49 protein-coding genes and 1 pseudogene (2 of these 50 only partly in view) are annotated in these 57671 nt (G+C 40.1%); 9 read left to right on the top strand and 41 right to left on the bottom strand.

The window, feature by feature from the left end:
* From secA to truA, 10 genes are all read right to left on the bottom strand, one after another.
* On the bottom strand, window positions 1-1965 hold the 5' portion of the coding sequence (gene secA / locus PCY09_RS06025) for a preprotein translocase subunit SecA (protein WP_008808430.1). The gene continues 552 nt to the left of window position 1, outside the view; only the first 1965 of its 2517 coding nucleotides appear in the window; the start codon lies at window positions 1963-1965; its stop codon lies off the left edge, out of view.
* A 351-nt stretch (window positions 1966-2316) separates the two neighbouring features.
* Complete coding sequence (locus PCY09_RS06020) at window positions 2317-3000, bottom strand: B3/4 domain-containing protein (protein WP_125396878.1); 684 nt, start codon at window positions 2998-3000, stop codon at window positions 2317-2319.
* Window positions 3001-3165: 165 nt separating this feature from the next.
* Window positions 3166-3753, bottom strand: a complete 588-nt coding sequence (gene rpoE, locus PCY09_RS06015; RefSeq protein WP_045505656.1) for a DNA-directed RNA polymerase subunit delta — start codon at window positions 3751-3753, stop codon at window positions 3166-3168.
* A gap of 92 nt (window positions 3754-3845) precedes the next feature.
* Window positions 3846-4595, bottom strand: coding sequence for a CPBP family glutamic-type intramembrane protease (locus tag PCY09_RS06010; RefSeq protein ID WP_125396877.1), 750 nt, complete (start codon window positions 4593-4595; stop codon window positions 3846-3848).
* Between the two features lie 134 nt (window positions 4596-4729).
* Window positions 4730-6013, bottom strand: a complete 1284-nt coding sequence (tig, locus tag PCY09_RS06005) for a trigger factor (RefSeq protein ID WP_008808427.1) — start codon at window positions 6011-6013, stop codon at window positions 4730-4732.
* Window positions 6014-6101: 88 nt separating this feature from the next.
* A complete protein-coding gene (locus PCY09_RS06000; RefSeq protein WP_045772854.1) occupies window positions 6102-6665 on the bottom strand; it encodes a TIGR01440 family protein in 564 nt (187 codons plus the stop codon).
* Between the two features lie 12 nt (window positions 6666-6677).
* Window positions 6678-7160 carry an ECF transporter S component gene (locus tag PCY09_RS05995; protein WP_061583322.1) on the bottom strand — a complete coding sequence of 161 codons (483 nt, stop codon included), beginning with the start codon at window positions 7158-7160 and terminating at the stop codon, window positions 6678-6680.
* Window positions 7150-7911 carry a bifunctional hydroxymethylpyrimidine kinase/phosphomethylpyrimidine kinase gene (locus tag PCY09_RS05990; RefSeq protein WP_125396876.1) on the bottom strand — a complete coding sequence of 254 codons (762 nt, stop codon included), beginning with the start codon at window positions 7909-7911 and terminating at the stop codon, window positions 7150-7152. Before PCY09_RS05990 ends, PCY09_RS05995 begins: the two co-directional genes overlap by 11 nt.
* 381 nt (window positions 7912-8292) lie before the next feature.
* A complete protein-coding gene (locus PCY09_RS05985) occupies window positions 8293-14235 on the bottom strand; it encodes a ZmpA/ZmpB/ZmpC family metallo-endopeptidase (protein WP_125396875.1) in 5943 nt (1980 codons plus the stop codon).
* A gap of 374 nt (window positions 14236-14609) precedes the next feature.
* Window positions 14610-15359 carry a tRNA pseudouridine(38-40) synthase TruA gene (gene truA / locus PCY09_RS05980; protein WP_125396874.1) on the bottom strand — a complete coding sequence of 250 codons (750 nt, stop codon included), beginning with the start codon at window positions 15357-15359 and terminating at the stop codon, window positions 14610-14612.
* Between the two features lie 99 nt (window positions 15360-15458).
* Between truA and PCY09_RS05975 the strand changes: the two genes are divergently transcribed.
* Window positions 15459-15932, top strand: a complete 474-nt coding sequence (locus PCY09_RS05975) for an NUDIX hydrolase (protein WP_061584587.1) — start codon at window positions 15459-15461, stop codon at window positions 15930-15932.
* Window positions 15933-16091: 159 nt separating this feature from the next.
* Here PCY09_RS05975 and strH read toward each other — a convergent pair whose 3' ends face one another.
* The 17 genes from strH to PCY09_RS05890 form a co-directional block, all read right to left on the bottom strand.
* Window positions 16092-19667, bottom strand: a complete 3576-nt coding sequence (strH, locus tag PCY09_RS05970) for an LPXTG-anchored beta-N-acetylhexosaminidase StrH (protein WP_227250351.1) — start codon at window positions 19665-19667, stop codon at window positions 16092-16094.
* 230 nt (window positions 19668-19897) lie between these two features.
* Window positions 19898-21031: a molecular chaperone DnaJ gene (dnaJ, locus tag PCY09_RS05965; RefSeq protein ID WP_061586109.1), complete on the bottom strand. Its 1134-nt coding sequence runs from the start codon at window positions 21029-21031 to the stop codon at window positions 19898-19900.
* Window positions 21032-21335: 304 nt separating this feature from the next.
* Window positions 21336-21968, bottom strand: coding sequence for a DJ-1/PfpI family protein (locus PCY09_RS05960; protein ID WP_125396873.1), 633 nt, complete (start codon window positions 21966-21968; stop codon window positions 21336-21338).
* A gap of 248 nt (window positions 21969-22216) precedes the next feature.
* On the bottom strand, window positions 22217-24040 hold the full coding sequence (gene dnaK, locus PCY09_RS05955; protein WP_061597241.1) for a molecular chaperone DnaK: 1824 nt from the start codon (window positions 24038-24040) through the stop codon (window positions 22217-22219).
* Window positions 24041-24525: 485 nt separating this feature from the next.
* The gene (gene grpE / locus PCY09_RS05950) at window positions 24526-25059 is read right to left on the bottom strand and encodes a nucleotide exchange factor GrpE (RefSeq protein ID WP_125396872.1); all 534 of its coding nucleotides are present in this window, start codon (window positions 25057-25059) and stop codon (window positions 24526-24528) included.
* Between the two features lie 35 nt (window positions 25060-25094).
* Window positions 25095-26129 carry a heat-inducible transcriptional repressor HrcA gene (gene hrcA, locus PCY09_RS05945; RefSeq protein WP_008808415.1) on the bottom strand — a complete coding sequence of 345 codons (1035 nt, stop codon included), beginning with the start codon at window positions 26127-26129 and terminating at the stop codon, window positions 25095-25097.
* A 162-nt stretch (window positions 26130-26291) separates the two neighbouring features.
* Complete coding sequence (locus tag PCY09_RS05940; RefSeq protein WP_125396871.1) at window positions 26292-27020, bottom strand: ABC transporter permease; 729 nt, start codon at window positions 27018-27020, stop codon at window positions 26292-26294.
* The gene (locus tag PCY09_RS05935; protein WP_185760609.1) at window positions 27013-27873 is read right to left on the bottom strand and encodes an ABC transporter ATP-binding protein; all 861 of its coding nucleotides are present in this window, start codon (window positions 27871-27873) and stop codon (window positions 27013-27015) included. Before PCY09_RS05935 ends, PCY09_RS05940 begins: the two co-directional genes overlap by 8 nt.
* A 23-nt stretch (window positions 27874-27896) precedes the next feature.
* A complete protein-coding gene (locus PCY09_RS05930) occupies window positions 27897-28469 on the bottom strand; it encodes a DUF2812 domain-containing protein (protein ID WP_125396869.1) in 573 nt (190 codons plus the stop codon).
* Window positions 28469-28792 carry a PadR family transcriptional regulator gene (locus tag PCY09_RS05925; RefSeq protein WP_125396868.1) on the bottom strand — a complete coding sequence of 108 codons (324 nt, stop codon included), beginning with the start codon at window positions 28790-28792 and terminating at the stop codon, window positions 28469-28471. The genes PCY09_RS05930 and PCY09_RS05925 overlap by 1 nt, the downstream gene beginning before the upstream one ends.
* A 101-nt stretch (window positions 28793-28893) precedes the next feature.
* Window positions 28894-29106 (bottom strand): helix-turn-helix transcriptional regulator, encoded by a 213-nt coding sequence (locus tag PCY09_RS05920; RefSeq protein ID WP_045634307.1) that lies wholly within the window; start codon window positions 29104-29106, stop codon window positions 28894-28896.
* Entirely contained in the window at window positions 29106-29690 is a 585-nt protein-coding gene (locus tag PCY09_RS05915; RefSeq protein WP_125396867.1) for a DUF3796 domain-containing protein, read from the bottom strand. Before PCY09_RS05915 ends, PCY09_RS05920 begins: the two co-directional genes overlap by 1 nt.
* 118 nt (window positions 29691-29808) lie before the next feature.
* Complete coding sequence (locus PCY09_RS05910) at window positions 29809-30606, bottom strand: D-alanyl-D-alanine carboxypeptidase family protein (protein ID WP_125396866.1); 798 nt, start codon at window positions 30604-30606, stop codon at window positions 29809-29811.
* A 4-nt stretch (window positions 30607-30610) separates the two neighbouring features.
* Window positions 30611-31297: a histidine phosphatase family protein gene (locus tag PCY09_RS05905; protein ID WP_053794140.1), complete on the bottom strand. Its 687-nt coding sequence runs from the start codon at window positions 31295-31297 to the stop codon at window positions 30611-30613.
* Between the two features lie 64 nt (window positions 31298-31361).
* Window positions 31362-32054, bottom strand: a complete 693-nt coding sequence (locus PCY09_RS05900) for a histidine phosphatase family protein (protein ID WP_061601544.1) — start codon at window positions 32052-32054, stop codon at window positions 31362-31364.
* Window positions 32055-32107: 53 nt separating this feature from the next.
* Window positions 32108-33445, bottom strand: a complete 1338-nt coding sequence (locus PCY09_RS05895; RefSeq protein WP_061601545.1) for a PFL family protein — start codon at window positions 33443-33445, stop codon at window positions 32108-32110.
* A 10-nt stretch (window positions 33446-33455) separates the two neighbouring features.
* Entirely contained in the window at window positions 33456-33722 is a 267-nt protein-coding gene (locus tag PCY09_RS05890; protein ID WP_011999901.1) for an ACT domain-containing protein, read from the bottom strand.
* A 312-nt stretch (window positions 33723-34034) separates the two neighbouring features.
* Here PCY09_RS05890 and PCY09_RS05885 point away from each other — a divergent pair, with 312 nt between their 5' ends.
* Complete coding sequence (locus PCY09_RS05885) at window positions 34035-37298, top strand: LPXTG-anchored zinc carboxypeptidase (RefSeq protein ID WP_125396864.1); 3264 nt, start codon at window positions 34035-34037, stop codon at window positions 37296-37298.
* A 58-nt stretch (window positions 37299-37356) separates the two neighbouring features.
* Here PCY09_RS05885 and PCY09_RS05880 read toward each other — a convergent pair whose 3' ends face one another.
* On the bottom strand, window positions 37357-38391 hold the full coding sequence (locus tag PCY09_RS05880) for a dihydrodipicolinate reductase (RefSeq protein ID WP_125396863.1): 1035 nt from the start codon (window positions 38389-38391) through the stop codon (window positions 37357-37359).
* 86 nt (window positions 38392-38477) lie between these two features.
* On the opposite strand from PCY09_RS05880, the gene PCY09_RS05875 reads away from it, so the two are divergent.
* A complete protein-coding gene (locus PCY09_RS05875) occupies window positions 38478-39314 on the top strand; it encodes a helix-turn-helix domain-containing protein (protein WP_125396862.1) in 837 nt (278 codons plus the stop codon).
* A gap of 147 nt (window positions 39315-39461) precedes the next feature.
* Here the strand turns inward: PCY09_RS05875 and PCY09_RS05870 are convergent, their stop codons facing one another.
* From PCY09_RS05870 to PCY09_RS05850, 5 genes are all read right to left on the bottom strand, one after another.
* Window positions 39462-43679: a GH32 C-terminal domain-containing protein gene (locus tag PCY09_RS05870; RefSeq protein ID WP_125396860.1), complete on the bottom strand. Its 4218-nt coding sequence runs from the start codon at window positions 43677-43679 to the stop codon at window positions 39462-39464.
* Window positions 43680-43957: 278 nt separating this feature from the next.
* On the bottom strand, window positions 43958-44896 hold the full coding sequence (locus PCY09_RS05865; protein WP_125396859.1) for a RimK family alpha-L-glutamate ligase: 939 nt from the start codon (window positions 44894-44896) through the stop codon (window positions 43958-43960).
* Between the two features lie 14 nt (window positions 44897-44910).
* Entirely contained in the window at window positions 44911-46161 is a 1251-nt protein-coding gene (locus PCY09_RS05860; protein ID WP_125396858.1) for a dicarboxylate/amino acid:cation symporter, read from the bottom strand.
* Window positions 46162-46361: 200 nt separating this feature from the next.
* Window positions 46362-46874 (bottom strand): GNAT family N-acetyltransferase, encoded by a 513-nt coding sequence (locus PCY09_RS05855; RefSeq protein WP_125396937.1) that lies wholly within the window; start codon window positions 46872-46874, stop codon window positions 46362-46364.
* 128 nt (window positions 46875-47002) lie between these two features.
* The gene (locus tag PCY09_RS05850; protein WP_125396857.1) at window positions 47003-47551 is read right to left on the bottom strand and encodes a DUF6609 family protein; all 549 of its coding nucleotides are present in this window, start codon (window positions 47549-47551) and stop codon (window positions 47003-47005) included.
* 281 nt (window positions 47552-47832) lie between these two features.
* Here PCY09_RS05850 and PCY09_RS05845 point away from each other — a divergent pair, with 281 nt between their 5' ends.
* The 3 genes from PCY09_RS05845 (at window position 47833) to PCY09_RS05835 (ending at window position 49299) form a co-directional block, all read left to right on the top strand.
* Entirely contained in the window at window positions 47833-48285 is a 453-nt protein-coding gene (locus PCY09_RS05845) for a DUF3290 family protein (RefSeq protein WP_060956251.1), read from the top strand.
* Entirely contained in the window at window positions 48282-48914 is a 633-nt protein-coding gene (locus PCY09_RS05840; RefSeq protein ID WP_125396856.1) for a DUF421 domain-containing protein, read from the top strand. The genes PCY09_RS05845 and PCY09_RS05840 overlap by 4 nt, the downstream gene beginning before the upstream one ends.
* Before the next feature lie 181 nt (window positions 48915-49095).
* On the top strand, window positions 49096-49299 hold the full coding sequence (locus PCY09_RS05835) for a CsbD family protein (protein ID WP_008808393.1): 204 nt from the start codon (window positions 49096-49098) through the stop codon (window positions 49297-49299).
* Between the two features lie 351 nt (window positions 49300-49650).
* Here PCY09_RS05835 and PCY09_RS05830 read toward each other — a convergent pair whose 3' ends face one another.
* From PCY09_RS05830 to PCY09_RS05815, 4 genes are all read right to left on the bottom strand, one after another.
* Complete coding sequence (locus tag PCY09_RS05830; RefSeq protein WP_008808392.1) at window positions 49651-50370, bottom strand: hypothetical protein; 720 nt, start codon at window positions 50368-50370, stop codon at window positions 49651-49653.
* A complete protein-coding gene (locus PCY09_RS05825; protein WP_061601552.1) occupies window positions 50363-51043 on the bottom strand; it encodes an ATP-binding cassette domain-containing protein in 681 nt (226 codons plus the stop codon). The genes PCY09_RS05830 and PCY09_RS05825 overlap by 8 nt, the downstream gene beginning before the upstream one ends.
* Before the next feature lie 274 nt (window positions 51044-51317).
* Window positions 51318-52655, bottom strand: a complete 1338-nt coding sequence (locus PCY09_RS05820; protein ID WP_227250347.1) for a GHKL domain-containing protein — start codon at window positions 52653-52655, stop codon at window positions 51318-51320.
* A gap of 12 nt (window positions 52656-52667) precedes the next feature.
* The gene (locus PCY09_RS05815) at window positions 52668-53402 is read right to left on the bottom strand and encodes a LytTR family DNA-binding domain-containing protein (RefSeq protein WP_061594943.1); all 735 of its coding nucleotides are present in this window, start codon (window positions 53400-53402) and stop codon (window positions 52668-52670) included.
* A gap of 667 nt (window positions 53403-54069) precedes the next feature.
* On the opposite strand from PCY09_RS05815, the pseudogene PCY09_RS10470 reads away from it, so the two are divergent.
* A pseudogene (locus PCY09_RS10470) lies at window positions 54070-54201 on the top strand (site-specific integrase); the annotation flags it as partial.
* 378 nt (window positions 54202-54579) lie between these two features.
* On the opposite strand, the gene PCY09_RS05810 reads toward PCY09_RS10470, so the two are convergent.
* The 4 genes from PCY09_RS05810 to pezA all read right to left on the bottom strand — a co-directional run bounded on the left by PCY09_RS05810 (window position 54580) and on the right by pezA (window position 56716).
* Window positions 54580-54951: a type II toxin-antitoxin system death-on-curing family toxin gene (locus PCY09_RS05810; RefSeq protein WP_046165031.1), complete on the bottom strand. Its 372-nt coding sequence runs from the start codon at window positions 54949-54951 to the stop codon at window positions 54580-54582.
* A complete protein-coding gene (locus tag PCY09_RS05805) occupies window positions 54948-55205 on the bottom strand; it encodes a type II toxin-antitoxin system Phd/YefM family antitoxin (RefSeq protein WP_046165030.1) in 258 nt (85 codons plus the stop codon). Before PCY09_RS05805 ends, PCY09_RS05810 begins: the two co-directional genes overlap by 4 nt.
* A gap of 267 nt (window positions 55206-55472) precedes the next feature.
* Window positions 55473-56240: a type II toxin-antitoxin system toxin PezT gene (pezT, locus tag PCY09_RS05800; RefSeq protein WP_046165029.1), complete on the bottom strand. Its 768-nt coding sequence runs from the start codon at window positions 56238-56240 to the stop codon at window positions 55473-55475.
* Window positions 56240-56716: a type II toxin-antitoxin system antitoxin PezA gene (pezA, locus tag PCY09_RS05795; protein ID WP_061601558.1), complete on the bottom strand. Its 477-nt coding sequence runs from the start codon at window positions 56714-56716 to the stop codon at window positions 56240-56242. Before pezA ends, pezT begins: the two co-directional genes overlap by 1 nt.
* Before the next feature lie 219 nt (window positions 56717-56935).
* Here pezA and PCY09_RS10465 point away from each other — a divergent pair, with 219 nt between their 5' ends.
* Both PCY09_RS10465 and PCY09_RS05785 read left to right on the top strand, forming a co-directional pair.
* Window positions 56936-57388: an SPASM domain-containing protein gene (locus PCY09_RS10465; protein WP_312023778.1), complete on the top strand. Its 453-nt coding sequence runs from the start codon at window positions 56936-56938 to the stop codon at window positions 57386-57388.
* Window positions 57372-57671: the 5' portion of an ABC transporter ATP-binding protein gene (locus PCY09_RS05785; protein ID WP_061601559.1), read on the top strand. It continues 1218 nt past the right edge of the window; 300 of the gene's 1518 nt are visible here — the first part of the coding sequence; the start codon lies at window positions 57372-57374; its stop codon lies off the right edge, out of view. Before PCY09_RS10465 ends, PCY09_RS05785 begins: the two co-directional genes overlap by 17 nt.

Raw genomic sequence — 57671 nt, 5'->3', positions numbered from 1 at the left:
ATCCAATTTTTCTTCTTGAGGAGCTCTGCTATTTCCATCAACAAAACGATCAATAGTCCGTTTGATCATAGCGTGAATCTCTGGAGCCAAATCCCGGTTAGCTGTGATAACATCATGACGTTCAGCGTAGATGATTTCACGCTGTTCACGCATCACATCGTCATACTGAAGGACTTGCTTACGAGTATCATAGTTATTTCCTTCAACCCGTTTTTGAGCCGCTTCAACTTGGCGTGTAAACATCTTAGACTTAATGACAGACTCTTCTTCGCTCAGTTTGAAACGATCCAAGACAGCTTTGATTCTCTCAGAACCAAAACGACGCATCAGCTCATCTTCAAGAGATAGATAGAATTGAGATTCACCTGGATCTCCCTGACGACCAGAACGTCCACGTAACTGATTGTCAATACGACGGCTTTCATGGCGCTCTGTACCAATCACACAGAGACCACCCAATTCGCGAACGCCTTCACCCAACTTAATATCGGTACCACGACCAGCCATATTGGTTGCAATTGTAACAGCACCCCGTTGGCCAGCATTCATAATGATTTGCGCTTCACGATAGTGGTTCTTAGCATTCAATACCTCATGAGGAATTCCTGCTGCAACCAGCTTTTTAGAAAGATAGTCACTGGTTTCAACTGCAACTGTACCGACCAGAACAGGCTGTCCTTTAAGATGGCGTTCTTTCACGTCTTCCACAACTGCCTTAAATTTAGATTCTAAACTAGGGTAAAGTAAATCCTCATGGTCAATACGAGCAATTGGACGGTTAGTTGGAATTGGAATAACACGGATATTATAAGTTTCGCGGAATTCTTCTTCCTCAGTCTTAGCTGTACCAGTCATCCCAGACAGTTTTTTATACATACGGAAGAGGTTTTGGTAGGTAATAGAAGCAGATGTCTTAGTTTCATCTTGAACCGGAACACCTTCCTTAGCTTCAATAGCCTGATGAAGTCCGTCAGAATAGCGGCGTCCTTCCATGGTACGACCGGTGAACTGGTCAACGATTAGAATTTCTTGTTCTTCGCTAACCACATAATCGATATCCAAAATCATGATATAGTTAGCACGCAAGGCATTATCAATGAAGTGAGTCAATGCCACATTTTCAATATCATAGAGATTATCTAATTTGAAATAGCTTTCAGCTTTGTCAATTCCAGAGTCAGACAGGCCGATTGTTTTTGATGGCACGTCGATGATATAATCATCCTTGTTAAGACTCTTAACGAAGCTATCCGCCATGTGGTAAAGCTGATTAGTTTCAGATGAAACTGGTCCAGAAACAATCAGAGGGGTTCTAGCTTCATCGATCAGAATGGAATCCACCTCATCAACTAGGGCATAGTTAAGTGGACGCTGAACCATGTTTTCAGCACGAACTACCATGTTATCACGGAGGTAGTCAAAGCCAATTTCTGAGTTCGTTGAGTAGGTGATGTCACAAGCATAGGCTTCTCTCTTCTCAGCTGGAGATTTAGCAGCCAAGTTAATACCAACTGAAAGCCCTAACCAAGAGTACAGTTCACCCATTTCGGTCGCATCACGCTCTGTCAGGTATTCATTGACCGTTACAACGTGAACTCCTTCTCCTGCCAACGCATTCAAGTAAACAGGCATGGTCGCAGTAAGAGTTTTCCCTTCACCTGTACGCATCTCTGGTACGTCACCATGATGGAGAACAATCCCCCCCATAATCTGTACTGGATAAGGATAGAGACCAAGAACACGCTTCGCGCCCTCACGAACAACTGCGAAGGCTTCATAGAGCAAGTCATCTAAACTTTCGCCATTCTGATAACGTTGTTTAAATTCATCTGTTTTAGCCTTTAGCTCCTCATCGGATAAGGCAGCCATCTGGTCACTATAAGCAATGACCTTATTTGCCATTTTCTCTAATTTTCTTAATTCACCTTTATCATTTTCGATAATTGTTCTTAAAATATTTGCCATTTTTATCCTTACTTTATATTCTTTCTGATTTTAGAATGTTCTTTTCATTATAGCATTTTCTCCTATAACTTTCAAGAAACTTAAGCATTTTTATACCGAAATAAAGCCTTCTCTTTGATTCATTCCCACAATTTAACTCTACTTTTATTTCACGTACCAAAGTAAGCATTCAAGATAAATAATGATAAGTTTTTCCGGTCAGTTATAGCATTTTCTCCTCTCACACCCTCTATCAAAACAACTGTCCTTTTTGTTAAAAAAAGCCTCTTTCAACCAAGAGGCTTTTTATACGAAATATAGGAGAGCAATGTTTCAAACTGAAACCGATAATGTCTATCCCCCGCTACTAAATCAATCTTCAGCTTGCTTGATAACCAATGCCTCAAACTTCATATCTGGCATGCATTCTTTTAAGTCAGACTGGATTCGCTTCAAGGCTTCCAAACGCATCTCAACGGAAGTATTAGCATTCCCTTGAATGATAAAAATTGCATCTTTGGTATCATCATCAAACTTATAGAGGTCACTATCTCGAATATCTAACCAAGCTAAAATCCCTTTGTCGTCGCGATAGACATAGTCTGTTTTAGCTACGTGTTTCTCCTTAGACAAAATTGGCAGAAAGGTATCTTCTCTTTGACTGACAGTGAACTCAATCTTTTCTCCAATTTTATTATAATCATGTCCGCCAATAGCTAACAGGGATTGCAAGGCTTCTACATTATAAATATCGATAATCGTATTGATAGAAGGAAGAGACCCGCGATGGCGGATATTTTTAATCAGAGCTGGAACAGTTGGAGGATTTTTTTTGACACTGCGACCTACACGTTGCAAGATATCTTCATAGCCTTGAATAATCGGTGATTGGAGAACCTGATCTAGGTCACAACTTAGAGCCCACTCTTCTCTTTCCTTTTTCTTTTTTAGAAAGGTTAGAGATAATTCTGCATGCGGATTGACATTTTTAGCAATACCAATGACTACACTTTCAATTCCTAAGTCGCTTAGGCTTCGATCCAGGATAAATTTCATCGCAGCACCCTCCCTGTCGTCGCTATTTTCTGTTTATTCCCCATCATTATACGACTTTCTTAAGTCTGTTTCAAGGCCAAAGAACACTCTCTCCTTGACTTGTATTTAAAAAAGAATTCGATTCTGACAAAAAAGACTGGAGCTTTTTTGCCCCAGTCTCTCTTTTTATTCTTCTTCGCCCTCTGCATCATCGTCAGAAAATTCATCATCTTCTTCATTGATGTCAACATCTTCGTCTAGATCATCCGGAGCAATCTCATTGATTTCAGCATCATAAGCGTCTGCTTCATTCTTCTCATCGTCTGGATTTTCATCGTCATAGTTGAGTGCAGGATCTGCTTCGTATGAATCCTCATCTTCTGGATCATCATCGCTGTAGTCGATGGCATCCTCATCACCATCCATAAAGGCATTAACGCGTTTTTTCTTCCGTGATTTCGGACTATCTTCTTCATCAGTCTCTTCAAGCGCGATAATTTCCTCGTCCACTTCATCAATTGCATACCAAGAACGAAGGCCCCATTTGTTGTCACCAAGCGGAATAAAGCTTCCGTCAACATTTAGCTCAGTATAGAACAATGGTAGAGCTTCTCGGATTTCGCTGTTTGATTTTTCTAAATAAGTTTGGATTTCATTGACAAGGTCATTAAAATACATCTCATGGTCACGACCACGCAATTCTAAAATCGCACGCGCAACTTCAATCATAGAAAGCTCACTTTTTTCCTGTCCAGCAAATACTTCTAATTCCAAGGCTTTTCTCCTTTTTTGTCTTTCCCTACTATTTTACGCTAATTTCCAAAAATAGTCAAAGGGTTACCATTTATATTTTAAGTTAAAATTTTTCAAATTTCTAAAAAAACGAATCTGAGCAAATCAACTACAGTATGAGCTGTTATAGCGCTGTAGAGCCCCTGTTTCCGAAGCAAAAAAGCAAAAGGCAAGCCGAAAACAAGACTAAGAATAACGACACTTCCTATATCAAACTTTTCCAAACCAAAGTGAATCAGAGTATGAGGCAAGGTCAGAATACCATAAACCAGCATATTCTCCATTTTTGAAAAAGTATCTTTTTTAGTCAGGTAAATGATAATAGCAAAGAAAAATAGTCTAAAAGCTACTTCTTCAAATACACCTGCGCGGAGGGCATTTAGAACAGCCTGAACAGGAAAAGAGCCTGGTAGACTCATAGGCTTGTGGGCCAAAACGAGATTGAAGAACCCCAGCACAAATCCCACAAGAAGCCCCGAAACCAAAGCAAGAGCTGCTTGTTTCAGACTATTAAGTTTTAAAATGGTTCTGAATTTTTCCCTTTCCTTCAATAAAAGACTGCTAGACAGATAAGTCAGGACTGTCAAAGCAGCAAAAATAGGATTCGAAAAGATGGCCAAAAACCCCAGAATAATAGCTGTTACCCAGTCATTTTTTGAAAGTTTGCGGTAGTTCTTAGCAATTACGGTCAGGGCCATACCAGCTAATAAAAGGAGCCAAAAAAGCGCTGCATTATGAAATAAAAGATTGACTATTAGCCAATAGAAAATAAAAAAGAGAAGAAGCAAGCCTAGCTTCAGATAAGATTTTTTACTGCTTTTCATGCTCGACCTCCTTCACGAGTGCTATGGACTAGCGACAGAGCAGGATTGCCTTTTAACTATACTATTATTATAGCAGAATCCCCTCTTGTTTTCTAAAAAAAGGAGGCAAGAATCAAATCTTGCCTCTTTCATCTTTATTTCACTTTTGCAGTGCTTGTGATGACTTCAACAGCTTTCTTGATAGTGATATCATGTTTTAACATATCTTCTGAAAGAAGTTGACGAACACGATCTGCTTCCATATTGTAGTCGTTTGCGAGTGAAGAAATTTCTGCTTCGATTTCTTCAGCGCTTGCTTCAAATCCTTCTGCTTTTGCAATAGCTTCAATCACTAAGTTTGTCTTAGTACGAGCTTCTGCATCAGCCTCATGCTGTTTGTGAAGGTCTTCTTGAGTAGTACCAGTGATTTGGAAGTACATGTCAGGTGAGATTCCTTGGCGTTGCATGTTGCCGAGGAATTCGTTTACTGAACGGTGAACTTCTTCATGGACCATTTCTTCTGGTAAGTCTACGATTTCTGCATTTTCAACCGCAAGATCGATTGCTGCTGACTCAACTGCATCTTTGTATGCAGCTTCTTTTCCTTCAGCTAATTCTTTACGGTATTTTTCTTTCAATTCATCAAGAGTTTCTACCTCTTCGTCGATGTCCTTTGCAAGTTCATCGTCAAGAGCTGGAACTTCTTTTTCTTTTACTTCATGGATTGTAGTTACAAACTTAGCTTCTTTACCTGCAAGATCAGCTGCTTGGTAGTCTTCAGGGAAAGTTACAACCACATCAACTGTTTCGCCAGCTTTGTGACCAACCAATTGATCTTCAAATCCTGGAATAAATTGACCGCTACCAAGTCCAAGAGAGAAATTATCTCCTTTTCCGCCGTCAAATTCAACACCGTCAACTGAACCAACAAAATCAATGACCACTGTATCACCTTCAGCTGCTGGACCTTCTTTTAGGACCAATTCAGCCAAGTTGTTGCGTTCGCGTTCGATACGTGCATCAACGTCTTCGTCTGTTACTTCTTTTGAAACTTCTACAGATACTTCAAGGTCTTTGTAAGCACCTAATTTTACTTCTGGTTTTGTAACAACTTCAGCAGAAATAGTCCAATCTTGACCTTTTTCCATTGAAACGACATCGATTTTTGGTTGTGCTACAACTTCGATACCAGCTTCTTTCACAGCAGCTTCATAAGCATTTGGAAGTAAGTTGTTTAAAGCATCTTGGTAAAGCGCTTCTTCACCAAATTTTTGGTTGAAGACAGGACGTGGAAGATGACCTTTACGGAAACCTGGTACATTAATTGTTTTCTTTACTGAGTTAAACACACGGTCCAATTCTGGTTTGATTTGTTCTTGACTAATAGTAAAAGTCAAAACTCCACGATTTGTTTCTTTTTTTTCAAATGATACAGACATTCTGTCATTTCTCCTTAAAATTTATTGAATACACTCCATTATAGCATATTTAAAAAATTTTTCAAAATTATATAATATTTTTTTACTATTATTCTTTTCTTATTTTGTCTTCTCTATAAGCTGCTCTTGAACCACCAATCAGCTTAGGGCGGCTAGCTAAAGCTGTAACATGGGCAGCACCCACTGATTTAAGCTTTGGCCTGATGGGAATCTGAACATGCTTAACATGCATACCAATAGCAGTATCTCCGATATCTAGACCAGCATGAGCCACTATAAATTCCACCTCAACAGGATCCTTCATGTACTGGAAAGCTGCCAGTTGGCCACTTCCCCCTGCATGAAGAGTGGGGAGAACGTTAACAATTTCTAAATCTTTCTTTTTTGCCAAGCTTCTCTCAACCACTAACGCCCGATTGAGATGCTCGCATCCCTGAACTGCTAGAAAGATCCCCTTCTCTTCCAAGATATCCAGGATTGTTTTGACAATGATCTGCCCAACTTCTAAACTGGAATTTCGGCCAATATGACCTCCGATAACCTCACTAGAGGATAGACCCAGAACAAAAATATCACCCTCATCCAAGGACGCTTTGTCTAAAACATCTTCAAGAATCTGACGTGTTTCTGCTCCAATCTTATCTAAGTCCATGTCTCACCTCATTTATTTCACTGTGGCCATCTTTTTCAAACTCTCTGGGAAGACTTTGTAAAGGACGTAACCGACTACTAAACCAAAAACATTCTGCATAAAATTACCCAACATGCCGGCCAGACCTGCTCCGACACCATTCATGATACTGTCAAAAAGGGCGTAGCCACCGACCATAGAAACTGCAGCCAAAACTAGACCAAGATAGCGACTCTTACCTTCAAGACCAGCAAAGAAGCCCTGCAGTCCGTGGCAAATCAAACTGAAAAACATCCACTGAGGATAGCCAGCAATCAGGTCAATCAGAAAGCCTGAGAGTCCTCCGACAATAGCTGCTTCCTTGCGGCCAAAGTAGAAAGCTGTAAAATAAATCCCTGCATCCAGCAGTGTCAAAAACCCTGTCGGAGTCGGGATCTTTAAAAAATTCCCCAAAACGACAGACAGAGCTGTGATGAAAGCTAAGATAACTAATTTTTTAACTTGATTATTTCTCATATTGAACCACCCCATATTGATCTGAGCGCTGAATCGCTCCGTAAACAAAATCCTTAGAAAATTGAACCGCGGCAAAAGGAGACTTGCCTAGAAGCAACTGACTGGCAATGCTGGAAGCAAATGTGCAGCCTGCTCCGGTATTGTTGCTAGCTAGCACTGGCAATTCCAATACTTTGAAATCTTGGCCGTCATAATAAACATCCACCGCCCGCTCCTTGCTCAAGCGATTGCCACCCTTTATCACCACATGCTTGGCTCCTAAATCATAGAGCTCCTTGGCTGCAGCCTGCATATCTTCCAGACTTTTGATTTCTTTTTGGGTCAATAGCTGAGCTTCTGCCAAATTAGGCGTGATGATGCTGACATAAGGGAAGAACCTGATGATTTCTTCTCTCAATGCACTAACTTCCAGATCATGATTTTCCTTGCAGACCAGGACAGGGTCTAGCACTACTGGTATGTCCGCATGTTGCTTGACAAAATCCAATGCCTGCTCTGCTATTGCTAGATTGGGTAAAAGCCCTATCTTAATAGCAGAAAAAGGAACATCTTTGAGGCTGGATAGTTGCTGAGTAAAAACCTCCTCTTCAACCGGAAGAACCTCAAATCCTTGGTTGGTCATCGCAGTCAGGCAGGTCACAGCTACAAAACCATGCAAACCATTGACTGTATAGGTAGCTAAATCAGCATGTAGTCCGCCACCGCTAAATATATCATTACCTGATAGGGCTAAAATGAGTTTATCCTTCATAACGAATCTCCTTTAGATAATACCGTTTGAACCTGCTATTGCCCTTCTGCCAGATGGCGGTCTTCTCTTCTGAAATCTACTATTTTTTACGTAAATCCAGCGAAACAATAGCTTTATAAGGTGCTATGTGTTTATTTTAGCAGGAAAAAAATACCCCAGCAAGGACTAAAAACAGGAACTGTCTGGGGACAGATTTTTGAAAATAGAGTATAACAAACGGAGATGGCTGATGTTAGGGATCACTAATACGCAAGAAAATAACCCATCTGAATCAGACTGTCAGTGACAAAACAAACAGAGCTAATCCAAATGGGTTATTTATTGTTTATTGCTAAAGGTCATTATTTGCAATTACACATCTAGCAAATCTGACATTTTGACTTAGGAACCCCAAATGGAGTTTTCATCCATAAAGCTGTTGGTGTTCTTGAGTAACTGCGTAAATACAGCATACTTAAAGTCCTTGGTTGCCCGTTCATCGACACGAGACTTCTTCAGATCCTTTTCAACAGCTTCTGCAAAACCGGCTTTCAGCTCTTCAAAAGTACTGTAGACTTTTCCGTTGACTGTCACTGGCTTAATACCTGAGTTTTGTGCTTTATCCACAACTTTTCTGAAGTAAGCTTTCTTGAAGGCCTCCATGGTTTCAAATTCGCCTTCAGAAATTTGCTTGATGATAAAGTTATCGCTCAAACCAGTCACACCTTGCTCATTGGCTGTCTTACGGTGTTTATTGGAAGCATAGCTTACAAAGCCTTTTTCATAGCCATAGTAACCCCAGATTCTGAAGGTATTATGCTTGAACATCAAGGCGCCTGGTGCTCCAGTATTGTTTTGACCGCCACCATAGATACCTGTCATAAAGTCGATCGCAATGTAACTAGAGTCATAGTCAGCTGGGTTATAAGTTCGATTGTCAACCGCACGGTTAGAAAGCAAGCCTTGGTCAACCAAGTCATTTACAGATGAAACTGACATGGCCGCTTTCTCCTCTGCTGTCAACTCTCTCACGACATCATATTGAGTCCGAGCATCTACAATCTTAGGCTCAACCTTCTTGAACCATTTAGCCGCAGCTGCATTTCCTTTATCCACAACTGCTTGACCTTCAAGGTAATCCAGCAGCATGAGAGTATCATTATAGCCCTTCATGTAATGGTCGATGTCTGCTCGGTTCTTGAAGAGACTTGGCGAGCTATTGAAAATGAGGCTGCCATCATTTGGACGATCAAAGGCCATATTGAGACCCAGAGCACCCCAGCCTGGCTGACCAGGAACAGGTGATTGGAGCAACCCTTGGGCATAGCCTTCTGGTCCGATACCTTGTCGTCTGCCATGTCCGCCCAGATAAATATAGCCGTCATTGACGTGGGTGAGTTCGTGCGTGAAGACGGATACACCGTATTCCGTCAAGAGGTCAAAGGCCTCGAAGTTAACACGGATTGAACCAGCAGCATGGGCACCGTAGCCATTTGACTTGTACCAGCCACCAGCTCTGCCGCCAACTAGGTTAAAGAACTCGCGGGATGGAGCATAAGGATTGCCCTTATTATCATTTCCGTTGACATCAATCCAGCCACGTCCTTCCACATCAAAACCATCCCATACAGCCGTTACATTTTGCTTGACCATTCTGGACTTGATATCATCTGAGAGCAGTTTGTACCAAGTGTCTACGTGATTTCGATGCTGGGTCGCTACTTCCTTGATACGTGCATTAAATCGTTCATCAGACCATGACCGGCGCTTGTCTCTGTTGACAAAGGCCATCGTACTATAGTTTGACAGAATAGCTAAACGCGTATTCTTCAAGGTTAGAAGCGGAAGGATATAGTTGCTGAAATATTCAGAATTGAGGTTATCGAAGACGCGATACTTGGCAGACTTGATCTCCTCGATTTCTGACTGGCGTTCTTCAAACTGAATAAAGCCTCGAGTTGCATCCTTGAACCAAGAATCCATGTCCGCAAAGTTAGTCAGCAGGCGACGGTTGTAATCCAAGTAAGCCACCAAATCACTAGACTTGGACTCAGCCTTCAACTGACGTGCAAACATATTGACATTGTCTGCCCCTTTCAGTTGATTTTCTGTCGAACGACCAATCTTAATCAAGCGATCCAGCAATGGCACTTTTTCACCATAGAAGTCTGGTTTGAAGAGTACCAGCTCCTTGAGGTTATAGTCGCCAAACTTGAGATCGTAATAACGGTTGAGGTAGGTCAGGCCGAGCATAATAGCGGTCTTGTTCTCTTCGATTTTAGCTTTCAGAGCTTCGTTGGCTGCCGGATTGTCAGCATGGAATCTTGTCCATTCATTGGCCAGGAGCTTACCAAGCATATCCTGCAAGTTGGCTTTCACTTCAGCCAGAGATTCATCTAGGAAGAGACGCTTCACTTTGTTGACCTTGTCATTATCGTTAGGCAGACCAACAGAACGATAGACTTCATCACTGTACAGGTCAAAGTTCTTCAAGCTCTCAGTCAGCTGAGTCAGCAAGTCTTCTTTGACTGCGGTTGAGTGATTTGGAGTATAGACTGTACCAAGCTCTGCAATCTGATATTCCGGCAGAGCAGTCTGTTCAAATTGTGCTTGATTTTGAAGATTGTAGATGGTTTTGCTTCCGTCTGCAAAATGGACTAAGATCTTATCTGCATCCGTTCCTCCAGCAACAAACTGGTTACCTTTCAGGGCTTGAACTGCTAAGACTTTCTTAGTCAACAGGTCTCCTGCTTTACCAGCATCCACCAGCTTATTGGCCTCATGAATCAAGAACTCTTGGTTGTAGAAAGGCATAAAGCGTTCTAGATTCTGATAAAGCTGTTCATTTTCTGCCTTGTAACCTGGCTTGTCTTGAAAAGCACTTGTTCTCAGAATAGCAGCATTTAGTTTCTCAGTTGTTACTTCATTTGCGCTGGTTTGTTCAAGAGCCGTAATCCGATAACTCTTAACTTTTTGCTCCGCTTCAGCTTCTGTCAAGCGACGGAACTTGGCATCTTTTCCTGTCTTGGTTCCAGAGCTGTGTCCCGTAACACCAAAGAGATTTTGGAGTTTTTGCCCCATCCAAGCATCGGTAATCTCATTATCTGAGCTAAAGAGCTCTTTACCGTTCACTACTGTGGCATAGCTGACGGTGTCATTGATAGTTCCATACGGCCAAATGGAAGCAGAGATACCAGCAGCATTTCTTGAGCCTGCATCCTCTAACTTACCTTTGGCAACGGACTGCATCAATTTACCCCAATTGCCCCAGCCTGAACCTGAATAGTCAGTGAAGTTTTGAGCGACCAGCATACCTGCATTTTGTCCACTCTTAACCCAAATATCTGCTTCAACGTAGGCACGTTTCACCAAGGACATGGCGTTGGTTCCTGCGATACCAGCTGTAACAGAGTTTCCACCCTTGGACTTAATACGGCCCTTAAAGGAGACATTTTCAACTCGAGATTGGCCTTCTATATTGTTAACCAGACCGGCTATATGGTCTCTTCCTTCCAAGTAGCCTTGGACATTGACGTTTTCGATTACTCCTTTATTCTTCAAACGAGCAGCAATTGTCGCAATAGTATCGCCCGCTTGCGAATCTGGATAAACCATATTGACTCGCTTAAAGTCAATATCCTTGACCGTTCCGCCAGTAATCGTATCAAATAGAGGATGCGCCAAGTCTAAAATCGCATGGCGCTCGCCATTTTGACCACCAATCAGCTGACCTTTGAATTCACCTGGCAAGTAAGACTTGCTGTTGGCAGGTTTGTCAATCAGCTTGGCACTGATACTGCGACCCAGAATAAAGGTTCCAGATGGATTTTCTTTGATGCCATCTAAGAGGTCTTGGAAGTCATAGTAGACATTTCCTTCACGCTTCTTAGCCTTTTCCAGATAGAAGTCAAAGCTGTTTTGAAGACCAGTTGCGCTTCTTTGCAGCAAGTCTGGCAGCTGAGCTTTGATCTTGAAGACAGGCTGATTGTCAACGACCACTTCCTCGATAGAGGTAACTGGTAGGACAGTGTCCTTGAACTGGTCGGATGTAAAGTGCAGATAATATTGATCCAGATTTGCTGGCTTTTCAGCCAGAGTAGGCATCAATTTGGTCTGGCCATTCTCAACCTTCATCAAGGCGACATTAGTGATGGACTTGAGTTCCACCTTCTTCAGGTCAAGCTGAACTGTCTCTCGAGCTAACTCTTTACTTTCAGAGCCATTTCCTAAGTCATAAGACAGGGTCGTCTCGATATCATAAGGTGTATAGTAGTCCAAACCACTAAAGCTGGCAGTCAACTGACCGGTCGCCAAGTTTTGCTCTGCTATTAATTGACCATCCTTCTTCAGGCGAACATGAGCACTAGTAAAGGCTTGATCCCTGTCCGTCAGCTGGTATTGAATTTGCGCTGATTTCTGCAATTCATCCTTCTTAACCGCTGAAACAGTCAGAATTGGCGCTGTTTTAAGAGCCAATAAGTCGGCTAAAGCCTGCTTGAGTTGGTTGACACCTGCATCTACTTCATCTTGACTCGACGAAGTTTGATAAACCGACTCAGCCATATTCTTAATTGCTTGCAATTGCTGGTAGGATTGATTGGTGTAAGCTGCAGGATCTACAGCCGTTGCTAAAGCTAGTTGCTTGCTCAATTCTTCTTTATTAACGCGAGCCTTAGTGCCACGAGTAACCACTGTATCAACTGCTTCATGCAAGATGCGCTCAGTTGTTTGTGGCTCTGATATCCGCTTGCCATCCAAGACTTCATAGCTGGTTACAATTTCTTTTTGTCCTGGAGTTCCATTGACAGTGGTCTCTTCATCAAGATACTTGCTATCATCAGTTTTGTGAACAACCTTTGGTTCAATTGTTTCTAACTTGACCTCTGTATGCAAACTAGGCAGTTCAGCTTGAACTGTTGATTCCCCATTAACACCACCCGTGTATTCTGGAAGAGCGGGCTCAACTGGGGCCGTATCTCCCGCTGTACCAATCGGCTCTGTATAAGTTGGTTTCTCCGGTTGAACTTCTGGTTCACCATTCACTGACCCTGTGTATGCTGGAAGCGCAGGCTCGACTGGGGCTGTATCTCCCCCTGTACCAACCGGTCCAGTATAAGCTGGTTGCTCCGGTTGAACTTCTGGTTCACCATTCACTGACCCTGTATATGCCGGAAGCGTAGGCTCGACTGGGGCTGTATCTCCCCCTGTACCAACCGGTCCGGTATAGGCTGGTTGCTCTGGTTGAACTTCTGGTTCACCATTTACTGCCCCCGTGTATTCTGGAAGCGCAGGCTCAACTGGGGCTGTATCTCCCGCTGTACCAATCGGCTCTGTGTAAGTTGGTTTCTCCGATTGAACTTCTGGTTCGCCATTCACTGACCCTGTGTATGCTGGAAGCGCTGGCTCTATCGGCGCTGTATCTCCCGCTGTACCAACCGGTCCAGTATAAGCTGGTTTCTCCGGTTGAACTTCTGGTTCTCCCTTGCTACTGCTGCTTTTTTCAGACTGATTCGGATTTGTTTTATTTTCTTCTTTTGATGTTTCCTTATTTGGAGGTAATACTTGAGAAGATGGGTTAGGAGTGGAATCAGAGATACTTCCAACCTGACCTGAAATATCTTGATCTGGTTTTTCCTCTTCTATAAGCTCTGTTTGCTTTTCTTGACCTCTAGCATCCAGTCCAGATTTTGAATTCCCTGATACTGCTGGCTGATCTTTAAGACTAGTTTCCTCAGTCAGAGAGGCAGGCGAGGTTCCTGTCAAAGCCCGCAAATCAGAAGCAGTAAAGTAACCGATATAGTCGTAACCTTCAATCGCTAAATCTGCTTCAGAAACACCTGAAGAAATCGAAACTTGACGGTTATAAGAAGCCAACTCTTTATTTTCTAGCGCAAAAACTTGAGGCGAAAGCAAAAGGCTCTGTCCGAACGCTCCAATCAAAAACACTCCCACCAACTTGCCAGCCTTCTTACGAGAAAACACCAAAACAGCCAAAATAGCCGTCCCAGCTAGTATGCCAAGAAGCGGTTGCCCATTATTTCCTGTTTGAGGCAAAACTGTTGGTTTCCCTTTCTTACGATAAATCAGGTAATAATTCTCACCTGATTGCAAATCGGAAGGAAGCTCATGCTTAATCAGTTCCTTCTCTTGCTCAGTTAACTCTTGATCTTCAACATAAGTGTAATGAGCCTGACCAGTCTTTCCAACTTCATCAGCAGCAACAGCTGGGCTAGTCAAAAAGCTCCCAAAAATCAAGGCAGCAATTGCAACGGAGCCTACACCAACAGATAATTTTCTAATTGAAAATTTCTGAATTTTCTCCTGTACTTTTCTAAAATCCTTCACTTCATAACTCCCATTATTTGTTTGGATGTATAAATTTTCTCCCTAAGTCTTCACTAGCCAACTCCCTATCAGCCTTTAAAAGACAGCATTTATACACATAGTATTATCATAATTCTTTTAGATGTTTTTTACAATAGATTTTTCCTTAAAAAGTTATTTATTTCTTTAAAAACTACTAAAAAATGGAGAAATATTCAGCTTTTTTTGTAGAATCGCTAAAAATCGCTCCAAATAGTCACTTCCCACCTATTCCATATGACATTTTAAAGAGACTTCCCATATAAAAATAAAATTGTATCAAACACGAATCTTTTAGTCTCTTTTCTAGAAACCTACTCACTATCGAATAAAGCCGAGATACCATTATCTCAGCTTCATTCTTCATATCGAATTTCTTTCAAATAAAGGCCGTTGGGACCAGCGGTTGGTCCTGCCAGATGGCGGTCTTTCTCCGCTAAAATCCTCTGGATCTGCTCTACCGGCATGCGCTTGTTGCCGATTTTGAGAAGTGTACCGACCATATTGCGGATCTGCTTATAGAGAAAGCCATTGCCTGAAAAAGTAAAGACCAGAAAATTACGCTCTGCATCAAAGCGGACCTTGGCCTCAGTAATGGTCCGAACCTTGTCTTCCACACTGGTCCCCGAAGCTGTAAACCCGGTAAAATCATGCGTCCCCTCTAACAGAGCAACCGCTTCTTCTATTAGACTCAGCTCCAAAGGATAAGGGTAATGGGTGGCATAATGGCGCATCATAGGGTTCTTTGGCCTACCGATGTCCACCAAAAATTCATAGGTCTTGCTGTGTTTATTGTAGCGAGCGTGAAAATCATCCGATACCTGCTCCACACTAATAAAATCAATATCTTCTGGCGTCTGCGTATCCAAGGCAAAACGTAATTTTTCTTCATCCCGCTCTTCCGGTAAATCAAAATGCAGGACTTGGCCAAGGGCATGAACACCGCTGTCTGTCCGACCTGCACCATGAATGACCACAGGCTGGCCTTTATTGATACGGGTCAAGGTCTTTTCAATTTCTTCTTGGACACTTCTAGCATGAGGTTGTCTTTGGAACCCTGCAAAGTCATGCCCGTCATAGGAAATAATCGCTTTATATCTTGTCATAGACCTATTGTAGCAGGAAAAGACAGGAGTAGCAAGATAATTCTCGTTATGACAATATTACTTAAAAAATGATATACTAATTCTAAAAAGGAGGGAAGAATGTTAGCAGATATCAGCTTTCAAGAAGAACATAGACGTTTCAGATACAAAGCCGCAGCACTTATCATAGAAGAAGGAGCCGTGGCTTTCATGACCAACCCTGACGAAAGCTACTTCTATCCGCTTGGAGGTGCTGTTCAGTTGGGAGAATCCTCCCAGGAAGCCGTCAAAAGGGAAATCCAGGAAGAAACTGGTCAAGAATACGAGATTGATCGGTTAGTATTTATCCATGAAAACTTCTTCCAGCAGGAAACAGGACGATTGGCAGGACTAGACTGTCACGAAATTTGCTTTTATTACTTGATGAAACCAAAAGGACAGCAATTCCCTAGTCTTTCAGAAAATGAAACTGTCGAATGGATCCCTTTGGAAGAACTCCAAGACCACACGGCCTATCCTAATTTTCTACCTGAACTGCTCCCTCATATTCATCAAGGAATTCAACACATCATAACTGGAAAACCAGGCGAGTGAATAAAAAGAACCTAAGCTAGCACCCCTTAGAGGGCATATCCCCCATAATGTCATAAACAAAAAGACGAGGCCAAACTATTTTCTTTGACCTCGTCTTTATTCTTGTCCAAATAATTATTTAAGCCTAGGTTTACACTCGATTTTTAGAACGATAATAAATCATCCTTTCCTTTTCTTGCGTCCACCCAAACCGATCATAGCTAAAGCTGTTCCCAGAAGAGTTATAGGCCAAGCTGAAGTTGTTCCAGTTTGCGGAAGTTTATTGTCCTTAGCCACTGCTTGGGCAGATGGTTGAGATAATTTTTCAGCTATTGGCTGCTTATTAGTTTGAGTCGGTTTTAGCCCCTCTTCTTTCTTACTTGCTTGGCTAATAGGTGATGATCCCTTAACAGAAGGAGTAACCAACGGGGCTGGTTGAACCTGCCTTCCACCCATTTTTGCTGAATCTGCTTCTTTTGTCCCAATTTCCACAATTTCAGCTACAGCATCCTTAGAAACGAAACTTTCCACAAGCTTGCTACTACCGTCCTGGGCAGATATTTCAACTAAATTCGTTTTTTCACCTTTGATTCCCACTTGCAAAATCTTGCGTTGCCCCTTTTCAAGGTTTGGATTTGCTACTTCTTTTGTCTCAAAGGCAATCTCTTCTGTTTGAATATCAAGATATGGTTTATATTCCACAAGAGCACGAACTTCTTCCTCATCGGCACTGCCATTGTAGGTGATTGGCTTGAGATTTTCGCGAGCAACTTTTAGTTTAGCTGCTAGTTTATCCACCTCTTCTTGCTTCATCCGGCTTAATTCCCAATCAATCTCATCTCGAGCTGCTTTTAGAGCTGCAACAGATTCTGGTGTATAGATGGTTAAATCGGTTGGAATTTTAGCAATTTCTTCCTGAATAGGGCCATAATTAGCCTTGAAATAGTCTTTATTATGATCAGCAAAAGCAGTCATTAATTGGAAAATCTCTTCTTCCTTGTATTCAGCTTGCGGTCTATCAGCCCAGATGGCAATCATGCTACCGACTGTTGGAAGGTCTACTTCTGGGTACTTGGTAGAAGCTAGTTGATTAAATGGTGTCTTTTCAGTATTGTCAAGTGCTTTCTGTAAGAAACCACCGCCATCTTCCGGTTTTTGTCCCAAAATGTAGTACCAATCCCCATTGGTATTGAGGAATTTGTAGCCCTTACTTGCTAAATACTGTGGTGATGCCAGGTTATAGCCCCACCAGCCTTTAGACCAATAGGAGATTAAGACATCCTTATCAAACTCAACATCGTCTTTGTCTTCGTAGTAGAAGCCATCGTTGAAGGCCATTGGCTGCAAACCTCTCTCTTTCGCCATAGCAGCTAGAGAGTTGGCATATTCTGCGAACTTACCATAGAGGTTGTAGTATTTCAGATAATACCAACCCTGAGCATTGGTTGCATCATTAGCATATTCATCCGTTCCATAGTTGAAAATTTTGGTTTTGCCTGCAAAGTAATCCATATACTTTCCAATCAAAGCTTTGGTAAAGGACTTGGCTTCTTCATTTTCCAAATCCAGGGTTGTTTTGGATAGTGTATCAAAATAAGCCTGAGGATTTTGAATACCTAGTTTTTCCATAGCGACCAAAAGGGCATCCATATGACCTGGGCTATTGAGTGCTGGAATAAGGCCTATCCCCTTTCCTTTGGCATAAGCAATCAGCTCATCCATCTCTTTCTGTCTGAGGGCATTTCCATTTGGATCATCGTAGTAAGCCTTGGTACCAGCCAAGATTGCTTCTTTTACTTCATCACTTGTGTAGGTTTTACCGTTGGCTTCAACGGTCATGTCATCCAACATGAAACGCATCCCGTCATTTCCAACTAGCAGATGCAAATCTGAATAGCCCAATTCACTAGCCTTGTCAATGATTCTCTTTAGCTGATCCAATGAGAAATATTTCCGACCAGCGTCAATAGAAATCACCTTGCTCTTAGCTAGTTTTTCTCTTTCAGCTTGGGCATCTAGCACCTTTTGATAATCAGGGGTTGGCTGGAGATGCTCACGGGCTTCTTTTAAGCGAGCAACCGCAAGATCAATCTCTTCTTGCTTGCTCCGACTAAGATGGCTGTCTAATTCTTTCACAGCTTTTTCAGCCTCCTTAAGACGAGCGATACTTTCTGGTGTATATTTAGAAGCTAAGTCACTTGGGACTGCTGCCAATTCTTTTTCTGCATCTTGATAATTAGCAGCAAAATACTCAGCATTTTGATCAGCAAAGCGACGCATCAACTTATAAAGACGAGATGGGGAAAAACGCGCTGAAGGCTCATCAGCCCATGCAGCCACCATACCACCAATAATTGGAATATCTGCCCCCTCAGACTTAGGAACACTTGTAATCGGTGTAGAAGCAATTCCCTTCAACCCTTGATCTAGATTATACCAACCTTGGCCGTCTGCATTTCGACCTAGAACATAATACCAAGCATCATTGGTATTTAGAATCTTATGCCCTTTTTCAGACAAAAGTTTGGAAGAAGCAACATCATAGCCTCCCCATCCACCAGTCCAATAAGACACAATAATATCCTTATCAAATTCACCAAAACTTTGATCAGAATTATAGTAAATACCATCATTGAAGGCCATTGGCTTCAGACCATTTCGCTTAACGATTTTAGCTAGATCATTGGCATAAGCGATGAATTTTTCATAGCCTTTTTCTGGGTAACCTTCTCCTGGATAATACTTATCCGCTTGTAAGACTTGCCACCCTTTAGCATTGGTCGCATCATTAGCATATTCATCTAGACCAATATTGAAAATATCTGTCTTACCAGCAAAATATGCTGCATATTTCTCAATCAAGGCTTTTGTAAAATCAACAGCAGGCTGATTATTTAAATCAACTGTTCGAGCAGATTCCTTGCCAAAGTAGTCAAAATTAGGTTTTTCAATTCCCAGCTCCTTCATGGCATTCAGGATCGCATCCATATGGCCCGGGCTATTGATTGTCGGAACAAGACCGATTCCTTGTCGTTTAGCATAGTCAATCAAGTCCGTCATTTCAGCTTGTGTTAAGTGATTGCCATTTGGATCATTATAATAATCGTTGGTCCCTTTTTCAATGGCTTTTTTGACATCTTCACTAGAATAGGTCTTACCGCCTACAGTCAATGACATGTCATCCAATTGGAAACGCAGTCCATCATTCCCTAACAGTAAATGCATATCTGTAAAACCATAACGCTTAGCCTTGTCTACAATTTCTTTCAATTGTTCTGGGCTAAAATATTTACGACCTGCATCAACTGAAATCATTTTGCGCATGGCAAGTTTTTCATCAACACGGTCTGACTCTTGACCCTTTGGTGCATCAGTAGGTAAGCCTGCTTTCTCCTCAGAATCATTTCTTTTTTCTGCTTCTCCAGTAGCATCTTTTTCAGGGGTCTTATCTTGCTTAGGAATATCTGTATTAGATTCTGCTGGAGCAGAAGTTGATGGAGTTGCTTCACTATTGTTTACAGGATTTGCTCCGGACGTTTCCTCTGCTGTAGACTTATCTTGTGCGGGACTAGAGGTTGCCACTTCTTCTGCAGCTTTGGGTTCAGTAGAATCTGCTGGAGCGACAACATTTGACTGCGTAGTTGGAAGCTCTTCTGCCGAAACAACCTGTCCAGCCATAGTGATTCCAATTAGAACAGAAGCCGCTCCAACTGAAAATTTACGAATAGAAAAACGCTGTTCTCTATGAAAGACCATCATAAAATCTCCTTTTTGATAAATAGAAAAACCGATAATGTAAACGGTTTCTTTTTCTTCATTATAGGCTATTACCCCCTGTTCTGCAATGAGCCCTCTACAAGATTCTATAATTTATTGATAAAGAGATTTAATTCAGATACCTATATTTTAAAGCAACGTTTCAAAAGATCTCAAATCCCAAAAAAGAGAGAGTGAACTATAACTTCAGTCCACTCTCTTCCTTTCTTTTATTCCCCATCAAAAGCATCTTTAATATGGTCAAAGAAGCCTTTTTTCTTAGGATTTACACTGATATTCCCTGCAGCCGCAAAGTCCTTGAGCGCTGCTTTTTGCTTATCATTCAGTCCTGTTGGAGTCACAACGTTAACAGTCACATACTGATCACCCATGCTTCCACCACGAAGACTAGGAGCTCCCTTGCCACGCAAGCGGAATCGTTTGCCAGTCTGAGTTCCTTCTGGGATATTGAGCTCAACATCCCCATGAACGGTTGGAACATCCACACTGTCTCCAAGTGCGGCCTGAACAAAGTTTAGATTGAGCTTGTAGTATATAGTAGATCCATCTCGCTCAAATTTATCACTTGGTTCGACATTGACGACTACATACAAGTCTCCATAAGGGCCACCATTGAAACCTGCTTCCCCTTGCCCTGCTAGGCGAACTTGCTGACCAGTTTCCACACCTGCTGGGATTTTAACATGGACACTGTGGGCTTGTTTTTCATGTCCTGTTCCATGACAGGTCGTACAAGGCTCCTTAATTTCTTTTCCGCGTCCATGACAGACATCACAGGTCACTTGACGACGCATCATGCCCAGAGGAGTTTGCGTATCTACATTGATGACACCTGAGCCATGACAGCGTCCACAAGTCACTGGACTTGTCCCTGGCTTAGCACCTGATCCGCTACACGTACGACAAGACGCCTCCCGGTTGTACTTAATTTCCTTTTCAGTACCAAAAATAGCCTCTTCAAACTTGAGATTTACACGATATTGAAGATCGTCACCCTGACGAGGAGCATTTGGATTTCGCGAAGCACCGCCACCAAAGAAGCTTGAGAAGATATCTTCGAAACCACCAAAACCAGCTCCATCAAAGCCTCCAAAGCCACCTGCGCCACCGCCAAAACCACCATTGGCTCCAGCAGCACCATACTGATCATAGGCCGCTCTTTTCTGCTCGTCACTTAAAGTCTCATAAGCTTCTTGGACCTCTTTGTACTTATCTTCTGCCCCAGGATCTTTATTAATATCTGGGTGATATTTTTTTGATAATTTCCGATAGGCTCTCTTTATTTCATCCTGTGAAGCATTCTTTGAGACACCTAGACGGTCATAATATTCTGTATTGTTCATATAAGATACCAAGACCGTAAAATTCGACTGAAAAATAGGAAATCAGGCGACGGAGAGACGCTCCTAGACCGATTTCTCTTTTTTCCGAGAATTTAGGTCGGGTTCAATTCCTTTCTTTTATATTGAATCAGAATTTTTGGAACCCGTGTTCAGTTGCGAACACTCTTGTTCCTTTCTATAATGTTTTCGAAACCAACCCTCGATTTAGGTCGGGTTCAATTTCTTTCATATTGAGTCAGAATTTTTAGAACCCGTGTTCAGTTGCGAACACCCATGTTCCTTTCTTTAAATTTTAAGAAAATTCTTAGAAGTTGTTTTTTATGCTCTGTTTCATCTCAGCAAATTCTTCTTCTGACAAATTGAATATCAATTCCTCTTCTGAATACTGATTCCGTTCTTTAAAATAGTTGTCAGCATTACCTACCAAGCCTAGACTAAGAAGCACTTTTCTTGCAAACTCTTGGTGTGCAAAGCCGACAGCAGTAATGATATTTTTATCTTGCAGGACAGCTTTAGCTTTGAAATTTTCCCGTGGAAGAAATTCAAAATAGTCAAAGAAGTTTTGCCAAATCCCACCCGTAAATTTCGTGTCCTTCAATAAGCCTGCTTTCGCCAATAAAATGGGCGCTGAGGAAATAGCTGCAATCAAAATCTCTTGCTGATTCAAACTTCTTAGGAAAGAAATCAATTTTTCATCGTGCAAAGCAGGAGCAATATTTATCATTCCTGGCAAAATGACACAAGAATAGTCTTCGATAACTACTTCATCTAGTGTTCTAGTAGGTTGACAGGCTAATCCATCTTCCGATGTTATAATGCCTCTATCTGAACCAACATAATCGATTTCAATACCAAAAGATAGAGCTAAAGTACTGGTCAGACCAACTACTTCATAAATTGAAAAATTAGGATAAATGATACAAAGTGCTTTTTTCATAAGCATCACCCTCTATCTTACCGAAAAACAGAGGCTGGGTTGCAACCTCTGGATTTCTTTTTATACTTTTGACATCAGACAGAGGATAAGACAAAGACCTATCTACCTCATCTAATTTTCAAAACACTTTTAACGCGGTAGCTGATTGGATTTTGGGTTCGTCTTTCAGACTCCCAAAAATCCTAATCATCCTCGCGGGGGTTCGACTACGAACTAAAAACTTTCAATTTTTAATTCTGTCTCACCGCCTATTTCTCCGTAAACTCTCCGTCTACGACGTCATCGCCTGCGTTTCCTGTTGCTTGTGCGCCTTCTGCTCCTGCTTGAGCTTGTTGAGCTGCTGCGGCTTGTTCGTAGAGTTTAACAGCAAGTCCTTGAGCTTTTTCGTTCAAAGCTTCGAGTTTTGCTTTCATTTCGTCCAAGTTGTTGTCTTCTTGAGCTTTCTTAAGTTCATCAAGGGCAGCTTGGGCAGCATCACGTTCTGCATCAAAGCCTTTACCTTCAGTTTCCTTGATAGTCTTTTCAGTCGCAAAGATAGCTTGGTCAACTTCGTTACGAAGGTCAACTTCTTCCTTACGTTTCTTATCTGCTTCAGCGTTTGCTTCTGCATCTTTCATCATACGGTCGATTTCTTCATCAGTCAAACCTGAGTTCGATTGGATGACAATTGTTTGTTCTTTTTGAGTTCCAAGGTCTTTGGCCTTAACAGATACGATACCGTTCTTGTCAATATCAAATGTTACTTCGATTTGAGGAATTCCACGAGGTGCAGCTGGGATATCTGTCAATTGGAAACGTCCAAGAGTCTTGTTATCTGCTGCCATTGGGCGTTCACCTTGAAGAACGTGGATATCAACGGCTGGTTGGTTGTCCGCTGCTGTTGAGAAGACTTGTGATTTAGATGTTGGAATAGTAGTGTTACGATCGATAAGTTTTGTGAAGACGCCACCCATTGTTTCGATACCAAGTGACAATGGGGTTACGTCAAGAAGGACAACGTCTTTGACATCACCAGTGATCACACCACCTTGGATAGCCGCACCCATGGCAACCACTTCATCAGGGTTCACTGATTTGTTTGGTTCTTTACCAGTTTCAGCCTTAACAGCTTCTACAACGGCTGGGATACGAGTTGAACCACCAACAAGGATGACTTCGTCGATTTCTGACAAGCTCAAGCCTGCATCAGAAAGAGCTTGACGAACTGGAGTTTTTGTACGTTCTACAAGATCACGAGTCAAATCATCAAATTTGGCACGAGTCAGAGTCATTTCCAAGTGAAGAGGACCTGCAGCTCCTGCTGTGATGAACGGCAAGCTGATTTGAGTTGAAGTCACACCTGAAAGGTCTTTCTTAGCTTTTTCAGCTGCATCTTTCAAACGTTGAAGAGCCATCTTGTCAGTTGACAAGTCGATGCCATTTTCCTTCTTAAATTCTGCAACCATGTGGTCGATAATCTTTTGGTCAAAGTCGTCACCACCAAGTTTGTTGTCTCCTGCAGTTGCCAATACATCGAAGACCCCGTCACCCAATTCAAGAATAGATACGTCAAATGTACCACCACCAAGGTCAAATACCAAGATTTTTTCTTCTTTGTCAGTCTTGTCTAAACCATAAGCAAGAGCTGCTGCAGTTGGTTCGTTAACGATACGTTCTACTTCAAGACCAGCGATTTTACCAGCGTCTTTAGTCGCTTGACGTTGCGCATCGTTAAAGTAAGCTGGAACTGTGATAACAGCCTTAGTTACTTTTTCACCAAGATATTCTTCAGCGTAGCCTTTCAAGTATTGAAGAATCATAGCTGAGATTTCTTGTGGAGTGTATTCTTTACCGTTGGCAGAAACTTTTTCAGAAGTTCCCATCTTAGATTTGATAGAGATAACAGTATCTGGGTTTGTTACTGCTTGACGTTTTGCAGCATCACCAACGATGATTTCGCCGTTTTTAAATGATACTACAGATGGAGTCGTACGATTTCCTTCTGGGTTTGCGATGATTTTACTTTCAGTTCCTTCAAGAACTGCAACTGCTGAGTTTGTTGTACCTAAGTCAATACCGATAATTTTAGACATATGTTTTTTCTCCTCGTTGTTTTTTCTCTTTTTTTGATATTTCCCTTAAGTGGTGGGGACGTGAGCAACTCCCTTCGGGATTTCATCACTTATTTTTGAGCCTACTGTCTCAAAAATCCCCTGTTTCAGTAGCACAAGCTACTGAAACTTTCACCACGGCGGGAAATATCTTCCTTGCAAACCTCCGGCTTGCGTCTTATCTTTCTTTCATAGTTTAGTGTCGTTTCGGACAAGTTTTCTATTATGTAAGGTTACGACATGAGAAGTCGAAATTATACGCAGTAGCTGATTGGCAGTTCACTTCGCAACGCTCGTGACAAACCTAATCACCCTTGCGGGGGTACGTCAACGAAATCACAGATTTCTGACTTACCGCCTAATCGAACTCGCCCTAAGCTCTTGGTAAAAAAGATAGATTTCCTTGTGTTCATCGAACACTTCGTCAATCTCCTATTTTTACTGTGAGCTTTTTCGGGCTCTATATCTTAGTTATAAACCACTACCATAGCCGGTCTTAGGATGCGGTCATGGAGTTTGTAGCCTTTTTGGAAGACTTGTGCGATGGTATCCGCTGGATGTTCGTCATCAGCTGGAACTGTTTGAATAGCCATGTGATAATTATGGTCAAATTCTCCATCGGCCGGAATTTCTTCAATCCCCTCTTCTTTGAGAGCATGAACCAAGCTTTCCTGCACCATTTCCAATCCTTTTTTGACATCATCTGTCAATCCTTCAACGGCAAGAGCACGCTCAAGGTTGTCCAAAGAAGGTAAGATTGCTTTCGCTAAATCTTGACTACGATAGCGTTGCAAGAGCTGACGCTCTTCATTGGCACGGCGTTGGATGTTTTGCATTTCTGCATGAGCACGGAGATATTTATTCTCAAAATCGTCTGCCCGCTCATTTGCTAGTTCTAATTCTGATTTTTCGGGACTTGCTGATTCAGCCTGCTCAGCTGTTTCGACAGTTTCTTTTACTTCTACATTTTCTTGATGTTCTTCGTGTTTATGTTTTGCCACAAGGCACCTCCTTTTTAGGAATGATTATACTGTAATTAGTGGACTTCATAGTGGTTACTACTGAGGTAGCGATAGAAGTCCGTCAGTTTCATAGTCAAGACACGATTAATCACATTAACCTGACTGACCACTCGCTGATAGTCGAGATTGACTGGTCCAATGACTGCTAAAATTCCAAATCCTCTGTAAGGAATCAGAAATTTGCTAGAAATAATGGTCAAATCAGACAAGCAACTTTCTCGGCTATCTGCCACGCGCACACTTTGCATCTGATCCTCGGCTAGACTGTCTCTAATCTCAAAGGCCACCTTCTGTGAATCATCAAAGAATTGATAGGCCTTCAAATCTGAAAAATTCAACAAGCCAACCTTGCCGGACACAATAACATTCTCTTTGAAAATATCACCGAAGATATGCTCAAACAGATGAATAACATTATCTGTCGTAGTGAAATAGCGCTGGATAATCTGGGGAATTTCCGTCCGAATCTTGTAGTGAATATCCAAGACTGTCTGTCCCAAAAATCGCTCCTGAACCAAAGCTTTAAGCCTATCCAAGTCTTCTCTTAGGAAGTTGCGCGGAATCATAAACTGACTGGTGATAGTATTGGACTCATCTAGAGTGAAGACAGCTAGAGCCGTATGCTGACTGAGTACTACGATATCAAATGCTGTCAAACGTTGCCGACTGGGTTCGACATCCAAGGCAACAACTGTGCAACCACTCAGCTTAGTTAGAAGGTCCGCTGCCTGTTGAAGAATGTCCTCCAAGTTGAAAAACTCATGGTCAAAGGCTTTGATAACCTCATAAAGTTCATTCTCAGCTAGACGATCAAAAGATAGCGAATGCTTGACGAAGTACTGAAAACCAGCCACGCTAGGTTTACGACCACTAGATGTATGAGCCTTCTCCAATAGTCCCTGTTTTTCTAGAGCTGCCATATCGTTTCGGATAGTAGCACTACTCGAATTGATAGAATCCTGTAAAGCTTTAGATCCTACTGGCTCGTGAGTCTTGGTAAAGATATCAATAATCAAATTCAAAATCTCATTTTGACGCTCCGTTACCACGGTACCACCTCCATTCAAGATCCCTTCTTTATTAGCACTCGATCACCTTGAGTGCTAACTCATGATTCTATTATACACTCTTCCGAAACAATGTCAAGATAAAAACTCAAAAAATTAGCACTCTTTTCGCAAGAGTGCTAAAAATCAGTCTAAAGACCTAGTTTAATCATCCAAGGATTTCATGTGACTCATTAAGTAGAAGGAAAGTCCTGCAAAAAGAAGTAGCCAGAGAACGAGAGCCAAAAGTTCTCCACTCCAAAATTGGAAGTTAGACCAATCTTTCATAAAAATAGTAAAGAGGCCCAAAAAGCTATAACGCAGAACCTTAAATAAATCCTCATTCATATTTGAAAACATAGGAATAAAAGCTACCAAGAGCATAGCCGGAACACTAAGGGATTGAGCCATGACTTGATTTTTACAAAACAGACCAACCATTAAGAAGAAGAAAATTAAGACTAGCAAGGTTAACAAGAGAACCAAACCATAGCTGAATACCTGATTAGAAAGCTTGGCTCCTATCAAAATCGGGGTAACGACAATATAAAAAATCCCAATAATCGCCGGCCAGATTAAAGCGGAGAGAATGTATTGACCCGCTGTCACACCAGCCAAGCGCAAACTTTGCAAATTATGTTTTTCCCTTTCCTCAGCTAAAATGATAATAATGGGTGTCCCAACAGACATGGCTAAAGAGAAGGGCAAAGAAATATTCATTAACAAGATAGCTAGTCTGTCTGCTCCCAGTTCTTTACCTGCTCCATTCAGAGAAAAAATAAATTTATAGAGAAAAATGATGAAAATCGGCATGAGAACTTGTAATAGGATACTTTTATTTGCTAATGTCGCTTGGCCCCTCAGCCAAATCATCCCTTTTAACTTATTAGACATTTAAGGTACCTCCTGTCAAAGTAATGAAAACATCTTCTAAAGTTGGTTCGCAAGAATGAATACTGATAACAGTTGACAGATCTAAGCCACTTTGCAGTTCCTCAAAGGAAACTGTTTTCTTCGTTGTCAAATCTACATATTCTAAACGAACTTTCTTATCTGTATTGTACTTTTGGATAATCTCATGCGGACTGCCTACTTCGACCAACTTACCCTTATGCAATAAAGCCAAACGATCGCACAAAAGTGTAGCTTCCTGCATATCATGTGTCGTCAGAAAAATAGTTGTTCCCTGAGCTTTTAGTTCCAGTAGCAAGTCATGGATTGTTCGAGAAGTTGACGGATCCAAACCACTGGTCGGCTCATCCAAAAAGAGCAGTTTAGGCTGATTAATCAAGGCACGGACCAATAGCATCCGTTGCTTCATACCTGTAGATAGTTTTTCAGCCACCTTGTTGCGACTATCATAGAGCCCCACTTTTTGAAGAAGCTCATCAACTTTCTTCATATCAACACCAAAGATCATAGCATAGGCCTTGAGATTGTTGTAGAGCGACATTTTTTCATAAAAGCCACTCGTATCACTGACAATCCCTATCTGCTCCAGGACTTCTACCTTTAAATCCTCAACCGTTTCAGACAGCACATGAGCTGTTCCAGCATCTGCCTTGAGCTGCCCAGTCAAGATATTAATGGTCGTTGTTTTTCCTGATCCAGATGGTCCTAGGAAGCCAAAAATTTCTCCTTCTTGAATGGAAAAATCAATTCCTGCCAAGGCTTCTTGTTCTTTGAACTTCTTTTTCAAGCCTTGAACTTCAATAATCGTTTTTTTCATCATTATCCTCGCTTTCATAAAAACAATTGATAAAAAACTTATCAGTCTTTGAGCTCCTGCTTCATTCTCCAGAAACTCAAGCCGATATGAACCAGTTGACCAAATAAAATAAATAACAATACCGTATCTATTAATAAGATACATTTTACTAGCCAATCTACATCTAAACCTTTTTGAGCTACACTTAAAACTAAATAAGTAGCAAAAAACAAAGCTACAAGGGCTGGCAAAAACCGCCATATAAGCAAACGCTTAACCATTTCTAGCCTAGACCAGGCATCATTATAGATCTCAAGGTCACTTTCCGCATCAAGCTGAGAAGCTGGCTTGCGGAAATAGGAAAATTGATTAAAATTTGTAATATGCTCCCATCCACAATCTTTGAATAGTTGATAATAGGAGTCTCGCTCCGCCTTCTTTATCGGACGAAAATCTAACTGATAGGCCATTTCCTGAGGTGAAGTTTTTTCAAAAGTATAACGAACTGCAATTATAAAAGGGGAATAGTTTACTTTTTTCAACTTCCAGCCTTGGCCATGCATCTTTTTTAAATAAGCTGCTTCTCTATCATAGTCTGCAATGGTGAAGATCCTGTAGACGACTTTCTTTCCCATCAAACATCCTCCTTACTATTCCGGTAAAGGCGTTCAATCCGCTGAATTTCCAAGTTCAAAATCTTCTGCCCAAGATCTGTAATCTGGTAGAGCTTCCTCTTTTCTTCCTCGCGAACAAAGGCAATCAGACCATCCTTTTCCATTTTGGACAAGGTTCCATACATAGTTCCTGGACTAATTGACAACTGACCTTCTGTCAATTCCTTGACTTTTTGAGTAATACTGTAGCCATGCCTTTCTGTCTGGAGACAAAAGAGAATATAGAATCCTGTCTCTGTCATCGGTACATAGACTCGCCTGAGTTTTTCTGTCAATCCACTCATCTTTGCTTCTCCCTTTCACTTCGATATATCGAACCTTGATATATGTATTATATCGCAGTCCGATACAGTTGTCAAGAGTTTATATAGGAATCTTGCTTAAATTATTCTTTTAGCTCAAATAGATCCTCTATTTTCAAATCAAAGACTCGTGCAATTTTTAGAGCCATTTCAAGAGAAGGATTGTAACGATTATTTTCTAGATGCAAAATCGTCTCTCGCCTGACACCAATACGCTCTGCCAACTCTTGCTGGGTCATGCCACGAGCCTCACGAGTAGACTTCAAACTTGTAATAAGATTGCTTACTTTCCCCATCATGCCCCTCTACTTTCCAAATACATGAATACAAAATTGAAAAGTAAGACCAGCACCCCTGCTACTATAAAAAAGATACCTCCTGGAATATACAGCTCCTTCGTGATCGTTAAAAGCAAGGCTAAGGTTAACAGAACGACTATACTGCTAGCAAATGCTGTCATGGCAGCCTTAGATAGATTTGCATAAAAACGCTCATCTGCTTCTTCATCTGCTTTTCTTAAGATAAAATAACCAAGAAAAATCAGCTGCACTAGAAGACCTAGCGCCATCACTATTTCTTTTAAAAGACCAGCAGATGGCGTACTGAGCCAAATGCCTAGTGTATAGATAGACGAGGCAGATAAAACGAGGACACCATTTAATTTTTCTTTAATAGAGAAGATCTGCCTTTCCCTAACTTCATTTTGTTTGCTCTTTAAAATTCCCCAAGTAGCAAAAAACAGACCAACCCCTGTACCACCAATTAATATTAACTTTTCCAGCAAGCTAAATCGAACAACCCCAGATAAAACCGCCCAATCTCCGCATAAGACCAGAATCCACAAAGGTAGTAACAAGACTAACTTATGACTTTTTTTCATGACAAACCCTCCTGTAGTGTTATAAATATATCACACCTTTTGTTATAAATATATCACATTAGTCGCAATAATGCAAATTTCTCGATAAAAAAAGCCAGGAAAACCTGACTTACTTGATTTATCTTTCTGCTGCCTTTAGTAATGCGATGTACTCTTCCAGAACTAGATTGTGCTTTTGCATATACTGGGCGTTCTCTACGCCGACATAACGGTAATGCCAGTGTTCAAAATCAACTCCAGTAATATTACTCTTGCCTTCGGGATAGCGAAGGACGAAGCCATATTGTGGGGCTAGCTGAGCTATCTTAGCTGCTAGTTCATCCTCCAGCCCTTCAGGAACACTCATATCAATAGCCAATCCTGTTTGATGTTCACTAGCTCCTGGAATCTGAATCTGTTTCTGGACAGCACTGACTGCTTCTTCATGCGACAGGCCCTTAGCCTCCTCTGCTGCAATATTCTCATTATAGAGCTCTTCTTGCTCTGCACGACTCCGATAACCAGAAATTAATATTTCGCCTGGAGCTATGGTCTGAGCCGCAGCAAGGAACTGCCGAGTATTTTCAGCAATACGACTATCCACCCGAATTTCTCCAACTTGAGTCAAAGATGGCATCTTTTCCTCCTGTAGGTTATCACGGTTAACCAAGACTAAATTCCAATCCGCCGAGGACACCTTGGGTAAATCAGAATCAGAACTTGTTAATCTTGAAGACTTAGAGCTGCTTGGCTTAGTAGAGCTACTCACTTGACTTGAAACCTGAACATGGCTGAGAAGATTTTTCAATACGGAGGGGCGGAAATAAATAACCGTTCCACCTATGACTAAGGTCAAGATAAGTAATAGTAAGATCGTCAAACCAACCTTCTTGGCCTTGGATTTCCTTTTTACTCTTAGATGTTTAGCGTGTTTCAACTTATTACTCCATTACTTTGGCGCCCACTTCACGATAAGACATATCACCAATCCGGTCAATCGTAAACTTACCATCTTCGTAGTCTACTACAGTTACACTGCCGTTGTGCAGGCCTAAACCTCGAGGCGTTGCGTGGTCAATCAACCAAGCGAAGGTTCCAATCGTCATACCATGACTGACAATCAGAGCATTTCCTCCTCCTAGCGACTCAACTTCTTTGGCGATACTCTCAAAACCATCTAAAATACGGCCACTGAGTTTAGGCCAAGATTCTGCCCAGCCCGCTGTATCCACTTCTACCAATCCTTCCGCTAATTCTGGATAGCTAAGCTGGTGGACATGTTCGACATGAAAGACACGGGGCATGACTCCCATAAAGAGTTCACCGTCATAAGCCCCATCAAAGCTACCAAAGCACCATTCACGAATGCGTTTGTCTGTACGGTAAGGAATCTTATCTCTCAAGCCCAGCTCTTCTAAAATGATTCCCATGGTTTGAATAGTCCGACCACTATCGCTAGAATAAGCCCGCTTAAAGTCTATACCAGCATCTTTTAGACCCAACCCTAACTCTCGAATTCCTCGTTCACCTTCAGCTGTCAGAGGGGTATCCGACCATCCTTGCGCTCGACCAATCGCATTAAACATGGTTTTACCGTGACGGACGATATACAATCTTGTTTTTGACATTTACTTGCCTCCCTTATTCTTCCTTTATTATACCACTTTTAGGAAAAAATCAAGACCATTCCTGTCAGCGACTATTTAAAACCTCTGCACCAGCTTGACGATAGGACACATCTCCCAAACTTTCAATGGATAGTTTTCCATTGGCATATTCGACAACCGTCACACTTCCATTTTCAACTCCAGGATTCTTCTTAATCTCTTCATCAATTAAATAAGCAAGTGTACCGATTGTCATACTATGGCTGACCACCAAAGCATTGCCTCCACCGGAAGCCTCTACATCTTTTGCAATAGCTTCAAAACCTTCTAAAATCCGATCGCTGAGCTTATCCCATGGTTCTGCCCAACCTGCTGTATCCACTTCAACCAAGCCATTCGCTAAGTCCGGCAGGCTAAGCTCCTTGTAGTCATCCGTCTTCAAAACACGAGGAATGACACCATGAAAGAGTTCTCCACCATAAGCACCATCAAAACTGCCAAAACACCACTCTCGAATTCTTTTATCAAAGGTATAAGGGATTTGCCCAGTTAAGCCAAGTTCCTCCAACACAATCCCCATAGTCTGAATGGTTCGACCCGAGTCACTTGAGTAAGCTTTTACAAAGGAAAGACCAGATTTTTTTAAGCCAATCCCCAATGCTCGAATACCACGTTCCCCTTCAGCTGTCAGAGGAGTATCTGACCAACCTTGAGCTCTGCCAATGGTATTAAACATTGTCTTCCCATGCCGAATGATAAATAATCTCGTTTTTGTCATCTCTTCTCCTTGTTCAATCGAAAAGGCCTGTCTGCACAGACCTGATTTTCTTATTAATTTTTAAAACTGTGAATAGGTGCTGGAATCTGACCCCCCCGCGCGATAAAGGCAGCTGACGAAGCCTGATTTACCTTCATGACCGGAGCTGTTCCCAAGAGCCCGCCAAATTCGATCATATCGCCTTCCTTGCCCTTTGGAATAATCCGCACAGCTGTTGTCTTCTGATTGATGACACCAATAGCTGCTTCATCGGCAATCATGGCTGCGATAGTTTCAGCCGGTGTCGCCTCCGGGATGGCAATCATATCCAAACCTACCGAGCAGATAGCTGTCATAGCTTCTAACTTTTCTAGATTGAGCGAGCCGTTTTGCACAGCCGCAATCATGCCCTCGTCTTCTGACACAGGGATGAAAGCACCAGATAGTCCGCCAACCTGATTGCAGGCCATGACACCACCTTTTTTGACTTGGTCATTGAGTAGAGCAAGCGCCGCTGTCGTGCCATGAGTGCCGACTGTTTCTAAGCCCATTTCTTCTAAGACACGGGCCACTGAGTCTCCGACTGCTGGCGTTGGAGCCAAACTCAAGTCAACAATCCCAAACTTAACGCCCAGACGTTCGCTGGCCATCTGACCAACCAACTGACCAATACGAGTGATTTTGAAGGCCGTTTTCTTGACTGTTTCAGCCACCACGTCAAAGCTCTCACCACGAACCTTTTCCAAAGCCCGCTTGACAACACCAGGTCCTGAAACACCGACATTGATGACCACATCTGCTTCACCAACACCATGGAAGGCACCAGCCATGAAAGGATTGTCCTCTACCGCATTGGCAAAGACGACCAATTTAGCTGCACCCATGTCAGACAGTTGGGCTGTTTCCTTAATAATCCGTCCCATATCCGCAACTGCCGTCATATTAATACCAGTCTTAGTTGAGCCGATATTGACAGAAGAACAGACCTTGTCCGTCTCTGCTAAAGCTCGTGGAATAGAATTAATGAGGATTTCATCGCCTTTTTGATAGCCCTTTTGGACCAAGGCAGAGAAACCACCTATAAAGTCTACGCCGATTTCCTTAGCCGCTCGATCCAGAGCCTTAGCTAAAGGAATATAATCTTTAGCATCCGTGGCCGCCCCAATCAGCGAAATCGGAGTCACTGAGACCCGCTTGTTGACGATAGGAATCCCGAGCTCTGCAGCAATTTCGTCCCCAACTGCCACCAAATTTTTAGCCTTGGTCGTGATTTTTTGGTAAATCTTCTCAGCAGCCCGATCAATGTCTGTATCGATGCAGTCCAAGAGTGAAATACCCATGGTGATAGTCCGAATATCGAAATTCTGCTCCTCAATCATGGCAATGGTTTCTGTAACTTGTCTAATATCCATCCTTCACTCCTTAGATATTGTACATGGCATCAAAAATAGCTGCACTTTGAATATTGATTTTGACGTTAAGAGTCTGGCCAAAGCTCTCAAATTCACTACGAAGAGCTGCAAAATCTTGTTTTTCTTCACTTGAAACAACAGCCATCATCGTAAAAAATTCATCCAAAACAGTCTGTGAAATATCATCTATATTCAATCCCAACTCTGCAATCTTAGTTGAGACTCCTGCAACAATCCCTGATCTATCTTTCCCAACAACCGTAATAATTGCTTTCATTGTCGACTCCAATCCATTTTTTGTTTGTATTATTGTAGCATAAAAGATGTGATTTTGCATGGAATTGTAGAAATTCCTCAGACGAGCTTATACATGCTTTCTTCTCACTCTTCTATTTTAGGCAGGAATCCATAATTCATCCATATAAAATAAGCCCGTCATTTCTTGTTCGACAAGGCTCATAGATGGAATTGCAAGACAGATTCTCAGATTTGTCTATTGAAAGCATATTTTTATCTATGCTTTTTCTTGAAAACGATTACAAAAATTGATATAGTAAGATTAAAGAACACATTACAAAGGAGGTCTCTTATGAAAGACACCTATAAGAAACGCTTATATACTCAGGTTCTTAGCCTGTCAGCCGCAGCCCTTCTAGCTGTTCTAGCCCAAGGAAACGTAGCTGCCGATACGCTAAATCCGACTGAAGCGCAACAAGAAGCAAGTCCAGTAAGTAGTCTTGTCGAAAATCCTACTCCTGTCAGTGCCGAGAAAACAGAAGATCATTCTGATCAACCTCAGGCAGATACTGCTAATAAGGAAACTCAGCCTGTAGCTGAATCGGATAAGACTACAAGCGAAACGGCTACTAGCCCAGCCACAGGAGCAGAAAACAAAAAGGAAACTAGCTCTGAAAACACTACTGCACCTGATAAGCCTGAAACACGCGCAGCTAGCAGTGAAGACTCAAAGGTTCAACTTGCGGACAGCAAGGTTTATATGTCTGAAAAAGCCAGCATTGAGGAAACCATTCAAGAACAAGGTGCCAAAGCCAACAAAATTAGTTGGACACTCGATAACAAGCCAATTAGCGAGTGGAAAACATGGAAGATGGAAGACGGCACATTCTCTGGAGATCCCTTTGTAACCATAGAAGAAAAAGTCGAAGGAAATGACCTCAAGCTATCTCTGAAATTTAACGAACTATTTGGCCAAGATCTGAGTTTACGGACACCCAACAATATTCGCAGAACCTACCGCAACTTTATGGGAAATCATGAATTAGTCGGGGTCAGCGAAGATTTGGGACTTACTATTCGCAAAAACATTGTCCTAAGACCATATGAAGACTTCCATACCCACGATGAAATGCTGGCCTCTATCGAAAAGAGTCGACAAGAAGCTAAAGATGATCGTTTGGTTCAAATCGAAACGATTGGCAAGAGTGCGCAAGGACGAGATGTTAAACTGGGAATTATTAGCTCCGATCAGAAGAGCATTGATGACTACCTCAATACAACCAATCCAAAAGCCCTCACAAAGCCTGCCGAAATGCTGGCTGCCTTAAAGAACGGTAAACTGGATTATAAGCTCCCAGTCCTTATCAACAATACCCACGCTGATGAACAGCCCGCCATCGACATCATCACTGGACTTTTCAATACCTTTGCTACTAAAGATCTTATTTCTTTCCAGACAACTGATGCCAATGGGCTTGCCAAAAATGTTACTCTTAGTGTCAAGGAACTCCTCAAGAAATTTATTTTCTTATTTGACTTCACAGAAAATCCGGACGGAGATGTTGCCAATACTCGTGCACTAGCTAACGGAATTGACCCCAACCGGGACACAAGTTATCAGGCCAACCCTGAAACTCGAACTGTCGCTGGTCTCATCAATAAATGGAATCCTATTGCTCTATATGACATCCATGGATTCGTTAAAGAATTCTTGATCGAACCAGCAACACCACCTCATGATCCCAACTTCGAATATGACCTCTTGTCAGAAAATATGCTGGAAAACGCCCACCACATGGGACGTGCCGGCGTTGCTAACTCTAAGTATGACAGCTATATTATCCCTAAACTAGACTGGGGTGATGGCTGGGACGATTCCTTCTCCGGCTATACTGGAGTTTACGCTATGTACCATGGTATCTTAGGGCATACAATCGAAATACCTGAAGGAAATCAAGAGTCCTATAAAGCTGGATACCACGCAGTATTGGGAGGTATTTCTTACTTATCTCAAAACCCAGATAAATTGATGGAAATGCGCCTCAACTTCTATCTAAGAGGTATCAATAAGGTAGAAGATCCTAAAGCAGAGAATGAATTAGTAGGACCTGATGGTAAGGTTGTTGGACGGATCAAGAATGGTCAAAAGAAATTCTTCCCTGACTATTATGTCATTCCGATGGGACTTGATAAAAACAATGACTCCCAACAAGCCTTCAATATGATTGAATACTTCAAGAGAAATGGTGTCACTCTTAAAGAATTGAAGGAAGATGTAGGCAACTATAAGAAAGGGGACCTGGTTGTTGATATGGCCCAAGCCAAACGAGGCTATGCCAACCATATCCTTTATAAAGGTTCTAATGAATCCGCTTGGTCAGCTATGTATGCCGAACTTTTAGTGAATTTCCCAGACATGCGTGGCTTTAAAGCGGAAGCAGTCTTCAAAGATAAACTCTTTGACGGAAAATTAGGAGACGTAACGGCTCTTCGTGCTACTCGTACAAGCGAAATTAACCACTCGGCTCCTTACTACGTGATCGCAAATACATCCGACAGTGCCGTAAAAGCTGTTAACCAAGCTATTCGCCAAGGAAAGAAAGTCTATCTAACAGACGATGGCTATATCGTTGATACACCGACATTCGAAAACCTGCTGGGAGATTATGCCATCTACGGGGATGCACTCTATAAGGTTCCTAACGGGCCAAGCCTGAAAGCCCTGAAAGTCTATTCACCTCCTCATCAATTTTATTGGGCAGGTGTTGATTCGCCTACACATACAGCTCTAGCACTAAAAAATCTAGGTTTTGATCTTGTTGACACACCAGAGGAAGCTGATGTTGTTGTTTTAGAAAGCAATAATTTTGACAAATCTCTGGTCGGTCTCAAGCCAACCATCGTCGTTGGTGGTTCTGCTATGCAAAGACTCGAAAAATTGGGGCTTATCGACGGATTTGACGCTGAAAAATTCTCTGGTGGCAGTGATTTTGAAGGCCTCATGAAAGCAATTATAGATGATCAAGACCCGCTGACTAGCGGTTATAATAAGAACGACCTCTTCTATTCTAACTCAGGAAACTGGATTGCCAAGGTCCCAGCTAACTTCAAAACTTTGGCAACAATCGCTGGCAGTGATTACTATATAGCTGGATGGTGGCCAGGCAACGAAAAACTGGCTAACAAAATTGTAGCTATCTCTGGGAAATACAACGAAAATCCATTATTTGTATATGCTGGAAATCCTACCAACCGCTTGCATACAATTCACTTCTACCGTTGGATCTCGAATGCTGTTTTTGGTAGTCAGTTGGCAAACTTGACAGATTATATCTTGCCAAGTCCAAGTCCAACTCCAAATCCAATTCCTCAACCTCAGCCATTAACGCCTCCTACTTACCAGGCTCCAAGCAAGACTTATCAAGCTCCAAATCAAACAAGACTTGATTTTAAACCTGCAACTAAAGTTGAGCCTGTTCAAGAGATTCCTTTGACCTATAGCAGAGAGTCTCTTCCAAAAACTGGAACACAGGAAGTGTCTGAAGGCTTCAAGCTAGCAAGTATTTTAATCGCTTGCTCTGCTGGACTCTTCCTTTTGAAGAAAAAGGAAGACTAATACTTAAAAACACACCTCCCAATTGATGCGGGAGGTGTATTTTTAGTTATAAACTTTGTTATTTTTCCACATAGGTATGAAGTGGATAGGTCGGATAGGCCAACTCACGCGCCAACTCTGAAGTCACATAACCTGCCGGTGCATCTAACACAGAAGGGATTCGATTGACGATAGTGGCACAGGTCAAGGCTACAGTATCAGGCTTGCTGACTGAGAAGACTAAATTTGGCTCACCAGTAATTTCCCAATCACACATATCTCCGTCATTTTCACGATAGACCTTGCCAATACACTCTACTTCTAACTCAATTCCCTGATGGGTATGAATGGTTGTCACAGCTGACATACCCGTTACTTGCCCCGCCGGAACTGTACGTCCCAGCGTTTCAGAATAAACATCTTCATCCAAAATGTAAGGAACACTCTTTTGTGAAATATCCTGAATGGTCCAGTTCATCTTAGAGCAAATAGCTTCAGCAGCATTCCACATATAGGACGGCAGACTCTCAGCACTGGCAATTTCCTTTTCAAATCGCTCTGAATCGTAACCAGCACCATGCGCTTCTGCTAAAGCCAGACCATAATCTTCCACATTATAGCTGACAATCCCTTTCACCTTTTGAATGTGATTAAGGCCAGACATAGCCAAGCAAGGCATATTAATCCAGTAAACATCCTGCATGCCTGAGCCCATTACAGTGACACCATATTCTTTGGCCAGCTTGTCCAAGCGGTTTGTTTCAGATGGCGACGTCGTCCAAGGGTAGATAGCTTCCTCACAGGTCGTGATGATATTAACTCCATGTTTGATGGCTGTTTCAAAAAAATCATACATTTCCGGCATATAGGAAGCAATGGTGACAATGGCAATGTCTGCGTCACACTCTCCAAAGACACGTTCAGCATTATCAGAAATCAGGACACCAGTCTTATAGCCTAGCTCTGCAAAATCACCAACATCCTGTCCTACTACAGCAGGATTGTTATCAATAGCTCCGACAATTTCTACACCGTGATCCAGCAGGTACTTGAAAATCACTTTAGACATCTTGCCGCAGCCATACTGGACAGCACGAATTTTTGTATTTCTCATGGCAAACCCTCCATTAATTGTTATTATTTTCACAATTATAGTATAATATCTCTAGTAACTAGAGAGTCAATAGAGGGTTTTAAAAAATGAAAAAAATTTTGCGTATCGGAGAGTTTTCCCAAATAAATCAGATTTCCATCCAAACTCTACGATTCTATGACCAAATCGGTCTTTTAAAACCCTATAAAGTCGATCCAGAAAACAACTATCGCTACTATCACATCAATCAATCTTCTCTGGTTGACTCCATCCAGTACCTGCGTCAACTGAATTTTTCTCTAGAAGACATCAAAGAAATTCTATCTGACAAGGACCATTTTCAACTGCACCAGCTTATCGAAGAGCGCTATCAGCGCCTTCTAGAGGAAAAAGAGAATTTAGAAAAACAAATCCAAGAAATCGAAATCTTTCGGTCTGGTGCCCGTATCTATGGTGAAAAACAGAGCGAGCAAGAACTGGAAATCCAAACTTTTCCTGAACGGCAGCTGCTTACTTTTGAAATTGTTCAAAATATTTATCAAATGAAAAGTGAAGAATACGAACTTGCTCTCCGCTGCTTCAAGCAAGAAATCCTGCGTTACAGTCCTTTTTTCACTCATTTCAGCCGTGTTGGCTCCATTATGAAACAAGAAGATTTCCAAAAAGAAAGATGGATTTCCAAGCAACTCTGTCTCTTCCATCATACTCCCAATGAACTCCCTCACTTAAATCGAATGTTGCTACCGGCAGGAAATTATGCTGTTGCTTACTGCTCTTCCTTTGCAGATGAACTTAAAGCTCTGCCGCATTTTCACCAAGCTCTGACCCAAGCTGGATATACTCCTGTGGGCGATTATATCTGCGAGGTCATTCATGAACAGCCACAACTCCAGGAGCAGCACCGCGATATGTTCATCCGGATGCAAGTTAAGATAGAGAATTAAAAAGCAAGCCGATGGATGTATCGGAATTCTTGCCAGATACTGCAGCATGCTCAGCCAAAAACTAATCATTTCATAAACCGTAATTATATCAAAAAAGACGGGAAAACACCCATCCTTTTTATGTGCAAATAACCATTGCTGAGCACCTTAGTCTTCTTGTTTCTTTCTTCCAGCTAGAAGACCCATTCCCAGAAAAGCTAAACCAGCCAGAGGCAGAAACTTGTCTTCTTGAGTGCCAGTCTTAGGCAGGGCTGAGTCGGGAGCTGGCTGCAATCTTGGCGACGGAATAACTTTCTCTTCCTCACCTTGATTGAGAGCTTGAGGCTGGGTCCTTGTCAAAGGCTGTTTAGCACTTTCAGCCACCACCTTGCTGCCAACTTCTACTAGTTCGTCAACTGCTAGAGAAAGCACTTCCTGACCGAGGACAGTTCTCTGACCGTTCAAGACTTCTACAAAGACTCGCTTTTGACCCTTTTGGCCGGCTACAAGTATCCGCCGCTGCCCTTGTTCCAGTTCTGGATTTTCCTGTTCTCGGGTCTGATATGCAATCTCTTCCATTACGATTTCTAAGAACGGCTTTTCTTCCACTAGGTCCTTTATCCCTTCTTCTGGAGTGACCTGATGACTTGGTTTCACAGCCAGAGCAGCAAGAGCTGTCTTTAGATCCTGTTCTGCTCTATCTAAATCTGCCTGCTCCGCTTTTTCATCTGCCAAGAGAGACTGGGCTCGAGCCAAGGCTGACTGGTAAGCCTGAACTGTCTCATCTGTGTAGAGGCTTGGATCTAGACTAGCCGTACTGTCTACCACTTTCTGCAGAGAAGCCTTATTAACTGCTGGGGCATGAAGATTGGTCACAAAGAAATTGCGAGCTTCCAAATCCCCATCCCAGAGTCCCAGACCGACGTAGGCATCATTATAATAAGGCTCAACCGCATCAAATTGGTGGTTCAGGTATTCTACACCGTCCACAGATACACTGACACCATTTTTAGTTTTCACTAGCTTAACATGGTGGAACTGGCCGTCATTAAGACGCTTGCCATTCATACTACTTTCTGCAATCGTCTCCCCCATAAAGCGGTAAAGTCGAATCTTATCATTATCGCCAAATTGAATAGAATAGGCATTGCGAGGGTCAACATTTTCAGACGCATAGAAAATATTAATCAAGCCTTTTTGATACTTGAGCTCCACATCCAAGTTATACTCAGGGAAAGGAATCTTCTGACCTCCCATATAATAATCATTGGCGCTGGTATTCTGATTATAGAGGCTTTCACCATCGACATACCACTTACCGGAAACAGCTTTTAGATCTGGAACATTGGTCTTAAAGTCATTACGGCTGATATTGATGGTGAAGACCTTGGAAAGGCTTGGATTTTCCTTAGAGGTCGCCGTTACCTTGACCACACCCCTTTGCAGAGCAGTCACTCGTAGCTTATTGCCATCTTTCGTGACAGAGACCAGGTCTGGCTGATCCACACTCCAGCTGACCGCTTGAGAGACACTTGCTGGCATGATATATGCTTTCAAATCCAAAGTATCGCCGACATAAATATTATTTGTTACAGGAGAAGCCTGCACTAGTTCCAGTGGTTTGGTCACTGCCTGCTTGTCTTTCCAGATGCCCTTCAGCGGATAAAGAGCAATGTCAGCCTTAGCAGCACCACCTTCTACAAACACACTAGCGGCAAGACTATTTGGTGCAGGGAAAATCTGATTGGCACCCGCTACAGTATACCCTTTTGCAAAGACTTCTAGGCTGGAGCGATCCACATAGAGATGCAGATCTATGCTGCCATCCGCATTGCGCTTGACAGACTGACTATCCACCTGAGCAAATTTATTACTGAGAAGAATGCCGGACTGGCTGCGGTCAATAGAGAGAGTTTCCTTTTCTAAATCATAGGTAACTCTAGTCACTTCTCCATCTCCAACCCGCAGGTTAAAACCGACTTTCTTGGTCGTTTCACTCGGACGGAAAGTAGAGACAATTTCATACTGATCACCGGAAAAATCTTTCAACAGCCCATTCTTCTCACTAACTTCCACGTCTTTATACAACACAGCCTTGTCTTCCTGACGCAGAGACTGATAAGCTGTAATTGGCGTCTGAGTCAGCCGATAGCTGCCGTCTTGCTTGATAAGGCCTAGTTTGAGGTTAAGATTGAAGGTGCCGTTGAACTTCTGACCGACGGTATCGGCTACCAGATTACAGTAATCTTCCCAGGTATTCATCCAGTTAGACGCGATAATGTCGGGTAGGGTTGGATTAGCCTTGCTGCCAAAGTCCTGAACGTAGTAAGTCATGGCCGCATAAGAGTCTTTACCAAAGTTCATGACCTGATCAGCCTGAACAAACTCAGCATCTGGGACGAAGGTCCACTTGCCCTCCACCTGTCTAAAATCACCGACCTTATAGGAGCGCCCGCCACGAGACAGGACCCATTTTAGGCTACCATCGTCTGCCAGTAGAGGATAGAGATCTGGGCACTCCGTATGGAGATCCGCATAAGTTGACTCGACCTTCCAATTACGCAGATTATCAGACGAATAAATTCTCAGCGGTCCGCCTGCAACGACCATAAACCATTTACCCTCCCAACGGAAGACCTTGGGGTCACGAAAATCTTGAGACTGCAGTGGATCGTCCGTCCAGTCAGCTGCAATTTGATCAAGCTTCGTCCAAGTCCGGCCCTCATCTTTACTATAGGCCAACTTGATGCGCTGACCGTTTCCGTCGGCAGTAATCAGTGCGACTAAACCGCCCTGGTCATTGTCAAACAAACCAGAGGAATTGGTGGTATCTGCTACTATTGATCCTGAGAACATAGCCCCATTAGCATCCGGATAAAAGGCAATCGGCTGTTCTTCCCAATGAATCAAATCCTTGCTGGTCGCATGACCCCAGTGCATAGGCCCCCACTTGGTATCGTCGTAAAACTGATAGAAGAAATGATAGACTCCCTTATAATAAACCAGCCCGTTGGGATCATTGGCCCAACCGTCCTTGACCGAATAGTGGTACTGACCGCGATAGAGCTCATTGTAGTATACCTCATCTGCCTGCCGACGATGGACATTGAGCCGGTAAGTCAGGCTGACCTCCTGCCCATCCGCATCCGTCACAGTGCTGGTCACAGTCAGATAATTTGCCCCCACTGCCAGCGGAATATTCTTCAAATCACTATAAACCCTGCCTGCAGCATCGGTCACGCTTACCTTGGCAGCAGGATTTTTTGCTACGACGGTCAAGTCTACAGTCTCAGCATCATGTTTGACATACTGGATGGCAATAGGAGCACTAAACTGACCTTTCTGCTCTACTTTCCCAACCGAAGAAGTCACCCTTATATCCTCCAACTCGGGATTAGACTGAGGAGTGATTTCTTTATAAAAGGTATTTTGAAAAAGCAGCTCGCTATTCCAGTTAAGTAAGCCAAAATGACCTTCTGACAGATAAGTATTCTGCCCCTTATCATCTCTCTGAAGCGTGTAATCTCCTGAGCTGGCCACTAGAATATCATTGACATAGTAGGATACCCAAGAGCCGATAGAAACGACCTTGAGCCGATATTTATTGTCATCCGTTGGCTCAATATGTTTTTCATTGATAAACTGATAATCACGCCCGCCTTGCCAACGCCAAAACTTCACATTGTTGCTGCCACCATCAATATTAACTGCATAGCTGCTCTTGTCATCCGGATTATTATTACTGCGGAAAATGAGGGCTGCCGCCCCTTCCTTACTAAGGAAAGTTACATCCGTTGAGTAAACAAAATCCTTGCCCTGACTTTGAGAGTAAAGGAAACTATCACCTTTGCCTCTGGCATCACTATAAAGACCTTGTTCCCGGACTTCCCAAACTCCATTTTTGTCTCCCTTGGCTTCTGCCAAATTAGTATTGAAGCCTGACTGCTTATCTACAGTCTCTACGGCAGGGATTTTTTCTGAAGCAACTTCCTTCGCTGCTGGCTGTTCGTTTTCTTCCTGTTTGGTCTCTTTAGCATTTGCTGTAGCTTGATTTTCCCTATCAACCTTTTGATTGGCTGACTCTACTGCTACATCCTGACCACTCGCTTCCGTCGCAGCAGTCTCTCCAGCTACAGAGTTTTCTGTCTTATCGGCATTACTTGTAGGAGTAGCTGTTTGCCCGCTTTCAGGCTTCGAGACAGCTGATGAATCAGCCTGCAAGACCTGAGCAGGGGCTGGATTAGCCTTACCCTCATCTGCATAAACCACTCCACCGCCATCTAACAAGAAAGCTCCAAAAGCCAGCAGGGCACACCCAAAAACCCAACGCTTGCCGCTTTTTCTCATAAACCAATTTTTACACACTTTTTCCTGATGATTTTTCATGACACACCTCAATATTCTAAAAATGAAATCAGACTCCTCACAACCAAATTACTTCTACATAACGCACTCCTTTCACCTTTTCTTGTTCAAAATGAGCACCTTGTTTAGCACCTAAATCCTTTATAAAAAAGAAGCAATCTCAATAATCTAAATATAACAAATCTTTGTAAGCGCTTCACCTAACGTTTGTCACAAAAACAAAATGACAGATGTCATATTTTAGAAATGAAGAAAAAACAAAAAGCCTCCAAAACGGAAAGCTTTTGTTTGTTTTAAATTTATTCTGAATAGGATGCTACCAGCTCGTTCTTTAGATATTCTGCCAAATGCTGATGAGCAAAAATTCCTGCTTTTTCTTCAGCTGTAGGATTATAGTTGGTATTGGTGTTCACATCATAGACATAGACCTGACCCGCCTCTGACTCTACCCACTCAATAGCCGCCACATCAATACCAGCCTGAGCTAGGAATGTCTCGTAAGCCTGTCTTTGACTAGCAGGTAGCGGATCTGTGATTTGAAACTTATCCGATGTTTCCAATTGAGCAGGTCTTTGCCCAATCTGACACCCATCTGCCGGACAAAGCTGAAAACCTTCTGATGAATCAATCGACACTGTATAAAGAAACTTCTGGTTGATAAACTCCGAACGACGAATACGACCATCCGCTGGCTTGATATAAGCCTGAAGCAGGGTAATCCCATCCACAGAAGGCTCAAAAGCAGGACTGTTTACATAAGCTTCTAACTCTGCCTCACTGTTAAAGAGCTGCACTCCCAAACCTTTCCCAGCGCGATTATGCTTGGTAATCAGAGGATAAATATTGAGTTTTCTAGCTGCTTCCAGAATATTCTCCTGCCCCAAAACAGCTACTGTCTCTGGAGAAGCAATCCCAGCTTCAGAAAGCTTCAAATATTGCTTGATTTTACTGATTTCTAGATTGATAGCTCCACTACCATTGACGACCTTACGGCCATGAGCTTCCAGCCAAGCTAGAACCTGCTCTGTAAATTCTGGTGCGTAGCGATGGCCTCGAGTATGAGAAGAGGCTGACATCCGATTATAGAAAATTCCTGTTGGGGGCGGACTCTGTAGATCTAAGATCCCACTTGACAAATCCCACAGTTCATAGGGGACATTTTTCTCCTCCAGCCATTTGACCAAGTGCTGCGTCCACTCCAAATTTTCATGAATAACGTATACTTTTGCTTGACTCATAAGTCTTCTCTCCTTTAAGAATACCGAACAGCCAGTTCGCTGCTTTTTGATTCTTCCACTACGTGACCTTCTGTTTTTTCAATCACACTCACAGCCAAAGCCTGTCCTAGAACATTGAGGGCAGTACGACCAGCATTAACAAAGAAATCAACCGCAAAAATCAAGGCAACTCCTTCCACCGGCAATCCCAATTGAGGCGCTGCAGCCAGCAAGACAACAATCGCTCCAGAAGGCACTGTTGCAGCAGTCTTTCCAACCAAGGTTAAAAGTAAGATGGTAAAGAAGAGACCAGAAATAGAAAATGCAATTCCATAAGCATGAGCTATAAAGATAGTAGCTACCGAGAAATAAACAGCCGCTCCCTCAAGATTAAAAGTATACCCCAAAGGCACAACTAGGTCGATGACATGTTCGTCGTGACCTTGCTTCTTTAGATCTTTCAACAGAGGTGGCAAAACAACACTGGAGCTACCAGAAACAAAAGCCAAAGTCAAGAGGCTCCAGTTCTGACGAATACTTGTCAGATAAGGAACTCCGAAAATCAATGCAATCAAAGGAAAAATCACTAAAGCTAGAACCACATAGGCCAGATAAGTTCCTGCTACAAATTGACCCAAACCAATCAACTTATCAACTCCTGTTGTGGCTACATCTTTGGCAATAAAACCAAAGATCCCAATTGGTGATAGCTTGATAATCACACCGACAATTTTGTATATCGCCTCAATCCAAATTTGCAATAAATCAATAAACTTCTGTGACTTGTCTTCCTTAAGACTTCCAAGACCATAACCCAAGAATATCGCAAAGACGATGATAGGAAGCAAAGCCCCTTCAGAAAGCGACTTAACAATATTAGCCGGAATGAAACTGAGAAAGAACTCATTTAACTGGATGCTCTTAGCAATCCCATCAATATTTCCTCCAGTCTGACCGATATTGACACCTTGACCAAAGCCTAGATAATAAGCAGCAAAGACAAAGATCAAAGTAATCGCCGTCGTGACACCAAAGAAATAGAGCAAACTTTTTGTCAAAAGCTTCCCAAAAGATTTCTTACCAATCACACCAGTCACCGCTACGACCACAACCGGAAAGACCAACGGAATAATCACCATATTAATCAGACTGATAAAAGCTTGTCCCAAGAATTGATAGAAAGCCGAAAACTGCGGCCAAATCAATGCCGTTAGCACACCCAGAATCAAGGCAATCAAGAGTTGCAAACCCAAAGAAACCTTTGACCATAAAGAAAAAATTTTCATCCCTAAACTCCTTTTTCTATTTTGATAGCTATTCTACTATGATTCTCCCAACCTGGCTAATATATATTTTCTATGAAAGTAATAGAAGAATTTTATGGGAGAGCCAAATAGGTAAAAAAAGACACACAAGAGAAAATTCTTGAATGTCTGTATAGATCGATAATCCCATTGGTTCTGTCAGTAAACTGGAAATGATGATATTATGGTCTCGTTATCTCAAATACTGCTGTATGCACCCACTCATTGTGAATTTGTAAGTCATTTTCTATAATCTTACTAAATGTAAAACCATTTTTTAAAAGCACTCTCTGAGAAGCCAGATTATCCGTTTCCGTTCCCGCAACGATCTTATTTAAACCATAAGTATGAAATGCCTTGTCTAAAACAAGTTTAACCGCTTCGCTTGCATAGCCTAAATTAGTGTAATTTTCTCCAATCCTATATCCAAGTTCCGCTGTTTTTTGATCATTCTCTAAGACACTTAAATTGATTCTTCCAACCATAGCACCTTGCGAATCTCTAATAAGATGCATGTAGACATCCCGATTCGTTTGTTCCGTTAACAATTCCCTTGTAATTTCTTTAAAGCCTTCTGGATCAAAATAGTTAGCTGGTCTAGGAGGCAAACTCTGCTCAAAATACTCCCGATTTTCTTTTTCAAAAGAATAGACATCTATACTATTTTCTTCAGAAAGTAGCTCTAACCTTATCAATGTAAAGCACCTCCCATCATTATCTACATCCATATTTTCTGATATTTTCCCAAAATAGTACCCCTATTATTTTGCTAATTCTTCATTTATCTCAAATGATTTTGCAACAGTACACTATGAACTATGCCTTAGCTCTGTTTTGATGGCTTTGAAAAAATTAGTAAATATATTCCAAATACAAACTTAATTGCTGAGTCAATATATGCGATCACCTCTAATGGAATATCCGTAAAAATATATCCTACAGAAATATTAATGACACAAATAAGACCTAAAGATATCATTGATTTTCCATGTACAAAATAATACGGAAAAAAATGTAGTGCGGTTGCCATTAATGCCCCCAACCAAATTAATCTCCAATTTTCAGTTGCAAAAAAAGGACCACCTAGTAAAAACATTAAAATAAATAGTAAAAAAATAGCATATAATGATACTTTATTTTGAAATGTATTTGAAGAACCGTTGGATAATCTATTCAATACTTTTTTATTCATATTGATTGAGAAAAAACTAATAACATACCCAATACTAAACACTGGCATATTTATTATTTGTTTCCCTCCTGTTAAGGTAGCTACTGAAATAATCACCGCTACTACAATTAGCCATAGTTCACATGCTCTCTTATAATTAAATTCTAACTTTTCATCTTTATTGTAATTTAAAAAAGCCATAAATACCTCCAGCAACCTCAAATAATTTCTCTTATTATACCACTAGATTATTATTTATTAAAAAATTTTGTGATAGATTGAGGATATTATGACATCGTCACAATTAATAAGTCAAAACACCAATATTTCTCATCAAAAAACATGTTGATTTTTGGACAGAATATGAATTTCGAAAAGTAATATAATCCCTTGATGAAGCAAGTTACTTTCTCAAATAAATACATTGATAGAAGTAACAAATTGTTTTATAATAGATTGAATTTAAAAAAGGGAGAAATCTTATGAAATTCTATTCATATGACTATGTTCTCAGTCAGATTAGTCAACAGAATTGGACCATGATTATTGTGTCGACATTCTTAGTGATTGTGACTGGATTCTTTGCATTTAAGGCTTTCAAAGATAAAAGAGGGAGTAAGTTCCGTGAATTATCGCTCATTTCTATTTTGACGTTAATTGCTTTTGTATTGATTAGCATTACGAATTTTCAAAACAGCCAATCCAATGATAATCAATTTCGTAGTTCCTTACACTTCATCGAGATTGTATCAAAAGAGTTAGGTGTTGATAAAAAAGATATTTATGTCAATACTTCAGCTACTACTGATGGAGCTATTATTAAGGTTGGCGACAATTTTTATCGTGCCATTAGCGGGACTGACCAAGATAGCTATTTGTTAGAAAAGATGGAACTCTATAAATCAGACGTTGAACTCGTGGAGGTTGAAAAATGATAAGCTTTTTTGCTACGATTGCAATTAAATTGGCCTTTGGGCTACTTTCTCTTGTTTTTGTTATTAACGTAACAGGTAAAGGAAATTTAGCACCAAGTTCTGCAGTAGATCAAATCCAAAACTTTGTTCTCGGGGGTATTATCGGTGGGGTTATCTACAATAGCTCGATTACCATCATCCAATACGTTGTTATCCTCATTATCTGGACTATTCTCATCCTGCTCCTTAAATGGCTGAATACCAATGTTTCCTACATCAAGCACTTGATTGATGGAAAGCCCACCATCATCATCAAAAATGGACAATTAGATCCAGAAGCTTGTCGCTCAAAAGGACTTTCAGCATCAGATGTCGCTCTTAAATTACGTTCTCAAGGAGTCTTTCAATTGAAAGAGGTCAAAAGAGCCGTCATCGAGCAAAATGGCCAATTAATCATTGTGAGAATGGGTGATGAAAATCCTAAGTACCCTATCGTTACCGATGGTGTTGTTCAGATTGAAATTTTAGAGACTATTGGTAAAACTGAAGAATGGTTAATGGATGAACTCAAAAAAGAAGGATTTGACGATGTATCAGATATCTTCATTGCAGAATATGACAAAGGCGAAATCAATGTGGTGACCTATTAACCCATCGTTATTTGCTATCTAATAATGACTCGTTCCTGCTTTCAGAATACCGTAGCAATAATTTGACTTATCATTTTAAAAAGAATATACTCGTAATAATCTGAGATGAATATATTTAATTTTTAAAATCAACTGTATTGAATTCAGAGAAACAAATCATTCACTTAATGGAGGTGACACTATGTCATTAGAAGAAAAATTTAACCAAGCTAAAGGTTCTGTTAAAGAAGGAGTCGGTAAATTAACTGGCGATACAAAAACACAAGCTGAAGGCGTTGCTGAAAAAGTTGCTTCAAAAGCAAAAGAAGTTGCAGAAGACGCTAAAGGTGCAGTTGAAGGAGCTATCGAAGGCGTTAAAAACATTATAAAAAAAGACGATAAATAATCATCGTCTGTCGTTCTTATAAAAAACACTCTTATCCTACGATTCTAGCAGAACTATGGATGAGGGTGTTTTTAAATATTGCTAAGGCATTTGATTTTAGAATATAAGAAAAGCATCCCAATAAGGAGATGCTTGGAATATACGTAAATAAATTTTAACGTTTTGAGTGCTGTGGTTGCCATCCAATCAAACAACATTGAGCAAATATAGCTGATTGTAAAACTCATACACTAGATTGTTCAAAAATTAGTTGTCCATTATGATGAAACTGATCTCCCAAAAGTAATTTTAAAGACCAATTCAGAAATTAACAATCTAAAACTATAAATACGATTGTCATCTATTTAAAATTTATTTATTCATTTTCAGAGATTTTTTATCTGGTATTAATAAATATAATGGCAGTAAATTAATAACAATTGTGAGTACAAATAGCAATACATCCGTAATTTGAATTTCTTTTGACGTTACTAAAGAATTAACTATCTGACTATAATAATATCCTGGAAATATCTTTTGAATTGTACTTACTGTGTTTACAAAATCACTTTCGACAGCTAGGTGAGAGAAAGGAATAATGGTAATTGAAGCAAGTACAATAATAGGAAAGCTAATAGTATCAATAACTTTAGAATCAACACGAACTCCAATTACAAAACCAATAAAACTAAAGTACATTCCCATAAACATTAATAAAATAAACTGATAGATTAACAAATTGCTAAATGGCAATCTAAAAAATATGGTTGCAACTAAAGTTACTACCGCAAAAATCAATCCGTTCAACAAGACCTGAACTAAACTTTGACTCAAAAGATAATTAACTATGCTATAATTTGAAAAACTTGATTCTAATTTATAAAACTCTATTTCCGAAGAAATCCTTTTACTAAATGTCGCCAAACTGTTCCCAATTACACCGATAAATACCGCAATACTCAATAAGATATTTGGCATCATATCTCCTTGAAGATTATTCAAGATCATATACCATGTAACTGGAATAAATAAAGTAAAAAGAATAAAACGTTTATTTCTCAATACTTGTTTAAATTGAATAAGACTAATCATGTTTTTCCTCCAAATTACTCAAATCTCGATAATATTGTTCAATTGTTTTTCCTGTCTTATGAATTTCAGCGACAGATTCATCTGCTAAAATATATCCATTTTTTAAAATCAACACCCTTGAAAAAAACTGGTCAATCTGATTGAAATCATGAGTTACAATTACAGATGTACAACTACTATCTTTTAATAATTCCCAAAAATTATCTATAGAAGCCAAATCCATACCAGTTGTTGGTTCATCTAAAAAAAGTAATCTAGGGTTATTTAATAATGATAATAATAAGGACAATCTTCTCTGTTGCCCTCCCGATAAATCACCTACTAAGTCTTTTTTCTTATCTAAGAGTTCTACCTTAGAAAGCATTGATTCCACTTCAAAGTCCTTTAGTTTATTCATATATGCTTTAAGCAAAACTAGTTCTTTTACTGTCAAATCTTTAATCAAAAGATCATCTTGAGGCATCATTCCAATATCATTTTTAAAATCCAATTGAGTTTTTATAAGTCCACTATCGCTCTTTACTTGTCCAGCAATAATTTTAAATAAAGTGGATTTCCCTGCTCCGTTACATCCAAGCAAAGCTATCTTATCGCCTTCCTTAATAGTAAACGAGATATCCTTAAGCACATTCTTTGATCCAAATTTTTTCTTAATATTATGCAATGAAAACATGACTATCTCCTTTGTTTTGATGACTATAAGATAACATTATTCAACATTAATTTTTATCAATTATCAGAATCGGACCTTACTTTATCAGAAACAGTATTATTACTTTCAATAATATATTCAGTTAGGTAATCTTCATCGAAATTAGGGTTTGGCTCCTCAAAAACAATCCAATCGCTTCCTTCATTACCGACTTTATACTTTCAGCAAATAAAAAAGAGGTGTAGCTCATGAATTGGTGGAAAATCTTTGGAAGTCACTAAAATATATAAAAAAACTACAGATAACTAAATCTGTAGTTTTTTTGTATTTCTATTGTCTGTCTAAACACATATGAAAAACTTTGAGTTCTAATAGATGCACTAGGATACTTATCTAAAATCTGTGTCACTTTATATAACCCTATCCCTCGTTCTTCACCTTTTGTTGAAAAACCATTTTTAAAAATATTATTCCTATTTACACTTTCCTCCTTTGTCTTATTTTCAACTATAAAATAAAATCTATCATTATGAGAAAAAATAGCAATGTTAATTTCCGGATCTTTTGATAATAATGTTGCCTCTATGGCATTATCTAAAAGAATTGAAATAATTGTAATAAAATCTAGCAATTCAAATGAATATAAATCTTGCCTACCATCCACCTCTATAGCAATTTCAACCCCCTTATTATAAGCCTCAAGTAATTTTGCTGATAAGACACTTTTTAGGGCAGTGTTTTCAATTTTGGAAAGATTAGCAATATCGTATTTTCTATCCGAAAAATCTTTTACGGTTTTTGATAAAACTGTATCATATACATTTTGAATAGATGCTATATCGTTTAACTCAATACCTGATTTTATACTTGTAATAATGTTTATATAGTCATGCCTAAATAATCGTATCTCCTCATATAAGGACTCAATATGACTACTATATTTTTCTAAGTTCTGAAGTTGGTTATCTTTCTGCTCCTTCAACTCTCTATCAATCTCATCAGTGATCTTAGAATGCAAAAAAATTAGCATAATCAGAAAGTAAATAACGTATATCCCTACTAAATTCTCTCTTAATTTAAGTGCATTTGGAATCACGTCTGTAAAAATAGAAAAAATTTGAAGCAATATAAAATAAAATGCCATTGAAATATCAAATGTTAACAAATAATATTTTAATTGATTTTTAGAAAACCCAATTTGCAAATTTTTAAAGTCGATCTGGATAGTTTTAGTCAAATAATAAAATGTTGGAAATATTAACAGTTCAATCAATAGTGATAATACCGGAAATTTATTTGTAATATTTATTGATACACCAAACATCGGTAATAAATCAAATGCAATAACCCTACTAAATAAACTTTCGACAACTACTGGATATAGACCAAAAAATACAGCTAATGTTCGATTACTAAATTTATTTTTATATAATGAGTAAATTAACCAAAATAATAATGAAGAAAAATATCCTATTGGTGGAACAATATAAAATAATACTCTAAAAATGATTGGTAATAGAAAATAAAGATAAAAACGTACCTTGTCCCCTGTAATTTGTTGATATAGCATTAAAACTACGATAGTATGAACAACAAATGTTATTTCTTCAAGCAAAAAATTATTGATATACAAAGTTAAAACCTTTTAAAAATCTAACCTTTCCTTGAGTTTCTTTAATTTAGTCTTAGAAACTAAGCAACTTTCTCCATTTTCAAATAGAATTAGCTTATTTTCCTTATCAATCTTACTAATGTTTTCAGGATTTACGACAAATGACTTGTGACATCTGTATAACCTATTATCCGTTTTTTCAATCTCAGAAATTCCAGCATAAAATTCTAATCTTTCATCTATCGTATGCATAATAACCTTATGCACAGTAGGCGATGTTTCAAAATAAAGAATTTTATTAAATGGAACTTGGACACGAGATAGTGATGTTTCGAATTTAAAAGAATCATGAGCAACAGTACTTCCATTTTTTTCCAATGTATATTCAATCGCTGATTTTACTCTTTCATAAAAATGAAGATCACCAAGTGCCTTATCAATAAAATCCAAAGCACTAACTTTATATCTAAATGTTAATGGCATAAACTCAGAATGGGTAGTCACAAAGACAATGGTTGCATTGGGATCGAGCTTTCTAATTTGATAAGCAAGCTCTAATCCCTTTTTTTCTTCATCCTTGATCTCAATATCTAAAAAAAATAACTGATGATCCCCTCTCTCAGTTATCTCTGCTAATAATTGAGATGGCTTTCCAAAAATCTCAAACTTATTAATTTTTAAATTTTCATCTTTTAGCACCTTATAAATAATAGTCTCCATGCGAGACTGTTGTAGTATTTCGTCTTCCAAAACATAAATGTTTAGCATCTCTATTCCCTCTAACTATATATGGGTAGTTATATTATGACAATTTTCTGACCAATTATGACAATACGATATTTCTTTTTTAATTTATTTTATCATAATTATAAAACAACAGAATGAGAGGCAAAAAATATTTTCTGTCTAAAAATAATCAAATTGATAATTAAAATCAACAAATTATGTAAAAAATATTCATTAGAATATCAAATATTGCCTAACAAAAAAACTATTAAAGTATTTAAAGATACAAATAATAGCTTATATTTTATCATAATTCTCTCCCAAAATACAGTGAATACTAAAATAGACAGTATAAAGAACACTAACACTACTGATTATAAATCAATCATTCTTCTTACCAAGAAAATAAAGTACGAGAAACTCTTTTCTGGCCATTTAGAATTATATGGTGCAATTGATTTAACAGAAGATCTAGATGTATTAATGAAAGAAATTAACGAATACCTAACTGAGTGGTTAAAATTCACAACTAAAAGCTTATAAGTAACATCAAAATAACAAAAGATTTGACTCCATTAATTAAGATTTCATCTGATAAATGGAGTCTTTTATTATACATAATGGTTTAACCATTTAGTTAGAATTTCAAGGTAATTAGGAACTACGTAAATTATAGTATCGAACCAGTCTGACGAAGATACCCTGAACTGGAGTTTCGCTTGAGGAAATTTCTGGAGCGCTAACCCATAGTGACAAGGAAATTACAAAGACCTATGTTAACACTAAAGACAAAGTTAATCAGACCGTAGGTGATATTGCATTTCATAGCCTAAAAAATTGATGGGGTGAATATGGGGTGAACTTTAGATTTTTGAAACAAAAAAGACATCCAAGAGAAAATTCTTGAATGTCTGTAAACGTTGATATAATCGTATTGATTAACGTTTTGAGAATTGTGATGCTTTACGGGCTTTCTTAAGACCTGGTTGGAAACACTTCTATTTGAATACGTTTCAAAATGCGCTTAAAATCAATGTTTTCTCACGTTTTCAGAAAGAACAATTTCATCTAATTTGAATAACTTTCATTTGAATGGTGTGAATTTTACACTAAAAATACACGAATTGAGCTAGATTTTACCAAAAAGTTCACACCATTATTACCTTCGAATCATTAAAAAATAAAGCAAGTAATTTTTAATAGTCACTTGCTTTTTGTATCAATGACTTTTTACAAAATCTAAAATATCTTCGTAGGTTAATTCTGATGCCGCTACACCCAATCCGAGATGAACCAACTCTTCATCAGTACAATCAAGCACAATATCGTTAAGTTCTAGTAGCACAAGCATTACAAAAATACCAATGCGCTTATTTCCATCTAAAAAAGCGTGATTCTTAATCAAAGAATAACAAAGCCTAGATGCCTTTTCTTCAATAGTTGGATATTGATCAACTCCAAAATAAGTGTCAAAAACATTCGAAAGCGAGGCCTCAACTAACCCCTTGTCTCGTACACCATCCATTCCTCCCGTAGATATAATCAATTGACTATGTAAGGCAACAACCTGTTCAACGGTTAATCTCTTCAATTAGCTAATTCCTTCAAGGCTTCTAGGTGGCGTGACAAGATAGAACTTGCCACCTCGTCAACACTAGCTTGATCTGCAACAACAGCTTCTGTCTGTTCTTCTTGAACCAAGGTGTTATAGTCAACTAAAACATATTTAGGTTTATTGTTTTTCAAAATAACAGCTGTACCCTTACTATCAACCATTCGAGCAACTTTAGAGAAATTCTGATTTGCCTCCGTGATTGGAATTAAATTTTCAAGATTAATTTGCATTGTCATCGCCTCCTTTTGTTTATCATACCATTATTAAGCAACAAAAGCAAAAATATAGGATGGATTTATCCTATATTAAGTGAAATAACTTAGTAATTTGAGGGGGGGTTAGATCCTGCGTACGGTAAATGAGAATACTTTCATGCTCAACTATAGTAAAATGATGGCAGCTCATAAGACTTCCTTTCGTAACTAGTTCGTTCAATTCTATTTTACTAGAAAATCTTATGAGCTTTTATTATCATGTACTCATAAATTAGCCCTTCGTCACTTATTAATTCCCCCCATCTCTCTCAACCGTTCCTGTCCCAACTTCAACATCTCTTCCTCCACCTTACTCCATTTTCCAAATAGGCATTCGTGTAGAACTTCTGTTGCTGAGGTTTCGTCTACTTGCGAATCATAAACACACGATTGATCTCTTTGATAAATTTGAATTTGTCTAAAAAGTTTATCATTTTCTAACTCCCGTAAGTTATCAACCATATGTTCTACAATTCCATCATGGTGTGCTTTAGGAGTTGCTCTAGCTTGACTAGAATCTATGGCGTAGAGCTCCTCATAACGTATCAAAGTACTGAGATAGGACAATTCTGGCTTGGTCGCTATTAGTGCAAGTGAGACTTGATATCCTTTAGTTATCAATAATTGTGCCGTTTTTCTAGGAACTTCTGTTGTTCTCAAGGTGCCCTCGATTAACAAATGATAACCTTGTTTACTCAATTCATCTACGAGATATTCAACCATTTGTCCCGCGAATACTTTGGTATAATCCACACTATCTTTTCCATACTTTTCCTGTAAGCCAAGGTAGTTCGGATGAAAAGAGCGATAACTATCTCCATCAATGATAATGATATTACCTTGAAATTCCCTTTGTTTAATACGATGAATCGTTGTTTTCCCAGCACCACTCTGTCCACCTAGCAAGATAGCCTTGGGCTGAGACGAAGTTGTTTTACCACGAGTTAAAGAACGAACGAGTCGTCTGGATGCTCGTTCAAAATCATCTTGACTAAATTCTTCTAGTTTCATTAAGCCACCACCAGATGACGAGCTTGTTCTAACATACGTTCAATGCCATCCAAATAGCCATTATATCGCTCCACATCCTCAAAAGTTGCAACAAGATAAATCTTCGTGTTAATCAAATCAGAAAGATCATCGCTTATTAGAACCCAAGGATTATTAGCATCATCAAATGCAATTTCTAGTTCATCTTGTAAACGATAAAGTTGCGCTAAGATATTCGCCCCTCGTTCTTTAATCACTTCAATTTTCAGAGTGAGCTGGTAATCTTCCACTGGCGTGAGCATCTTTTCCTCTCCTACAATATCGATATAGGAAACATTAAATTTCTGACAAATACGATCTATTAATTCTGTCGAAATTGAACTTGTCCCGTTTTCATAACGACTTAGGCTATTTCGAGAGATACCAACAATCTTTGCGAACTCAGGCTGGGTTAGATCATGTGTTTTACGTAACGCTTTAATATTTTCTCCTATCATGAAGGTCCTCCTTTTATTTATTTCTATTATAGCACAAAATTTAGAAACGCACCAAAAATGGTGCGTTGTTATGGCTGAGAGATAAAATGTCACACATTCAATTATTGAAGAAAAAATCACTATAAGGCTGTTCAAAAGTCTTTGAGAGTATAAAAAATAAGAAAGCTACAATTGAAAACATATTAGAGATAGGAATCTATGGTATACTAGTGATAATAAATAGTTATCGGTAGGAGAAGGGGTACCGTCAACAATAAAGTTAGAGTAAAATCGTTAACTCTTAAACAACTTGTTACAATACAGAAAAAGATAGATATAATAAACGGTGTCCGTTTTATTGATAAAAACGAAAACTTTCTAACTTGTAGCTCTGTTCAGATATCACTTTATATAACTTGTTTAGGTTCAGTACAACCATGTTCCCTTTATAGTATAAGTATTGGAAATATCTATCACACTTCTATAAAAGAAATATGGAACAAATCGATGTTTAACAAGATCACAACATATACTTTAAAAGATAGCAAAAATTGTAGTACTTGTACAAATGCCAATTATTGCACCCAATGTCCTGGAATTGCCTTATCTGAATCAGGTAAGAGCAGAAATTGCTCTGAAATATGTAAAAAAACAGCACTAGCAAGGAGTTTCGTCTATGCTTCAATACCTTAAGCCTCTGCGCTGGTATCTTTTCTTTAATTTTCTCTTTAGCGGACTGTCCAATATTTGTACTGCTCTTCTTCCATACTTTACACAAGAGTTAATTCGTGGGCACTATCAAATAGCTTTGTCAGGTTATTGTATTGCAGTTATAGGTTACCTGACCTGCAACTATATTCAAATGCGACTTGACTGGAAACAGGCTATTCTCTTTTCGACAAATCTAAAGAATGACTGGTTTCAATCTCTTTTAGGACTTGCCCACCATGATTTCAAGCAGAAAACAGTCGCGGAA

This window comes from Streptococcus sp. SG2 (assembly GCF_030439925.1).
GTDB classification, from domain to species: domain Bacteria; phylum Bacillota; class Bacilli; order Lactobacillales; family Streptococcaceae; genus Streptococcus; species Streptococcus gordonii.
Note: the sequence above shows the minus strand (reverse complement) of the source record. Positions and strands in the feature narration are given on the sequence as shown.

Coding starts and splice junctions, on each gene's coding strand:
- PCY09_RS05835 (WP_008808393.1), top strand. CDS start 49,096: ATGTCATTAGAAGAAAAATTTAACCAAGCTAAAGGTTCTGTTAAAGAA.
- PCY09_RS05845 (WP_060956251.1), top strand. CDS start 47,833: ATGAAATTCTATTCATATGACTATGTTCTCAGTCAGATTAGTCAACAG.
- PCY09_RS05880 (WP_125396863.1), bottom strand. CDS start 38,391: ATGAGAAATACAAAAATTCGTGCTGTCCAGTATGGCTGCGGCAAGATG.
- truA (WP_125396874.1), bottom strand. CDS start 15,359: ATGACAAGATATAAAGCGATTATTTCCTATGACGGGCATGACTTTGCA.
- dnaJ (WP_061586109.1), bottom strand. CDS start 21,031: ATGAACAATACAGAATATTATGACCGTCTAGGTGTCTCAAAGAATGCT.
- PCY09_RS05995 (WP_061583322.1), bottom strand. CDS start 7,160: ATGAGAAATAATCAAGTTAAAAAATTAGTTATCTTAGCTTTCATCACA.
- PCY09_RS06000 (WP_045772854.1), bottom strand. CDS start 6,665: ATGGACTTAGATAAGATTGGAGCAGAAACACGTCAGATTCTTGAAGAT.
- PCY09_RS05825 (WP_061601552.1), bottom strand. CDS start 51,043: ATGTTTTCATTGCATAATATTAAGAAAAAATTTGGATCAAAGAATGTG.
- PCY09_RS05890 (WP_011999901.1), bottom strand. CDS start 33,722: ATGAAAGCAATTATTACGGTTGTTGGGAAAGATAGATCAGGGATTGTT.
- dnaK (WP_061597241.1), bottom strand. CDS start 24,040: ATGTCTAAAATTATCGGTATTGACTTAGGTACAACAAACTCAGCAGTT.
- PCY09_RS05900 (WP_061601544.1), bottom strand. CDS start 32,054: ATGACAAAAACGAGATTATTTATCATTCGGCATGGGAAGACAATGTTT.
- PCY09_RS05830 (WP_008808392.1), bottom strand. CDS start 50,370: ATGATTAGTCTTATTCAATTTAAACAAGTATTGAGAAATAAACGTTTT.
- PCY09_RS05840 (WP_125396856.1), top strand. CDS start 48,282: ATGATAAGCTTTTTTGCTACGATTGCAATTAAATTGGCCTTTGGGCTA.
- PCY09_RS05885 (WP_125396864.1), top strand. CDS start 34,035: ATGAAAGACACCTATAAGAAACGCTTATATACTCAGGTTCTTAGCCTG.
- PCY09_RS05870 (WP_125396860.1), bottom strand. CDS start 43,679: ATGAAAAATCATCAGGAAAAAGTGTGTAAAAATTGGTTTATGAGAAAA.
- PCY09_RS05860 (WP_125396858.1), bottom strand. CDS start 46,161: ATGAAAATTTTTTCTTTATGGTCAAAGGTTTCTTTGGGTTTGCAACTC.
- PCY09_RS05920 (WP_045634307.1), bottom strand. CDS start 29,106: ATGGGGAAAGTAAGCAATCTTATTACAAGTTTGAAGTCTACTCGTGAG.
- PCY09_RS05975 (WP_061584587.1), top strand. CDS start 15,459: ATGTTAGCAGATATCAGCTTTCAAGAAGAACATAGACGTTTCAGATAC.
- PCY09_RS05940 (WP_125396871.1), bottom strand. CDS start 27,020: ATGTCTAATAAGTTAAAAGGGATGATTTGGCTGAGGGGCCAAGCGACA.
- tig (WP_008808427.1), bottom strand. CDS start 6,013: ATGTCTGTATCATTTGAAAAAAAAGAAACAAATCGTGGAGTTTTGACT.
- PCY09_RS05960 (WP_125396873.1), bottom strand. CDS start 21,968: ATGAAAAAAGCACTTTGTATCATTTATCCTAATTTTTCAATTTATGAA.
- PCY09_RS06020 (WP_125396878.1), bottom strand. CDS start 3,000: ATGAAATTTATCCTGGATCGAAGCCTAAGCGACTTAGGAATTGAAAGT.
- strH (WP_227250351.1), bottom strand. CDS start 19,667: ATGGTCTTTCATAGAGAACAGCGTTTTTCTATTCGTAAATTTTCAGTT.
- PCY09_RS05905 (WP_053794140.1), bottom strand. CDS start 31,297: ATGTCAAAAACAAGATTGTATATCGTCCGTCACGGTAAAACCATGTTT.
- PCY09_RS05850 (WP_125396857.1), bottom strand. CDS start 47,551: ATGGCTTTTTTAAATTACAATAAAGATGAAAAGTTAGAATTTAATTAT.
- PCY09_RS05805 (WP_046165030.1), bottom strand. CDS start 55,205: ATGCAAATTAATCTTGAAAATTTAATTCCAATCACGGAGGCAAATCAG.
- PCY09_RS05815 (WP_061594943.1), bottom strand. CDS start 53,402: ATGCTAAACATTTATGTTTTGGAAGACGAAATACTACAACAGTCTCGC.
- PCY09_RS05925 (WP_125396868.1), bottom strand. CDS start 28,792: ATGAGTGGATTGACAGAAAAACTCAGGCGAGTCTATGTACCGATGACA.
- pezA (WP_061601558.1), bottom strand. CDS start 56,716: ATGATAGGAGAAAATATTAAAGCGTTACGTAAAACACATGATCTAACC.
- PCY09_RS05875 (WP_125396862.1), top strand. CDS start 38,478: ATGAAAAAAATTTTGCGTATCGGAGAGTTTTCCCAAATAAATCAGATT.
- PCY09_RS05865 (WP_125396859.1), bottom strand. CDS start 44,896: ATGAGTCAAGCAAAAGTATACGTTATTCATGAAAATTTGGAGTGGACG.
- pezT (WP_046165029.1), bottom strand. CDS start 56,240: ATGAAACTAGAAGAATTTAGTCAAGATGATTTTGAACGAGCATCCAGA.
- PCY09_RS05935 (WP_185760609.1), bottom strand. CDS start 27,873: ATGAAAGCGAGGATAATGATGAAAAAAACGATTATTGAAGTTCAAGGC.
- PCY09_RS05930 (WP_125396869.1), bottom strand. CDS start 28,469: ATGGGAAAGAAAGTCGTCTACAGGATCTTCACCATTGCAGACTATGAT.
- PCY09_RS05990 (WP_125396876.1), bottom strand. CDS start 7,911: ATGAAGGATAAACTCATTTTAGCCCTATCAGGTAATGATATATTTAGC.
- PCY09_RS05915 (WP_125396867.1), bottom strand. CDS start 29,690: ATGAAAAAAAGTCATAAGTTAGTCTTGTTACTACCTTTGTGGATTCTG.
- PCY09_RS05895 (WP_061601545.1), bottom strand. CDS start 33,445: ATGGATATTAGACAAGTTACAGAAACCATTGCCATGATTGAGGAGCAG.
- PCY09_RS06010 (WP_125396877.1), bottom strand. CDS start 4,595: ATGAAAAGCAGTAAAAAATCTTATCTGAAGCTAGGCTTGCTTCTTCTC.